The organism is Curtobacterium sp. SP.BCp (assembly GCF_051903255.1).
Lineage (GTDB): Bacteria > Actinomycetota > Actinomycetes > Actinomycetales > Microbacteriaceae > Curtobacterium.
The window spans coordinates 2,771,877-2,828,043 of the sequence record NZ_CP194338.1; the positions used below are offsets into that span (position 1 = coordinate 2,771,877).

53 protein-coding genes (1 of these 53 running past the window's edge) are annotated in these 56,167 nt (G+C 71.7%); 32 read left to right on the forward strand and 21 right to left on the reverse strand.

The genetic code is table 11. The features are described 5' to 3' along the window. The first annotated feature begins 101 nt into the window (after window positions 1-101). The 6 genes from ACRQ4C_RS13125 to ACRQ4C_RS13150 all read left to right on the forward strand — a co-directional run bounded on the left by ACRQ4C_RS13125 (window position 102) and on the right by ACRQ4C_RS13150 (window position 7,301). Window positions 102-1,400 carry an ABC transporter substrate-binding protein gene (locus ACRQ4C_RS13125; RefSeq protein ID WP_290131049.1) on the forward strand — a complete coding sequence of 433 codons (1,299 nt, stop codon included), beginning with the start codon at window positions 102-104 and terminating at the stop codon, window positions 1,398-1,400. A gap of 12 nt (window positions 1,401-1,412) precedes the next feature. Beyond that, complete coding sequence (locus tag ACRQ4C_RS13130; protein WP_439688932.1) at window positions 1,413-2,372, forward strand: carbohydrate ABC transporter permease; 960 nt, start codon at window positions 1,413-1,415, stop codon at window positions 2,370-2,372. Further along, window positions 2,372-3,277 carry a carbohydrate ABC transporter permease gene (locus tag ACRQ4C_RS13135; protein WP_290131048.1) on the forward strand — a complete coding sequence of 302 codons (906 nt, stop codon included), beginning with the start codon at window positions 2,372-2,374 and terminating at the stop codon, window positions 3,275-3,277. The genes ACRQ4C_RS13130 and ACRQ4C_RS13135 overlap by 1 nt, the downstream gene beginning before the upstream one ends. A 44-nt stretch (window positions 3,278-3,321) precedes the next feature. After that, window positions 3,322-4,983, forward strand: coding sequence for a glycoside hydrolase family 13 protein (locus ACRQ4C_RS13140; protein WP_439690907.1), 1,662 nt, complete (start codon window positions 3,322-3,324; stop codon window positions 4,981-4,983). 147 nt (window positions 4,984-5,130) lie between these two features. Continuing rightward, a complete protein-coding gene (locus ACRQ4C_RS13145) occupies window positions 5,131-6,078 on the forward strand; it encodes an ABC transporter ATP-binding protein (protein WP_439688933.1) in 948 nt (315 codons plus the stop codon). Then, window positions 6,075-7,301, forward strand: a complete 1,227-nt coding sequence (locus ACRQ4C_RS13150) for an ABC transporter permease (protein ID WP_439688934.1) — start codon at window positions 6,075-6,077, stop codon at window positions 7,299-7,301. Before ACRQ4C_RS13145 ends, ACRQ4C_RS13150 begins: the two co-directional genes overlap by 4 nt. On the opposite strand, the gene ACRQ4C_RS13155 is transcribed toward ACRQ4C_RS13150, so the two are convergent. Both ACRQ4C_RS13155 and pnuC read right to left on the reverse strand, forming a co-directional pair. Next, the gene (locus ACRQ4C_RS13155) at window positions 7,255-7,983 is read right to left on the reverse strand and encodes a hypothetical protein (RefSeq protein ID WP_439688935.1); all 729 of its coding nucleotides are present in this window, start codon (window positions 7,981-7,983) and stop codon (window positions 7,255-7,257) included. The genes ACRQ4C_RS13150 and ACRQ4C_RS13155 overlap by 47 nt on opposite strands. Before the next feature lie 112 nt (window positions 7,984-8,095). After that, window positions 8,096-8,761: a nicotinamide riboside transporter PnuC gene (gene pnuC / locus ACRQ4C_RS13160; RefSeq protein ID WP_439688936.1), complete on the reverse strand. Its 666-nt coding sequence runs from the start codon at window positions 8,759-8,761 to the stop codon at window positions 8,096-8,098. A gap of 149 nt (window positions 8,762-8,910) precedes the next feature. Here pnuC and ACRQ4C_RS13165 point away from each other — a divergent pair, with 149 nt between their 5' ends. Continuing rightward, entirely contained in the window at window positions 8,911-10,710 is a 1,800-nt protein-coding gene (locus ACRQ4C_RS13165) for a hypothetical protein (RefSeq protein ID WP_439688937.1), read from the forward strand. A gap of 45 nt (window positions 10,711-10,755) precedes the next feature. Next, window positions 10,756-11,283, forward strand: a complete 528-nt coding sequence (locus ACRQ4C_RS13170; protein WP_439688938.1) for a hypothetical protein — start codon at window positions 10,756-10,758, stop codon at window positions 11,281-11,283. 34 nt (window positions 11,284-11,317) lie between these two features. Here ACRQ4C_RS13170 and ACRQ4C_RS13175 read toward each other — a convergent pair whose 3' ends face one another. Beyond that, window positions 11,318-12,205: an SDR family oxidoreductase gene (locus tag ACRQ4C_RS13175; protein ID WP_290131041.1), complete on the reverse strand. Its 888-nt coding sequence runs from the start codon at window positions 12,203-12,205 to the stop codon at window positions 11,318-11,320. Window positions 12,206-12,370: 165 nt separating this feature from the next. Between ACRQ4C_RS13175 and ACRQ4C_RS13180 the strand changes: the two genes are divergently transcribed. From ACRQ4C_RS13180 to ACRQ4C_RS13190, 3 genes are all read left to right on the forward strand, one after another. After that, on the forward strand, window positions 12,371-13,861 hold the full coding sequence (locus ACRQ4C_RS13180; RefSeq protein ID WP_439688939.1) for a cryptochrome/photolyase family protein: 1,491 nt from the start codon (window positions 12,371-12,373) through the stop codon (window positions 13,859-13,861). Between the two features lie 118 nt (window positions 13,862-13,979). Beyond that, entirely contained in the window at window positions 13,980-15,314 is a 1,335-nt protein-coding gene (locus tag ACRQ4C_RS13185) for a GNAT family N-acetyltransferase (RefSeq protein ID WP_439688940.1), read from the forward strand. A gap of 131 nt (window positions 15,315-15,445) precedes the next feature. Then, window positions 15,446-15,856: a DUF2087 domain-containing protein gene (locus ACRQ4C_RS13190; protein WP_439688941.1), complete on the forward strand. Its 411-nt coding sequence runs from the start codon at window positions 15,446-15,448 to the stop codon at window positions 15,854-15,856. Here the strand turns inward: ACRQ4C_RS13190 and ACRQ4C_RS13195 are convergent. Beyond that, window positions 15,838-16,188, reverse strand: coding sequence for a hypothetical protein (locus ACRQ4C_RS13195; protein WP_290131037.1), 351 nt, complete (start codon window positions 16,186-16,188; stop codon window positions 15,838-15,840). The genes ACRQ4C_RS13190 and ACRQ4C_RS13195 overlap by 19 nt on opposite strands. Before the next feature lie 242 nt (window positions 16,189-16,430). Here ACRQ4C_RS13195 and ACRQ4C_RS13200 point away from each other — a divergent pair, with 242 nt between their 5' ends. The 10 genes from ACRQ4C_RS13200 to ACRQ4C_RS13245 all read left to right on the forward strand — a co-directional run bounded on the left by ACRQ4C_RS13200 (window position 16,431) and on the right by ACRQ4C_RS13245 (window position 24,616). Then, window positions 16,431-17,411 (forward strand): squalene cyclase, encoded by a 981-nt coding sequence (locus ACRQ4C_RS13200; RefSeq protein ID WP_439688942.1) that lies wholly within the window; start codon window positions 16,431-16,433, stop codon window positions 17,409-17,411. 248 nt (window positions 17,412-17,659) lie between these two features. Next, window positions 17,660-18,244 (forward strand): DUF1349 domain-containing protein, encoded by a 585-nt coding sequence (locus tag ACRQ4C_RS13205; RefSeq protein WP_439688943.1) that lies wholly within the window; start codon window positions 17,660-17,662, stop codon window positions 18,242-18,244. Between the two features lie 54 nt (window positions 18,245-18,298). Then, entirely contained in the window at window positions 18,299-19,144 is an 846-nt protein-coding gene (locus ACRQ4C_RS13210) for a phosphotransferase (RefSeq protein ID WP_439688944.1), read from the forward strand. A gap of 38 nt (window positions 19,145-19,182) precedes the next feature. Continuing rightward, window positions 19,183-19,854 (forward strand): hypothetical protein, encoded by a 672-nt coding sequence (locus tag ACRQ4C_RS13215; RefSeq protein ID WP_439688945.1) that lies wholly within the window; start codon window positions 19,183-19,185, stop codon window positions 19,852-19,854. 10 nt (window positions 19,855-19,864) lie between these two features. After that, a complete protein-coding gene (locus ACRQ4C_RS13220; protein WP_439688946.1) occupies window positions 19,865-20,395 on the forward strand; it encodes a hypothetical protein in 531 nt (176 codons plus the stop codon). Between the two features lie 118 nt (window positions 20,396-20,513). Then, window positions 20,514-21,251 carry a DUF4129 domain-containing protein gene (locus tag ACRQ4C_RS13225; protein WP_439688947.1) on the forward strand — a complete coding sequence of 246 codons (738 nt, stop codon included), beginning with the start codon at window positions 20,514-20,516 and terminating at the stop codon, window positions 21,249-21,251. Then, window positions 21,248-21,727: a hypothetical protein gene (locus ACRQ4C_RS13230; protein WP_290131024.1), complete on the forward strand. Its 480-nt coding sequence runs from the start codon at window positions 21,248-21,250 to the stop codon at window positions 21,725-21,727. The genes ACRQ4C_RS13225 and ACRQ4C_RS13230 overlap by 4 nt, the downstream gene beginning before the upstream one ends. Further along, on the forward strand, window positions 21,724-22,767 hold the full coding sequence (locus tag ACRQ4C_RS13235) for an AAA family ATPase (protein WP_439688948.1): 1,044 nt from the start codon (window positions 21,724-21,726) through the stop codon (window positions 22,765-22,767). The genes ACRQ4C_RS13230 and ACRQ4C_RS13235 overlap by 4 nt, the downstream gene beginning before the upstream one ends. After that, window positions 22,764-24,083 (forward strand): DUF58 domain-containing protein, encoded by a 1,320-nt coding sequence (locus ACRQ4C_RS13240; RefSeq protein ID WP_439688949.1) that lies wholly within the window; start codon window positions 22,764-22,766, stop codon window positions 24,081-24,083. Before ACRQ4C_RS13235 ends, ACRQ4C_RS13240 begins: the two co-directional genes overlap by 4 nt. Further along, window positions 24,080-24,616: a hypothetical protein gene (locus ACRQ4C_RS13245; RefSeq protein ID WP_439688951.1), complete on the forward strand. Its 537-nt coding sequence runs from the start codon at window positions 24,080-24,082 to the stop codon at window positions 24,614-24,616. The genes ACRQ4C_RS13240 and ACRQ4C_RS13245 overlap by 4 nt, the downstream gene beginning before the upstream one ends. A 25-nt stretch (window positions 24,617-24,641) precedes the next feature. Here ACRQ4C_RS13245 and ACRQ4C_RS13250 read toward each other — a convergent pair whose 3' ends face one another. From ACRQ4C_RS13250 to ACRQ4C_RS13260, 3 genes are read right to left on the reverse strand one after another with little or no spacing between them, the layout of a single operon-like run. Next, window positions 24,642-25,073, reverse strand: coding sequence for a cupin domain-containing protein (locus ACRQ4C_RS13250; RefSeq protein WP_439688952.1), 432 nt, complete (start codon window positions 25,071-25,073; stop codon window positions 24,642-24,644). A 21-nt stretch (window positions 25,074-25,094) separates the two neighbouring features. Then, entirely contained in the window at window positions 25,095-25,478 is a 384-nt protein-coding gene (locus tag ACRQ4C_RS13255; RefSeq protein WP_439688954.1) for a DUF2255 family protein, read from the reverse strand. After that, a complete protein-coding gene (locus ACRQ4C_RS13260) occupies window positions 25,475-25,813 on the reverse strand; it encodes a carboxymuconolactone decarboxylase family protein (RefSeq protein WP_439688955.1) in 339 nt (112 codons plus the stop codon). Before ACRQ4C_RS13260 ends, ACRQ4C_RS13255 begins: the two co-directional genes overlap by 4 nt. A 129-nt stretch (window positions 25,814-25,942) precedes the next feature. Between ACRQ4C_RS13260 and ACRQ4C_RS13265 the strand changes: the two genes are divergently transcribed. Continuing rightward, window positions 25,943-27,121 (forward strand): MFS transporter, encoded by a 1,179-nt coding sequence (locus ACRQ4C_RS13265; protein WP_439688957.1) that lies wholly within the window; start codon window positions 25,943-25,945, stop codon window positions 27,119-27,121. A gap of 68 nt (window positions 27,122-27,189) precedes the next feature. Here ACRQ4C_RS13265 and ACRQ4C_RS13270 read toward each other — a convergent pair whose 3' ends face one another. Next, entirely contained in the window at window positions 27,190-27,876 is a 687-nt protein-coding gene (locus ACRQ4C_RS13270) for a hypothetical protein (protein WP_439688958.1), read from the reverse strand. Window positions 27,877-27,952: 76 nt separating this feature from the next. On the opposite strand from ACRQ4C_RS13270, the gene ACRQ4C_RS13275 reads away from it, so the two are divergent. After that, the gene (locus ACRQ4C_RS13275) at window positions 27,953-28,117 is read left to right on the forward strand and encodes a hypothetical protein (protein WP_439688959.1); all 165 of its coding nucleotides are present in this window, start codon (window positions 27,953-27,955) and stop codon (window positions 28,115-28,117) included. Window positions 28,118-28,138: 21 nt separating this feature from the next. Here the strand turns inward: ACRQ4C_RS13275 and ACRQ4C_RS13280 are convergent, their stop codons facing one another. From ACRQ4C_RS13280 to ACRQ4C_RS13325, 10 genes are all read right to left on the reverse strand, one after another. After that, window positions 28,139-29,137, reverse strand: a complete 999-nt coding sequence (locus ACRQ4C_RS13280; RefSeq protein WP_290131016.1) for an ABC transporter permease — start codon at window positions 29,135-29,137, stop codon at window positions 28,139-28,141. After that, window positions 29,134-30,072 carry an ABC transporter permease gene (locus ACRQ4C_RS13285; RefSeq protein ID WP_290131015.1) on the reverse strand — a complete coding sequence of 313 codons (939 nt, stop codon included), beginning with the start codon at window positions 30,070-30,072 and terminating at the stop codon, window positions 29,134-29,136. Before ACRQ4C_RS13285 ends, ACRQ4C_RS13280 begins: the two co-directional genes overlap by 4 nt. Continuing rightward, window positions 30,069-31,835: a dipeptide ABC transporter ATP-binding protein gene (locus tag ACRQ4C_RS13290; RefSeq protein ID WP_439688961.1), complete on the reverse strand. Its 1,767-nt coding sequence runs from the start codon at window positions 31,833-31,835 to the stop codon at window positions 30,069-30,071. The genes ACRQ4C_RS13285 and ACRQ4C_RS13290 overlap by 4 nt, the downstream gene beginning before the upstream one ends. Continuing rightward, window positions 31,832-33,496 carry an ABC transporter substrate-binding protein gene (locus tag ACRQ4C_RS13295; protein ID WP_439688962.1) on the reverse strand — a complete coding sequence of 555 codons (1,665 nt, stop codon included), beginning with the start codon at window positions 33,494-33,496 and terminating at the stop codon, window positions 31,832-31,834. The genes ACRQ4C_RS13290 and ACRQ4C_RS13295 overlap by 4 nt, the downstream gene beginning before the upstream one ends. Window positions 33,497-33,734: 238 nt before the next feature. Continuing rightward, entirely contained in the window at window positions 33,735-34,601 is an 867-nt protein-coding gene (locus ACRQ4C_RS13300) for a cation-transporting ATPase (protein ID WP_439688963.1), read from the reverse strand. Between the two features lie 93 nt (window positions 34,602-34,694). After that, window positions 34,695-35,945 (reverse strand): FAD-binding protein, encoded by a 1,251-nt coding sequence (locus tag ACRQ4C_RS13305; RefSeq protein WP_439690908.1) that lies wholly within the window; start codon window positions 35,943-35,945, stop codon window positions 34,695-34,697. A 19-nt stretch (window positions 35,946-35,964) separates the two neighbouring features. Next, window positions 35,965-37,491, reverse strand: coding sequence for an L-arabinose isomerase (gene araA / locus ACRQ4C_RS13310; RefSeq protein WP_439688965.1), 1,527 nt, complete (start codon window positions 37,489-37,491; stop codon window positions 35,965-35,967). After that, window positions 37,488-38,198, reverse strand: a complete 711-nt coding sequence (locus tag ACRQ4C_RS13315; protein ID WP_439688966.1) for an L-ribulose-5-phosphate 4-epimerase — start codon at window positions 38,196-38,198, stop codon at window positions 37,488-37,490. Before ACRQ4C_RS13315 ends, araA begins: the two co-directional genes overlap by 4 nt. Next, complete coding sequence (locus ACRQ4C_RS13320; RefSeq protein WP_439688967.1) at window positions 38,195-40,000, reverse strand: FGGY-family carbohydrate kinase; 1,806 nt, start codon at window positions 39,998-40,000, stop codon at window positions 38,195-38,197. The genes ACRQ4C_RS13315 and ACRQ4C_RS13320 overlap by 4 nt, the downstream gene beginning before the upstream one ends. 221 nt (window positions 40,001-40,221) lie before the next feature. Next, a complete protein-coding gene (locus tag ACRQ4C_RS13325; RefSeq protein WP_290131007.1) occupies window positions 40,222-41,220 on the reverse strand; it encodes a LacI family DNA-binding transcriptional regulator in 999 nt (332 codons plus the stop codon). Between the two features lie 187 nt (window positions 41,221-41,407). Here ACRQ4C_RS13325 and ACRQ4C_RS13330 point away from each other — a divergent pair, with 187 nt between their 5' ends. The 4 genes from ACRQ4C_RS13330 to ACRQ4C_RS13345 are packed head-to-tail and all read left to right on the forward strand — an operon-like array spanning window position 41,408 to window position 46,740. After that, window positions 41,408-43,465, forward strand: coding sequence for a glycoside hydrolase family 127 protein (locus ACRQ4C_RS13330; RefSeq protein ID WP_439688969.1), 2,058 nt, complete (start codon window positions 41,408-41,410; stop codon window positions 43,463-43,465). A gap of 4 nt (window positions 43,466-43,469) precedes the next feature. Beyond that, window positions 43,470-44,777 (forward strand): ABC transporter substrate-binding protein, encoded by a 1,308-nt coding sequence (locus ACRQ4C_RS13335; RefSeq protein WP_439688970.1) that lies wholly within the window; start codon window positions 43,470-43,472, stop codon window positions 44,775-44,777. A 37-nt stretch (window positions 44,778-44,814) separates the two neighbouring features. Beyond that, window positions 44,815-45,786, forward strand: a complete 972-nt coding sequence (locus ACRQ4C_RS13340; RefSeq protein WP_439688972.1) for a carbohydrate ABC transporter permease — start codon at window positions 44,815-44,817, stop codon at window positions 45,784-45,786. A 3-nt stretch (window positions 45,787-45,789) separates the two neighbouring features. After that, on the forward strand, window positions 45,790-46,740 hold the full coding sequence (locus tag ACRQ4C_RS13345) for a carbohydrate ABC transporter permease (protein WP_439688973.1): 951 nt from the start codon (window positions 45,790-45,792) through the stop codon (window positions 46,738-46,740). Window positions 46,741-46,906: 166 nt separating this feature from the next. Here ACRQ4C_RS13345 and ACRQ4C_RS13350 read toward each other — a convergent pair whose 3' ends face one another. Then, entirely contained in the window at window positions 46,907-47,947 is a 1,041-nt protein-coding gene (locus ACRQ4C_RS13350; protein WP_439688975.1) for a LacI family DNA-binding transcriptional regulator, read from the reverse strand. Window positions 47,948-48,127: 180 nt separating this feature from the next. Between ACRQ4C_RS13350 and chvE the strand changes: the two genes are divergently transcribed. The 3 genes from chvE (at window position 48,128) to mmsB (ending at window position 52,087) form a co-directional block, all read left to right on the forward strand. Next, window positions 48,128-49,261, forward strand: coding sequence for a multiple monosaccharide ABC transporter substrate-binding protein (gene chvE / locus ACRQ4C_RS13355; protein WP_290131001.1), 1,134 nt, complete (start codon window positions 48,128-48,130; stop codon window positions 49,259-49,261). Between the two features lie 104 nt (window positions 49,262-49,365). Further along, window positions 49,366-50,919 carry a multiple monosaccharide ABC transporter ATP-binding protein gene (mmsA, locus tag ACRQ4C_RS13360; protein WP_290131000.1) on the forward strand — a complete coding sequence of 518 codons (1,554 nt, stop codon included), beginning with the start codon at window positions 49,366-49,368 and terminating at the stop codon, window positions 50,917-50,919. After that, a complete protein-coding gene (mmsB, locus tag ACRQ4C_RS13365; protein ID WP_439688976.1) occupies window positions 50,906-52,087 on the forward strand; it encodes a multiple monosaccharide ABC transporter permease in 1,182 nt (393 codons plus the stop codon). Before mmsA ends, mmsB begins: the two co-directional genes overlap by 14 nt. 135 nt (window positions 52,088-52,222) lie before the next feature. On the opposite strand, the gene ACRQ4C_RS13370 is transcribed toward mmsB, so the two are convergent. Continuing rightward, window positions 52,223-53,503 carry an alpha-amylase family glycosyl hydrolase gene (locus ACRQ4C_RS13370; RefSeq protein WP_439690909.1) on the reverse strand — a complete coding sequence of 427 codons (1,281 nt, stop codon included), beginning with the start codon at window positions 53,501-53,503 and terminating at the stop codon, window positions 52,223-52,225. Between the two features lie 150 nt (window positions 53,504-53,653). On the opposite strand from ACRQ4C_RS13370, the gene ACRQ4C_RS13375 reads away from it, so the two are divergent. Then, window positions 53,654-54,052 carry a DUF3253 domain-containing protein gene (locus tag ACRQ4C_RS13375; RefSeq protein ID WP_439688978.1) on the forward strand — a complete coding sequence of 133 codons (399 nt, stop codon included), beginning with the start codon at window positions 53,654-53,656 and terminating at the stop codon, window positions 54,050-54,052. Between the two features lie 35 nt (window positions 54,053-54,087). Next, entirely contained in the window at window positions 54,088-55,197 is a 1,110-nt protein-coding gene (locus ACRQ4C_RS13380; RefSeq protein ID WP_439688980.1) for an SDR family oxidoreductase, read from the forward strand. 171 nt (window positions 55,198-55,368) lie between these two features. Here the strand turns inward: ACRQ4C_RS13380 and ACRQ4C_RS13385 are convergent, their stop codons facing one another. Continuing rightward, window positions 55,369-56,167: the 3' portion of a carbohydrate ABC transporter permease gene (locus ACRQ4C_RS13385; RefSeq protein WP_400412807.1), read on the reverse strand. It continues 26 nt past the right edge of the window; the window shows 799 of its 825 coding nt (coding positions 27-825); its start codon lies off the right edge, out of view; it ends in the stop codon at window positions 55,369-55,371.

Below are 56,167 nucleotides of genomic sequence, written 5' to 3' on the forward strand. Positions count from 1 at the left end.
CGATTAGATTTTCTCGCTAGATTTAGTCCTGCGGGGCGACACCGAAGCCGCTCCGCGACACGGAACGGCAGGGACGCCGGGTCCGTGCGGACGGAGACGACGTGCAACCACACGCCACGAAGGGCACGGCCGCCGCGGTGAGCCGGAGGTCCTTCCTGCTCGGCGCCGGCGGCATCGGTGCGGGCCTCGCCCTCGCCGGGTGCGCACCGCTCGGAGGATCGAGCGCACGCCCCGAGACGATCACGTTCTACGTGTCGAAGCCCGAGGTCATCGGCTACTTCGACGACGTCATCGCGAAGTTCCACGACAGCCAGTCGAAGATCCGGGTCATCCGCGACTCGACGTCGAACATGTCCGCGAACTTCGTCCGGAACCGGCCGCCGGACCTCGGCTGCCTGAACTACAACTACGCGATGGTCTCGTTCGTCGAGCACGGCGCGCTCACCGACCTGGCGGACCTGCCCGAGAAGGACACCATCAACCCGGACCTGTGGCCGCTGATGAAGCAGACCGCGGACTACCCGGGCCGCACGAGCGTCCTGCCGTACTCGGTGACCGCCGCGTCGGTGATCTACAACAAGCGGATCTTCGCCGACCAGGGCATCGAGGTCCCGACGACGTGGAGCGCGTTCCGCGACGTGTGCGAGCGCCTCACGAAGGCCGGCATCACCCCGATGTACGGCACGTACAAGGACAACTGGACGATCGCCCAGGGCATGTTCGACTACTCCGTGGGCGGCATGCTCGACCTCGGGAGCACCTTCGCGGCACTCGACCGCGAGGGCACGAAGGTCGGGAAGGGCTCGCGTGTCTCGTTCGAGAAGGACTTCGCCGCACCGGTCGACCGGATGGTGGACCTGTTGCAGTGGCACCAGCAGGGCGCCGCGAGCCGCGGGTACGGAGACGGCAACCTGGCGTTCGCGCAGGGCAAGGCCGCGATGTACCTGCAGGGCCCGTGGGCCCTCGGCGAGATCGCGAAGTCGAACGGGGACATCGAGCTCGGCACGTTCCCGTTCCCCGCGACCGACGACGCCGCGGACAACAAGGTGCGCGTGAACGTCGACCTCGGACTCTGGATCCCGGAGGCCTCACGCAAGCAGGAGGCCGCACGCGAGTTCCTGTCGTTCCTGATGAGCCCGGCGGTGAACGACAAGTACAACGCCGACAACAACGGCTTCGGTGTCCGCAAGGACTCCCCGCCGGCGTCGAACCCGGCGCTCCGCGGCATGCAGGACTCCTACGACGCGGCCGACTTCTACCTCGGGGCTTCGCAGCTCATCCCCGCCGAGATCCCGGTGGCGAACTACCTGCAGTCCATCGCCTTCGGCGGTGCCCCCGCTCCGCAACTCCGCACCCTCGACGGCGACTGGGCGCGTCTCGCGCTCCGCACGGCCGCGTAAGGAGACACGACCTTGGCCACCACCACGACAGAATCCGTCACGACGGCGGGCAGCCGCCGACGGGGCGGAGCCGCACCGCGCCTCCAGGCCGGTCGCACCGGACTGCGCACGAAGCGCAACCGGGTCGACCCGCTCTTCCTCGTGTTCCTGATCCCCACCCTCCTGCTCTTCACGCTGGCGATCACGCTCCCCGCGGTGATGGGCATCGTCCTGAGCTTCACCGACTCCGTCGGGTTCGGGGACTTCCGGTTCATCGGCCTGACGAACTACGTCGCCGTGTTCAGCGACCCGGCGATCCTGCAGGCGTACCTGTTCACGATCGGGTTCTCGCTCGTCACGGTGCTCGTCGTCAACGCGCTCGCGTTCCTCCTCGCGATCGCCCTGACCTCGAAGGTCCGCGGCAAGATCGCGCTCCGAGCCGTCTTCGTGCTGCCGATGGTGATCTCCGGGATCGTCATCGCCTACGTGTTCTCGTTCCTGTTCGCGAACAGCCTGCCGGCGCTCGCGACCGCCCTCGGGTTCGCGCCGCTCGAGCAGAGCATCCTCGCGAACCCGGACCTCGCGTGGGTCGCGGTCGTCATCGTGACCGCGTGGCAGGCCATCCCCTCGACGCTCCTCATCTACATCGCCGGCGTCCTGTCGATCCCGGGTGAGGTCTACGAGGCGTCGGCCCTCGACGGCGCGAGCGCCTGGCGACAGCTCGTGTCGATCACGGCGCCGCTCACCGCGGGCTACATCCTCATCAACCTCATCATCGGGTTCAAGAACTTCCTGAACTCGTACGACATCATCGTCGGCCTCACCGACGGCGGCCCCGGTACCTCGACGACCAGCGTCGCGATGTCGATCTTCAAGGGCTTCAACGGCGGCGACTACGCCTACCAGATGGCGAACGCGACGATCTTCTTCGTGATCGCCGTCGTGATCGCCGTGATCCAGCTGCGGGCGACCCGCGGGAAGGCAGCGCTCTGATGACCATGCAGGCACCCCTGCGGCCGGGGACCACCGCGACGGGCTCCATCCGTTCCGTCGACGCCGACCGGAACGCCGGACGTCGCGGCGAGCGCTTCAACTGGCCCGTGACGATCGTCCTCGTCCTCTGCGCCCTGTCCGTGCTCGTCCCGCTGTACGTCACGATCACGATGGCGTTCAAGACGACCTCGCAGGCGGTCGACGGCAACGCGTTCTCGCTGCCGGCACCGTTCAGCGTCGACGGCTTCGTACAGGCCTGGGAGCTCACGGACTTCCCGCGCGCGTTCGGCGTCTCCGTGCTCGTCGCCGCGATCACCGTCGTCGGGACGATCCTGCTCGCCTCGTTCACGGCGTACGCGATCGCCCGCAACTGGGAGCGCCGGCTGTTCCGCTGGTCGTTCTTCTACCTGCTCGCCGCGATGTTCCTGCCGTTCCCGGTGCTCGCGCTGTCGCAGGTGAAGCTGACCGGCCTGGCGGGACTGGACAACCCGTTCGGCGTCGCGATCCTGCACGTCATGTTCCAGCTGTCGTTCAGCGTGCTGCTCTTCACGGCGTTCCTGCGGTCGATCCCCGCGGAGCTCGAGGAGAGCGCCCGCATCGACGGCGCGAGCACCGGCCAGGTGTTCTGGCGGCTGGTGTTCCCGCTCCTCGCACCGATGAGCGCGACCGTCGGGATCTTCGCGTTCCTCGCGTCGTGGAACGACTTCGTGATGCCGTCGCTCATCACGTCCGACCCGGCCCTGCAGACCCTCCCGGTGCTGCAGCAGATGTTCCAGACGCAGTTCAGCAACAACTACAACGTGTCGTTCGCCTCGTACCTGATGGCGATGGCACCGGCGATCATCGTCTACCTGTTCACGCAGCGCTGGGTGATGGCCGGGGTCACGCAGGGCGCGATCAAGTGACCGACACGACCACCACCACCCGCAAGAACAACGAAAGGCCCGACGTGACCGACACGCTCGTCCAGCCCGCAGCCTCCACCGACGCCGAGACCTGGTGGCGCCAGGCGAGCGTCTACCAGATCTACCCCCGCTCCTTCGCGGACGCGAACGGCGACGGCATCGGCGACCTGCCCGGCGTGACGTCGCGGGTGCCGTACCTGGCGTCGCTCGGCATCGAGGCGGTCTGGCTCAGCCCGTTCTACCCGTCCGCCCTCGCCGACGGCGGCTACGACGTCGACGACTACCGCGACGTCGACCCGCGGCTCGGCACCCTCGACGACTTCGACGAGATGGTGTCGGCGCTGCACGCTGCCGGCATCCGCGTCATCGTCGACGTCGTGCCGAACCACACGAGCGACCGGCACGAGTGGTTCCGCGAGGCCCTCGCGTCGCCGAAGGGCAGCGCGGCCCGTGACCGGTACGTCTTCCGCGACGGCACCGGGCCTTCGGGCGAGGAAGCCCCCGCCGACTGGGTGTCGATCTTCGGCGGGCCGGCCTGGACCGCGGTCGGTGACGGCCAGTGGTACCTGCACAACTTCGCGAAGGAGCAGCCCGACCTGAACTGGGCGAACCGGGAGGTCCGCGACGACTTCCTGCACACCCTCCGCTTCTGGTCGGACCGGGGTGTCGACGGCTTCCGGATCGACGTGGCGCACGGTCTGGCGAAGGCCCTGCCCGAAGGCGACCTGCCGAGCTGGGCCGAGGTGCTCGCGAGCCCGAAGGACGGCCAGCACATCCTCTGGGACCGCGACGACGTGCACGAGATCTACGCCGAGTGGCGGCAGGTCTTCGAGGAGTACACCCCGGCCCGCACCGCGGTCGCCGAGGCCTGGGTCGCCGCGGACCGTCGTGCCCGCTACGCCAGCGCCGAGGGGCTCGGGCAGGCGTTCAACTTCGACCTGCTCGAGGCCGACTTCGACGCCGGCTCGTTCAAGGAGATCATCGAGTTCAACCTCGGGCTCGCCGAGCAGTCCGGCTCGTCGACGACGTGGGTGTTCTCCAACCACGACGTCGTGCGCCACGCCACCCGCTACGCGCTCCCGGCCCGGAACGGCGCCGAGGAGAAGCAGGGCTCGGCCTGGCTGCTCGCCGGCGGGTCGCAGGAAGCCCTCGACCGCGACCTCGGCCTCCGTCGCGCCCGTGCGGCGACGCTGCTCGAACTCGCGCTGCCCGGCTCCGCGTACCTGTACCAGGGCGAGGAGCTCGGCCTGCACGAGGTCGGTGACATCCCCGACGCCGAGCGTCAGGACCCGTCGTTCTTCCGGAACCCGGGCGTCGACGTCGGCCGTGACGGCTGCCGTGTCCCGATCCCGTGGACGACCTCGGGCGAGAGCTTCGGCTTCGGCCCCGGCGGCTCGCACCTCCCGCAGCCCGAGTGGTTCGCCGCGGTGTCGGTCGAGGCGGAGGACGCCGACCCCGACTCGACGCTGAACCTCTACCGGAAGGCCCTCGGGCTCCGCGGGCAGCTGCAGTCCGAGGAGCACCTCGAGTGGCTCGAGACCGGCCGCGACGACGTCCTGGCGTTCCGCCGTCCGAACGGGTGGACGAGCGTCACGGTGTTCGGCGACGAGCCGTACGACCTCCCCTCCGGCGAGCTCCTGCTCGCCTCCGCGCCGGTGGCAGACGGCGCACTGTCGGGTGTGGGGACGGCCTGGTTGCGTTCCTGACGGAACCAGGTGACGGACTGGAGGCGCGGTGCGGGCAGGCACCGCGCCTCCGGTCCGTCACGGGGGGCGGGCGGGAGCCGCGCGGGACACCGCACGATCGCCGACGCGCCCGGCGCCGCGTCGGCGCCGGCCGGTAGGGTCGGCGGCATGAGTGGGGCGAGCATCGAGGTGCGGGACTTCGTGATGCGGTTCGGGGACCGCACCGTGGTGGACGGGCTGTCGTTCGACATCGCCCCCGGAGAGACCTTCGGCCTGCTCGGCAGCAACGGCTCCGGCAAGACCACCACCATCCGGGCACTGCTCGGCATCACGACCGCGACCTCCGGCACGCTCACGATCGACGGGCACCCCTACAAGCCGGCGACCGGCGGCATCGGGTACCTCCCCGAGGAACGCGGGCTCTACCGCAAGGAGTCCGTCATCGACGTCATGACGTACTTCGGGCAGCTCCGCGGACTGGGCCGGCACGAGGCCACGGCGTGGAGCCACGAGTACCTCGAGCGGGTCGGCCTCGCGGACCGCGCGAAGCTCCGGGTCGACAAGCTCTCCGGCGGGCAGCAGCAGAAGGTGCAGCTCGGCATCACGATCATGGACCGGCCGCGCCTGCTCATCCTCGACGAGCCGACCAAGGGCCTCGACCCGGTGAACCGTCGGCTGCTGCTGGACCTGGTCGACGAGCGGAAGGCCGACGGTGCGACGGTCATCCTCGTCACGCACCACATGGACGAGGTCGAGCGGCTCTGCGACCGGATCCTCCTGCTCAAGGACGGCGCCGCCGCCGCGTACGGGACGATCCCGGACGTGCAGGACGCCTTCGGTGGTGCGGTCGCGAAGGTCGGCCTCGACGGATCGGTGCCACCATCGCCGCTGTACCGGCTCGCCCGGCACGAGGGACACGTGGCGTACCTCGTCCCGACCCGCGCAGCCTCGGCGGACGGGTCGGACATCCTCGCCTCGCTCGTCGCGGCGGGCGCCCACGTGACGGGGTTCGAGATGCGCCGCATCCCCCTCGACGAGATCTTCGTCCAGGTCTACGGGCACGACGCCGGCGCCGACCTGGTCGCCGACGAGCCCACGGCGGGAGCAGCAGCATGAGCCGGCTCGGCACGGTCGTCCGCTTCGAGTTCGTCCGCGCGGTGAAGAAGCCCGCGTTCTGGATCGGCACCCTCGCGCTGCCGATCGTCATCGTGCTGGTGACCCTGCTCGTGGGGCTCGGCCAGTCCGCCGGCGCCGACTCGGTCGTGTCGAGCAGCTCGGCGACCAAGACCCCGTTCCGCTACGTCGACCACTCGGGTCTGGTGTCCGAGCAGGTCGCCGAGAAGTGGGGCGGGACGCCGTCGAACGACGCCGCAGCCGACCGTGCGGCCGTGCGGGACGGCCGGCTCGACGCGTTCATCGAGTTCCCCGAGTCGCCGGCGACCTCGTCGATCCGGGTGGACGCCGCCGACCGGGGGCTGTTCGGCAACGGGCGGTACTCGTCGCTGGCGGAGCGGGTGGTCGAGCAGAGCGTCGCTGCCTCGGTCGACGACCCGCAGGCGGTGCAGCTCCTCCGGAACCCGCCGTCCGCCGACGTCACCACCTACGCCGACGGAGCCGTCGCCCCGGGGTGGCTGTCGGTCCTGCCACCGGCGCTCTACGCGGCCGCGTTCTTCGGGCTGGTGATCCTGCTCGCCGCCCGGATGGTGACCGTGGTCGTCGAGGAGAAGGAGAACCGGATCTCCGAGATGATCCTCACGACGGTGACGGCGGGTGACCTCATCCGCGGCAAGGTCGTCGCGATGCTGCTCGTCGGCCTCGTGCAGATCGGGGTGTTCCTGCTCCCCGGGCTCGTGACGTTCGCCGTCGCCCTGCCGCTGTTCGCATCGCGACTCGGCGGGATCGTCGTCGATCCGTGGCGGATGCTCGTCGGGGCACTCCTGCTCGTCGGCGGGGTCCTGCTCGCCTCCGGGCTCTTCGTCGCCGTCGGCGCCGCCGTGCCGTCGATCAAGGACGCCTCGTCGCTGCAGTCAGCCGCGATCTTCGCCCTCATCATCCCCGCCTACGCGGTGTTCTTCGTCGTGACGAACCCGACCTCCCCGGTCGCTGCGTTCTTCACGTACTTCCCGACGTTCACCCCGGTGACCGCCATGGTCCGCAACGCCGTCGGCTCGCTGAGCGTCACCGAGTCGATCGTCTGCATCGTCATCGTCTGGGTGGTCGCGGCGGTGCTGTTGTGGTTCGCGGAGTACCTGTTCCGGCACTCGGTCGCGCAGTACGGGTCGAAGGTGACGCTCAGGCAGATCGCGTCGTGGCGTCGGGGACGACCGGCAGCCCGGTGACCGTCGGCGGTGAGACCGGCGCAGCACCGGCGCCCGGCACCGCACCCGGAGCCGCCACCGCCGAGGGCGCGTCGAGGTCCCACGCCGGCACCGCGCGCTGCTGCCACCCCTGTCGCAGGGTCCGGACGGCACGGTCGTACTCGACGAGGACGTCGACGTGCGGCCGTACGAGCATCTGGATCTGCAGGCCCTCGTAGACGGCGAGCAGCTGGGTGGCCGCGACGTCCGCGGGTACGACGGACCGCTCGGTCTCGGCGTCGAAGTCGCGCTGGAGGCCCGCGGTCAGCTCCCCCACGTACTCCTCGAAGCGCTTCCGGAACAGCTCGGCGAAGCCGGACTCGGCGGCGGCGATGTTGATCACGCCCGCGAGCACCCGGACGAGCCCGGGGTCGGCGACGTCCTCGGCGAGGGTCATCCGGACGTGCTCGATGGTGCAGCTCGGTTGCACGCTGCGTCGCGTTCCCCGGAGCTGGGTCCAGCGGTCGTAGGTGACGAGCAGCAGCGCGTCCCAGGTCGGGAAGACGCGGGCGACGGCGTCGAGGGGCACCCCGGCCACCTCGGCGACGACGGCGGCGTCGACCTGGTCGAACGGGTGCAGCCGGTAGGCGCGGATGGCGCCCCGGACGATCCGCTCGGCGAGCGACTGTTCGTCCTCGAGTGCGGCCGCGTGCTGGTCGGTCATCCGCCCATCTCACCCGAAGAGTGAGCAGATGTCTGCAACCCGAGCGGGGGTGTCGCGATCGCCGCAGCAGGAGCCGGCCTCCGTGACGGACTCGAGCCGTGCCTCCAGGCGGTCAGCCCACCGTCACCGGCGCGGCCGGCGGCTTGGTCCGCTGGCGCATCCAGACGAAGAACCCGGTCAGCGTGAACACCCCGTAGAAGACGTACATCAGCCCCGACGCGTAGTAGCCGGCGGAGAACAGCAGGGGCACGCCGACCAGGTCGACGGCCACCCAGACGAGCCAGAACTCGACCCAACCCTTGGCCATGCCGTAGGTGGCGAGCAGGGAACCGACGAAGATCCACGCGTCGCTCCACACCGGCTCGTACGAGCCGAGGGCGCGGAACAGCGGGGTCAGGATCGCGGTGCCGCCCACCATCCCCAGGACCAACAGTCCGCGGGTCCGCCAGGAGGCCCAGTGCGGGTCGATCACGGTGGTCGCCTCCGCCGGGCGGTGCGTCCAGCGGTACCAGCCGTAGACGCTCACGATGATGAACATGATCTGGCGTCCCGCCTGACCGAGCAGGTTCACCGGGTTCGGGGTGTCGAACAGTGCGCCCATGAACACGGTGAAGAGCAGGGCGTTGCCGAGGATGCCGACGGGCCACGCCCAGACCTTGCGGCGCATCCCGCCGAGGGCGCTGAGCAGACCGAACACGTTGCCGATCACCTCGCGCCAGAGCACCGTCTGGTCACCGATGACGATCTGCGCGTCGAACAGCCAGCGCACGATGCCCATGGGCCCTCCTCGTTTCCGGTCGGTGCAACGGTAGGGCGTCGGGCGGCATTCCAGCGGCCGAGCTTCGCAGCGTGACGTGAGTTGGACTCAGGGACTACGTTCGGGACGTCGCCGAGGTCCGGCGCCAACCGACCCGAACGGAGCCCGTCGTGCGATGGCGCCCCCTCCTCACCGTGCTCGTCGCAGGCGGTCTCCTCGCCGCCGGTGCAGTGGCCCCCGCGCAGGGAGACGCGGCGGCCGCCGCCGCGTTGCCCGCGATCAAGCCGACCCGCGCGCCGTACCCGTCCGGCGGCAACGTCGTGATCGGCGAGGGCAACGACGTTGCCAACCAGAACGCGCAGCTCACGGACTCACTGCCGGCGACCGTGACCCCGAGTTGGCGGAACGCTCCTCCGCTCTGCCCGCAGTCGGGCGGTGTGTCCGCGTCCTCCATCAGCGTGACCGCGAAGACCACCATCGTCACGGAACCGCAGTACCAGTGCTCGAGCGTCTCTGCCTACGCGACCGCGACCGGGAAGCTCGTCTGGCGCAAGCAGTACCACTTCGCGATCCAGGCCACGGTCACGGGTGGGAAGGTCTACCTGCTGCACGACGACCCCGCGACGTCGGAGTACCGCGTCGAACAGCTTTCGGCCGACACCGGCAAGCGGATCTGGGCCGGCGACCTCGTCAACGGAGAAGGCGGGTGGGCGGTGAGCGTCGGCAACGGGCACGTCTCGAACGGCGCAGCGGTTTCCTCCAGCCGGACCGGCAGCTTCCTCTGGCTGGCTCGTTGGGACATCGGCACCCCTGTTCGATCCATCATCTCCGGTGGGCGGGTGTACGTCTGGAGTCCCAACGGTGTGACCGCGACGGACTCGAAGGGCAACTGGCTCTGGCGGACGCTGCTCCCCGACCTCGGCCCGTCCCCCGCGCAGGCCGAGTCGCGGGCGAGCGCGTCGGTGCACGACGGACTGCTGTACGTTCCCGGGGCACGGACGTTCGTGATCGACACGAAGACCGGGAAGATCGTGCGCAAGCTGCCGTCGTCCTACCAGTCCGTCGCGTTCGACGGACGGACCGGCTTCTTCACCACCAACGGCTACACGCCGGGCAGCGACGACGGCCCGAGCGTCGCAGCCACCGTGCGCGCGATCGACCTGACGACGGGCGCGGTGCGGTGGACCCACTCCTTCCCGATGAAGGGCGGCAACCCGTGGAACCCCGACACGGCGCCGCTCGTGTCGAACGGACTCGTGTGGGCCGCCTCGACGAGCGACTCGCTCGACCCGACGACGGTGGTCGCGCTCGACGAGGTCACCGGAGCGCAGCGCAGCGAGTTCGTCGCCGCGTGCGACGACGGCGGAGGCGGAGGCAACCTCGCGATCGCGCAGCACCGGCTCTTCGTCTCGACCGCGTGCGGCGTCCAGACCTACGTGCCGTCACGGACGACGCCAGTGGCCACCACGCCTGGCGAGGTGCTGACCGACCCCGGGTTCGAACGGGGGACGGACGGCTGGGCCGCGGTCGGCTCGTCCTCGGTCGACCGGACGACAGCGCTCGTCCGGTCCGGGACCGCCGCCGTCACGGTCACCCCGTCGTCCACGACCGCCGGCACGGTCGGTGCGACCCGCACCGTCGCCACGAACGCGCAACGCCACGCCTGGTTCCGGGCGAGCTGCTGGGTCCGCCCGAGCACGGCAGGTACGAGTGTCGCGTTCCGGACCCGCGAGTGGTCCCCGTCGGACCCGTCCTCGACGCCGACCACGCCGCTGCCGCAGGTCGGTACGGGTGGCTGGGACGTCGAGGAGCTCACGGAGGGGGTGTGGACCCGCCTGGACACGAGCGGGTCGGTCCAGGACGGCGGCGACTTCCTCGCTCTGCAGATCACCTCGCGGAACGCGGCGGCGGTCGGCGGCACCCTGACGGTCGATGACTGCACGGCCACCGGTCTGCAGCCGTCGTCGTGACGCACACCGCGCCGCGGCTCCACGGTCGGGCTACGCTCGGGAGCCGTGACGGACGGTGTTGCTCGGGCGAAGGCGCTCCTCGGCGACGCCGCACTGACGCTCGACGCAGCCGACGCCCGCGACGAAGCGCTCGGCGAGTACGTCGAGCCGAAGGCTCTCCTCGGCATCCGGCGCGACCCGACGATCCGTTCGCTCGGGCGCGTGTGGCGGGTCGGCGCGCTGCTGCTCGGCTCCTCCCCCGAGACGGCCGGCCGGGTGTGGGCGACCGGTCGCATCACGCGCGTCACCGAGCCCGGTCGCTCACAGTTCGTGTCGGTGTCGGCCGAGGTGCGTCGGGCCTACCGGGCGGCTGCGCAGAAGGGGCACTTCGCCCCGGGTGACACCGTGAACCACAGCGCGACGCCGATCCCGCTCGACGAGACGTTGGTCGGGTCGGACGGCGTGCTCACCGTCGAGGGTGACGAGCCTTTCGTCCGGTGGTCCCCCACGGCGGGCGACGCGGTGCCGCTCGCGGGGTACCTCGCCGACCGGGTCGCGCTGCTCGTCGACCCGCCGAAGGGCGCGACCGACTGAGGCGCCGGGTGCCGCGGCGGAGACGCCGTGGTCGCTACAGGGAGAACCCACCGTCGGACGTGAGGACCTGCCCCACCACCCAGCTCCCCGACGACGTCGCCAACCAGCCGATGAGCTCGGCGGGGTCCTGCGGCGTCCCGACCCGGCCGAACGGCGTGCTCGCGAGGTACTCCTGCAGCCCGTCGAGCGACCGGTCGGTGGTCTCCGGGTCCATGTAACCCGTGTTCACCGGCCCCGGATTGACCGTGTTGAGCACGATGCCGAGCTCGAGCAGCTCCTTCGCCACGGTGGCGGTCACCCCGGCGAGCGCGGCCTTGCTCGCGGCGTACGCGACCTCACCGATCATCGCCCCGTGGATCTGGCCGGAGGTCATCCAGAACACGTGACCCTGCGCCTCGGTGTAGGGACCCGACCCGGTGATCCGGTCCCCCGGTCGCCGCGGCTCGTCCGTCCGCGGTGCTCGCCGTCGGGCGAACTCGGCGGTGAGCAGGAGCGTCGCGCGGGTGTTGACCTCCCAGAACGCGCTGAGCCGCTCGGGGGTCATGTCGAGGATGCTGCCGTCGTCGCCGCTCTTGGCGTGGTTGCAGACGAGCACGTCGAGGCGGCCGGTGAGCGCCGTCGCGGTGTCGATGAGCCCGGGGATCGTCGACGGGTCGGACAGGTCGCCGGGGACGTCCGTGAACCGGGCTCCCTCGGTCAGGTGGGCGCGGAGCCCGTCACGGACGGAGTCGAGGTCGTCACCACCCCACGGGAGGTCGAGGTCGTGCGGCCGGTGGTGGTGGACGACGATGCTGGCGCCGAGGTCGGCGAGCTTCGACGCGACGGCGAACCCGATGCCCCGACGCCGCGAGACGCCGGTGACGAGGGCCGTCTTGCCGGCCAGGGGTAGGGACCGGTGCAGGGGCAGTGCGGAGGAGGGCATGGTGAACCTTTCGACGGCGCCGAGCGGCGCACGGGTGGGAGTCGAAGAACGGTTCAGCGGCACTGCATGTCCGTCACCCTACACAGACCGGGCCACCCGCGGAACCGCCGTGGAGTCGGGGGACGCACCGGGCCACCGGTCGCACGCTCGCGTACCGTCCGCGGCATGACCGACCAGCGCCGCCGCCTGATCCTGCCGGGCCAGTACGGCCCGGACTTCGACGACGGCGGTCCGCTCCTCGTGGTCGAGGCGCGGGAGTTCCTCACCGCGAGGCCGATGCACCGTGCCAAGGCGCACCTGTGGTTGAGCGCCCTCCGGCACCTCGTGCACGATCTCCACGAGCGCGGCGAGGGCGACCGGGTCGATCACGTGCAGGTCGACGCGCTGAAGGACGCGCTCGTCGGCCGGGACGACCTCGAGGTCGTGGACCCGCCGTCCCGCACGCTCCGGGCGCAGGTGCGGCACTGGGGCAAGGGCACCGAGGTGCTGCCGAGCCGCGGGTTCGTCACCGACGAGGACGAGTTCGCCGAGTGGGCCGCGCAGGGCACCGGCCGCTTCCGGATGGAGGCGTTCTACGAGCGGGTCCGCAAGCGCGAGGGCTGGTTGATGCGCTCGGACAAGCCGATCGGCGGGAAGTTCAGCCTCGACGACCAGAACCGCGAGTCCCCGCCGAAGGGTGCGACGACGCTCGGGCTCCCGGACCCGTGGTGGCCCGAGGAGGACGACGTCGACGCCGAGGTCCGGCGTGACCTCGACCGATGGGAGCGGGACGGTACCGCACGGTTCGTCGGCGCCGACGACCGACGCCGGTTCGCGGTCACCCCGGCGGAGGCGCAGCACGCCCTCCACGACTTCGTCCGCACCCGGCTGAACGACTTCGGCCCGTTCGAGGACGCCACGCTCACGAACGACTGGACCATGGCGCACTCGCTGCTCAGCGTGCCGATGAACCTCGGCGTCCTCGACCCGCGCGACGCGATCGAGGCCGCCCTCGTGGCGCACCGCGACGACGACGCACCCCTCGCGAGCGTCGAGGGCTTCGTCCGGCAGATCGCCGGGTGGCGCGACTACGTCTGGCACCTGTACTGGTGGTTCGGCGACGACTACGGCGCGTCCGAGAACGCCCTCGACGCCCACGAGCGACTTCCCCGCTGGTGGAAGGAGCTCGACGCGTCGGAGATCGACGCGGCTTGTCTGTACACCGCGATCGACGGCCTGCACGAGCACGGCTGGCTGCACCACATCCAGCGACTCATGGTGCTCGGCAACTTCGCCCTGCAGCGTGGCTACGACCCGGTGCACCTGACCGAGTGGTTCACCGACGTCTTCGTGGACGGGACCGACTGGGTCATGCCCGCGAACATCATCGGGATGTCGCAGCACGCGGACGGCGGGATGGTCGCCACGAAGCCGTACGCCTCCGGCGGGCGCTACATCGACCGGATGTCGGACCACTGCGGCGGCTGCCGGTACGACCCGACGAAGCGGGTCGGCGAGGACGCCTGCCCGTTCACCGCTGGCTACTGGGCGTTCCTCGCACGGACGGAGCCCGCGCTGCGGAACAACAACCGCATGGCGCGTCCCCTGCAGCAGATGCGGAAGCTGTCGGACCTCGACGAGGTGATCGCCCAGGAGGCGCGGCGCGGCACGCCCTGACGACGCACGTCCGGAGGGTGGGCCGTCGCGGCGGGGCCGACCCGTGCCTCCCGTCCGGTGTCCGCGGCGCTGAGCGGGCGCTGCCGCGCCCGCGCAGGCTCCCGATAGTGTCGGGGTCGTGAGCAACGACGCATTCGACGAACGGTACGAGCTGCGCACCATCGCGCCGGCGCTGGACGAGCAGGGGGCTCCCACCGCGGAGACCACCGCGTGGATGCGCGCGGTCAACCTGGGCTTCCACGAGACCGATGCGACGCCCGAGCACGCAGCGCGCGCCGTCGGCGAGTTCGCCGCGGACGACCAGACGTGGCTCGGTGCGTACGTCCGACACCCGCTGCCCGGCTCCGTCGACGAGACCTGGCCCGCCGGCACCTTCGCCTGGTTCCGCAAGGCGCTGAGCTGGGGCGACGGCTCGTCGATCGACACGCAGGCGATCAGCGCCGTTACCGTCCGGCCCACCGAGCGGCGACGTGGCATCCTCCGCGCGATGATGACCCGTGCGCTCGAGCAGGGCGTCGCCGAGGGGTACGCGATGGCGTCGCTCACCGCCTCCGAGGGCACGATCTACCGGCGGTTCGGGTTCGGCAGCGCCATCCGGGAGCGCGCTGTCCGCGTCCGTCGTGCCCGCGCGCTGCCGCTGCTCGCGCCGACCTCGGGCATGGTCACGGTCGTCACACCCGAGTGGCTCGAGGCCGGCCCCGCCCGCGAGGTCTTCGCCCGGTTCGATGCCTGTACGCCGGGGTCGATGGTGCGGAACACGGGGACGTGGCCCGTCGCGCTCGGGCTCCGCGGGTACGACGGCGAGCCCGCGAAGGACGTGCGGGCCGCCGTGCACAGGCCGTCTGGTGTGGACGAGGTCGACGGCTACGTGACCTGGCGGGTCAAGGAAGGCCACGGTCGCGACGACGACACCGTCCTCGAGATCGTCGACCTGGTCTACGCCACCGACGACGCGTACCTGTCGCTCTGGGAGTTCCTCCTCTCCATCGACCTCAACGACGTCGTGCGGTACTCCCGCTCGCGGCTGGACGACCCGATCGTCGCGGCGCTCGGTGACAACCGGGCGTACGACGTCGAGCACGAGGAGGACCACGTCTGGCTGCGCGTCCTCGACGTCGCCCGCGTCCTGGAGTCGCGGCCGTACGCCGTGGACGGGTCGCTGACGCTGGCAGTCTCCGACGCGATGGGGTTCGCTGCCGGGACGTACCGGCTCGACGTGGTCGACGGGCGCGGATCCGTCACGCGGATCGCACACACTCCCGACGGGGACGCCGACGGCGCTGCCGACGTGCGTCTCGACGTCGCCGACCTCGGTGCGGTGCTCATCGGGTCGGTGTCGCCCACGACGCTCGCGGCCGCCGGGCTCATCCAGGCAGACGACCCGACCGCGGTCACCCGGCTGCGCGCGATGCTGCTGCCGGAGCGGACGCCGCACGGGATCACGTACTTCTGATGGGTGCGGGGGCGTCGTCTGGTGCGGGCGCGTCGTCGCGTGCGGGCGCGTCGTCGGGGGCAGACGCCTCGTCGGGGGCGGGGCCGTCCGACGTCGCGCGCGCGGTGGCACGTGCTCGGCAGGCCGTCGCAGTGCTCGCCAGCCCGACGCTCCGGGCCGCGCTGGTCGGCGACGGCGAGCTCGACGACCGGACCCGCGCGGCCGTCGACGCGTTCGACTGGGTGGACGAGCACGGTCCGGACCGCGCACTGCTCGGGTCGACCGCGCGGACACTGCAGCTGCTGCAGGCGCCCGCGGCGGCCCTCGAGTTCGACCGGATCGCGCGGATGCCGCACGCCGAGGCCGAGCGCGTCCCGCTGTCCCTCCGCATCGTCGGGATCGTGGGCGATCGTCTGGGTCGTACGCGGCCCCTGACCGAGCCGGTGCTCAATGCTGCCATCGCGATGTTCGCGGAGGACGTCGCGGTCGTCCGGCGGGACGCGGTGGACCAGGGGCTGCTCGAGCGGACCGAGGACGGGGCGTCCTACCGGTTCGTCGGCTGAAGCACAACGCGGTCGAGGCTCGTCACCGGGACGACCACCGGCCACGGTTCTCCGTCGAGGAGCACGGACCGGAGGCCGAGCGGCAGGTCGGGGGCGTCGTCCTCGGTGACGATCGAGCCCTCGAGTCCGATCAGGTGCCCGGAGCCGCGGCTGTAGCGCACGCGGTCCCCGATGACCGGCAAGATGACGGTGTCGGACACGGACTCGAAGTCGTCCTCGTGGACGAGCGCGAGTGCGAGTGCGAGCTCGCGGCGGTCGAACACAGTGGGATCATCGAGCGCGTCGGGCTCGTCGACTTCGTCGACGGCGTTCAGCGGGATGGCGAGCAACACGGCGCACACCCTTCCGCCTCGTCGCGGGGATGGTGCTTCGCGTGGTGGTCCATCGGGTTGCCTTCGGGTCGGCTCCTCGCGGCCTCGGATCGGGCCGTGCGGGGACCGTACGTCCGTACAGGTCCCTACCGCGAGGGATGCTCGACGACTTTGCGGGAACCTGCACCGGTGTGGCCTCGCGGCGTCGCGCGATCGCGGTGGTGTGTGGTGCGATGCGCTGGAAGCGCGGTAGCCTCCGCGCCATGGACGACGTCGTCGACTGGCTGCTCGACTCCGATCCCGCGATCCGCTGGCAGGTGGAGCGGGACCTCGTCGGTGCGCCGGTCGAGGTCTGGCAGGCCACCCGCGCCCACGTCGCGACCGAGGGATTCGGCGCCGCGCTGCTCGCCCACCAGGACCCCGACGGACAGTGGGGCGGCGGCGCCTACTTCCCCGCCGACTTCGACCCCGACGGTCCGGAGGCATCGGCGCCCGGGCAGCCGTACACGGCGACCACGTGGGCGCTCAAGGACCTGCGCGAGTGGGGACTCGACGCCGCGGTCCTCGGAGACACCGCCGCACGCCTCGACGCGAACAGCCGGTGGGAGTACGACGACCTGCCGTACTGGGGCGGCGAGGTCGACTGCTGCATCAGCGCGTTCACCCTCGCGAACGGCGCGTGGCTCGGGGCGGACGTCGACGGGATCGCGCAGTGGCTCCTGGACCACCAGATGGACGACGGCGGGTGGAACTGCTCCTGGGTCGACGGGTCCACCGTGTCGTCGTTCCACTCGACCCTCAACGTGATCGACGGCCTCCTGCAGCACGAGGTCCTGACCGACGGACGGCACCCGCTCGCCCAGGACCTGCGCGCAGCCCGGCACCGTGGTGCCGAGTACCTGCTCGACCGCCGGTTGCTCCACCGGAGGTCCGACGGGGCGCTCGTCGGATCCTGGGCGACCGACTTCGCGTACCCGTTCCGCTGGAAGTACAGCGTCCTCCGCGCGACCGACCACCTCCGGGCGGCGGCACTCCGGGACGGCACAGCACCCGACCCGCGCGCGGCCGAAGCGATCGAGGTCGTCCGCGCTGCCCGCGGTTCGGACGGACGATGGGTGCAGGGCGACCGACCACCGGGTCGGCAGTGGTTCGAGGTCGACGAGCCGGAGGGTGAGCCGTCGCGCTGGCTCACCCTCGTCGGGGCACGGGTGCTGCGGTGGTGGGACACGTCCGCGACCGCGTAGGCATCGTCCAGCTCGGCGACGCGATTGCTTGCTCCTGCCGCAGGGTCATGTGGTCTGCTCGAACGCGAGTCACACGCGCGGCCCAGGTCATCAGTCGCATGCCCTACGACTTCACCCCGGCCCGTCTCCGGTCCATGGAGATCGCTCAGCAGCTCGCCGCACAGCACCCCGGAATCTGAACGGGAACACGGCGCACACGGGCGGTGCGCTCGGCACCGTGCGTGATCGCCGACCGGTACGGTCGACAGATGGACGGCCTCGGATGGAACGCCGGGACGTGGACGAACGTGCCCGTCGCAGTGGCGGTCTCGGGCGATGGCATGCGCGTCACCGCCGCGGAGGGGAGCGACGCCTGGCGGCTGACCTCGTACGGTTTCGTGCACGACACCGAACACGCACTCCTCGCGCCGTTCCCGAACGGCACCGCGATGGAGGTCGAGTTCCGCTCGGACCTCGCCGAACAGTTCGACCAGGCGGGGATCTTCGTCTCGGTCGACGCGGAGACCTGGATCAAGGCCGGCGTCGAGCGGAGCGACGGAGCGGACAGCCTCGGCGCGGTCGTCACACGCGTGTCCTCCGACTGGTCCTCGGCTCCCGTTCCCGATTGGCACGGCCGGCTCGTCACGGTCCGCGCAAGTCGGTCCGGTGATGCCCTCACGGTCCGAGCTCGCGTGGACAGCGAACCGTGGCAGCTCGTCCGTGTCGCGCCGCTGGACGAGGACGCAGTGGTGGCCGCCGGGCCGATGTGCTGCGCACCGTCGCGTCCGGGCTTCGCGGTGCAGTTCACGGCCTGGCGGACGGGACCGGCTGACGGCAGCTTGCACGCGGACTGACACTGCCCTCGTCTGCCTCGCTCGCGCGGATGCAGGCGCGACGTAGGGTGAGGTGTGCACTGGGGGGCGAGCGGGCTGCGGGACGAGCAGGTCGCCCTCCTGCAGTCGGTGCTCGACGATCCGGTCCTCGTGGCCGATGACTCGTGGGGACTGCTGGACACGCGAGTGCTCCACGTCCGTGACGCCGCCGGCGACTACGTCGTCAAGGCCTCGGGCCCGGACAACGCGCACTTCCCCCGGGAGCTCGCGGCCCACCGCGACGGCTGGACGAGCGTCCTCGGCGCCCGGACCTCCCGCCTCGTCGCCGCGGACGAGGACGCACGCGTGCTGGTCCTCGATCGACTCCCGGGTCGGCTCGCGCTCGGGTCGCCCCACGAGGACGACCCCGACGTCCACCGGCAGGCCGGCACCGTCCTGCGACGGTTCCACCAGCAGTCCGCCCGGGAGGATCCGCAGTACCTCCACCGCGAGCGGGACAAGGTGCTCCGGCTGCTCGACCACCCGCACCGCATCGATGCGGACACGGCCGAGCGGGTCCGAGCGCTGTTCGAGACGTGGGTGCCGCACCCGGTGACGGTCGTCCCGACGCACGGCGACTGGCACCCGCGGAACTGGCTGGTCGACCGGGGCCGCCTCCTCGCCATCGACTACGGTCGCTTCGCGCTCCGCCCGGCCGCCACGGACTGCACCAGGCTCGCCGTCCTGTACTGGGAGCGACGCCCCGAGCTCGAGCGGGCGTTCCTCGACGGGTACGGGGAGGATCCCCGCGACCCCGAGGACTGGCGCTGGCTGCAGCTCCGGGAGGCCGTCGGCACCGCGGTGTGGGCGTACGCGGTGCACGACGAGGCGTTCGAAGCGCAGGGCCACCGGATGCTGCGCGACGCGCTCACCGCGTTCTGACCTGCCCGCACCCGATCGCACCGGAGCAGGATGGGCAGATGGCGTTCATCTCGGACCGGTGGGTCGAGCGTCTGCGTGACGGCACCGCAGCTCCGTCGTGGCCGGTCCACGCAGTCGCCCTTGTCCTGGTGCTCAGCGCCCCGGCCCTCGTCGTCGCCGAGCTCCGGTCCCCGGCCTTCGTCGCGGAGATGGCCCGCAGCAGTCGGGTCGGGAGCGTCGTCCTGGTCGAGGCGTTCGTGGTCGTCGTCGGCTTCGCCATATCGATCGGCACGTGGTGGAGCGGCCGACGCGATCGTCGGGTCCTCGCCCGGATCCGTGCGAGCAGCCACCGACCGGCGTTCTTCCTCCCGGTGCTGACGAAGGGCATCCGCGCCAGCGAGGACCTCCCCCGCCCGCGTCCGGAGGTCTGGACCTTCGACACGGCGGGACTGCATGGGTGGACGCCCGAACGGGACGGTCCGGTGCTCGACGTGCCCTGGTCGCGCATCCACCGGGTCGGGCTCGCGACGAAGGACTCCCGCGGCACCCGGGTCGACTACGCCCTGTGGTTCGGCCTCGACGGCGGCGACCCGCTCGTCCTCGCACCGCGGACCGCCCTCGGACGTCCGTTCGGGGCCGGGCCGGGCGGCCTCGAGACCCTCCTCCCCGTGGTGCGGGCGCTGCGGCGGGAGCTGGACCACCGGCCACGATCCCGCAGCACGGCTCGCTAGGGTGACGACCGTGACGACGGACGGGCCGAGCACCACGACCGCGCACGACGCCCGAGGCGGTGCGACCCGTCGGACACTCCTGTCGGTCCTGCCGCTGACGACCGCGTGGGCCGGTGCCGCGGCCGTCGTCGCCGTCCCCGTCGTCTGGACGATCGTGGGCGCGGTCGTTGAACAGTCCCCCGAAGGGCTGACCTTCATCGTCCTCCTCATCCCCGTGATGCTCTTCGCGGCCATCGGCGCCCTCCTCTACGGGTTCGCGGCAGGGGCCCTCGCTGCGCTGCCCGACTGGTTCCTGCGTCGGCGGTCGCCGAGCGCCGTCGGTGCCGTCAGCTCGGTCGTCATCCTGACGGCGATCGTCTCGGCGACGTTCGGGTGCCTCGCGCTGTGCTCCGGGGTGTCCGCGGCTCTGCCGGTGTCAGGGTGGGGATGGCTGGCGCTCGTGGCGGCCGCGACGGCGGCCGCCACGAGCGCGGTCGTCGCGCGCCACCGTCGGCGGGAGCGGCGCGCTGCGGTGACCAGCCTGGCGGCGCGACCCGCCTGACGGACGCCGGTCGCGCCTCCAGGCCGTCGCCGGACGGCCGTCGGTCCGGTCCGGCTGCTCCCGACGCGACTCGCCTGACGGACGCCGCTCCCGCGGCCGCGCGGGGTAGCGTGAGGTCATGGGGAACGACGACGGTCCGCAGCGCAGCGGCTCCCCGTTCGTCCCCGTCGCCGCGTTCGCCCTCGGGGCGCTGGTCGTCGTCGCCGCCGGACTCGGAGCGCGTCCCGTCCTGACCGGTGCGCGCTGGTCCCCGACGGTCGCCCCCGCCCGCCCACCAGCCGTCGTGTCGACCGCGTCGCCGCCACCCGCGACGGACGAGCCGCAGCCGCCCGGCGCCCGCGCGGCCCAGCACGTCGACACGACCTGGGTCCTCGTCGTCCTCGCGGTCGTCGCGGTCGCGCTGCTGGTGCTCGTGGTCGTGCACCTGCTGCGGAAGCGTCGTCGTCGTGGACGTCCGGAGGAGATCGGGGTCGCCGGCCTCACGGTCGCGGTGGCGGCCGAACCGTCCGCCGAGGTCGGTCGACAGCACCTCCGCCGCGGGATCGGCCGTGCGCTCGAGGTGCTGTCCACACCACGCGACCCGTCCGACGCCGTCACCGCTGCGTGGCTCGGTCTGCAGGAGTCCGCCGAGGACGCCGGGTTCCGTCGGGGCGCAGCGGAGACGCCGACCGAGTTCACGACGCGGATCCTCCGACGACTCGACGTCGACGAGACCGCCCTCGCGACCCTGCGTCGCTGCTACCTCGCGGTGCGGTTCGGCGGGAGTCCGGCGAGCGACGCCGACGTCGCCGCCGTCCGCGCCGCACTGCGCACGCTCGACGCACAGTGGGCCGACGCCCCGACGGGCCGATCGTGAACCGCCGCCGCACCACCGGGGTGCTCGTGCTCGCCGTCGTCGCGGCCGCGATCACCTGGTTCTTCGGTGTCGGCGTCCTGCAGTCGCTCGCCGTCGGCGGCGCCGTCGCCGCGGTGGGTCTGACGTGGAGCGCGGTCCGCGAGGACGTCCCGCTGACCTGGCCCGTGCCTCCCGTCCGCTCCGAACCCGGCGCACGACGCGAGCTCGCCGAGACGGCGTGGGCGCTGCGTGCCCGCGGCGGTGTGCCCGAGCGGACGCTCGCCCGCGCCCGCGCGGTGGCCCGGCACCGCCTGCGGACGCTGCACCGACTCGACCTGGACGACCCCGCCGACCGGACGGCCATCGAGGCGGTCCTGCCGCCGGGCGTGGTCGCCGTCCTGGTGCGCGAGCGGCGGACCGAGATCGACCTCACCACCTTCGCGAGCGTCCTCACCGCGCTCGAGACCCTGGAACCCACGACCGAGAGGCACCCGTGACCGACACCCCGCCGCAGAGCGCACAGCCGCTGCCCATCGCCGACGTCGCCGCGCGCTCCCGCGACGTCCTCGACACGGTCGGCGCGGTCGTCGTCGGGATGCGGGAGTCCCTCGAGCTGGCGTTCGCGAGCATCCTCGCGGGCGGTCACGTGCTGTTCGAGGACGTCCCCGGGCTCGGCAAGACGCTCGCCGCGCGGAGCCTCGCTGCCGCCTGCGGCCTCGACTTCCGCCGGCTCCAGTGCACGCCCGACCTGCTGCCCGCCGACATCACCGGGTCGTTCGTCTACGCCCCGGCGACCACCGAGTTCGTCTTCCGACCGGGGCCGGTGTTCACCGGGATGTTCCTCGCCGACGAGATCAACCGCACGTCACCGAAGACCCAGTCGGCGCTCCTCGAGGCGATGGCCGAGGGCCAGGTCACGGTCGAGGGCGAGGGCTTCCCGCTCCCCCGGCCGTTCCACGTCGTCGCGACGTCGAACCCGATCGAGTACGAGGGCACCTACGCCCTGCCGGAGGCGCAGCTCGACCGCTTCATGGTCCGCCTCTCCGTCGGCTACCCCACCCGCGAGGGCGAGCAACAGGTCCTCCTCAACCGGATCGGGCGACGGCAGGAGGTCGCGACGGTCCCGGCGGTGGTCGACGCGGCCGACATGCTCCGCATGCAGGCGACGGTCGAGAGCGTGCACGTCGACGAGGACATCGCGCTCTACTGCGTCGACCTCGCGGCCGCGACACGGACCCACCGCGACGTGCAGGTCGGGTCGTCGCCGCGCGGGGCGCAGGCGCTCATGCTCGTCGGCCGTGCGCGGGCGGTCATGGACGGGCGCGACTTCGTCACACCGGAGGACGTCAAGACCGCCGCGGTCGCGGTGCTCGCGCACCGGATCTCGTTGACGCCGCAGGCGTGGGCGAACGGGGTGGACCCGGCGGTGATCGTCCGGGGCATCGTGGCGCAGGTGCCGGGGCCGCCGGTGGTCGGGGCGGCGGGCGTCCCCGGCGGTACCGGCGGGTCCGGTGCTGCCGGCCTGGAGGCACGGTGAGCGTTCCGGACGGACCGTCGGCCAGCCCCGTGGCCGCGTCCACGCCGCTCTGGGTACGGAACCCCGCACTCGTCTTCGGGCTCGCCGCCGGTGTGTTCCTCGCCGGGCTCGGCCTCGTCACCGGACGTCCCGAGCTCGTGGTGGTGGCGTTGCCGGCGCTCGTGACCGCAGCGTTCGGCGCCCGTCGTCACCACGCGGCCCCGGCCCGTACGACGATCGAGCTCGCACCCTCCGACTCCGGTCGGGGCGTCGAGTACCGGGCGGAGGTCGCCCTGCCTGCCACCGCCGAGGCCGTCGCCGTCGAGTTCCGCGTCGCCGGCGACCGTCGGCACGTCGTCGTGGTCGGACCTCGCCGTGCGGTGCACCTCACCGGCACCGTCCCGGTCACGCACTCCGGACCCCAGGAGGTCCTGCGGACACACCTGTCGCTCCTCGGCCGGGGCGGCACCGCGGTCTCGGTGCCCGACGCCGGTCCGGTGCGGTCCGCGGTCGTCCCGCCCCCGCACCTCCGGATGCAGCACCTCCCGATGCCGAAGAGGGTGACGGGCATCACGGGAGCGCACGACTCCACCCGTCCCGGCGACGGCGGCGAGTTCCGCGACGTCGCCCTCTTCGCCCCGGGCGACCGGCTCCGGCGCATCGACTGGCGACGCACCGCACGGCGGGCCGAGCGCCCGGGTGACCTCTACGTGCGCCGGACCTTCGCGACGGCGGACGCCCTCGTCGTCCTCGTGCTCGACGGCCGGGACGACCTCGGCGCGGACGTCACGGAGTGGAGCGGCGCCCGGCACGGCAGCCGTGACGCGACCTCGCTCGACCTCGCGCGCGAAGCCGCCGTGTCCCTCGCCACCGCGTACGTCGGGGCCGGTGACCGGGTCGGCTTCCGCGACCTCGCCGGCACCGCGCGGTCGGTCGAACCCGGCGGCGGCACCCGGCACCTCGAGCGGCTCCGCTCGACGATCGCCGCGGTGACCCCGACCGGTGACGCGACGGCGACGGCGCGGATGCCTCTCGTCCCGGCGGCGTCGCTCGTCGTGGTCCTGTCGACGTTCCTCGACGACCAGGCGGCGACGATGGCGATGACGTGGGCCGCCACGGGGCACCGCGTCGTGGCCGTCGACGTGCTCCCGACGCCCGACGACCGGCGGGCGAGCCGTCACGAGCGCGCGGCGTCCCGGCTCCTCACGCTCGAACGTGCCGACCGGTTCACGGAGATGACCGCCACCGGCGTCGAACTGATCCGCTGGCGCACCGACGACGGCGACTCCCCCGCCGTGCAGCTCCGCCTGCTCAGCCGCGCTCGGCGGGCCGGATGACGGCCCCCTCACGAGCGGAGCGGGCAGGCGCCCCGTCGATCGGTCCGGCGGTGCCCGCGTGGTCGATCGGCGCGCTCGGCCTGGTGGCGGGTGTCGTCGGGTCGGTCGTCGTGGTCGGCGCGAGCGGCTGGCTCGTCGTCGCGATCGTCCTCGCGGTGGCCGCCGCGGTCGTGCCCCGCGGCCCGTTCGCGGCGCTCCTCACGGTGCAGCTCGCCCTCGCCGGGATCGACGGGACGGAGCTCCCGGTGCTCCTCCTCACGACGCACCTCCTGCTCGCCACGAGCCTGCTGTGGGCGTGGACGCCGCTGACCGCCCGGGTGCAGCTCCGGGCACTCGTGCCGTCGGCGCTGCGGTTCGTCGCCCTGCAGGTCGGCGCCCAGGCGGTCGCGTTCGTGGTCGTGGCGCTCCTCGGCGGGGCCGGCCCGGTCGGTGGCGTGTGGCTGGCGGTGGCCGGGACGATCGCGCTCCTGGCGCTCGCCCTCGGCCTGTTCGTGCCGGTGCTGGTGCGCGCCGGCGACGACCCCGAGGGTTGACCGATCCCGCCGTCCGTCGGCGCGGTCAGTCCTCGTCGGCCCCGGGCAGCGCGCCGTACTCCTCGTCCGTCACCCGCTCGAGCCACTCGTTGCGGACCCCCTCGCCGGGCGTGATGAACGCCAGGTGCGAGAACCACGAGTCGGCTTTCGCCCCGTGCCAGTGCTTCGTCCCGGCGGGGACGCGGACGGCGGTGCCCGGTGTCAGACTGACCGGGTCGGAGCCCTCGGCCTGGTACGACCCGGAGCCAGCGGTGCAGATCAGGACCTGGTCGCCGCCGCCGTCCTGACCGTGGTGCACGTGCCAGTCGTTGCGGCAGCCGGGCTCGAAGGTGATGTTGTTCACCGGGACGCCGCCGTCGACCACGGGGGCGTTGAAGCTCCGCCCGGTGAAGTACTGCGCGAACGCGTCGTTCGGCTCCCCGGTCGGGAAGGGCTGCTGGAAGGTGGTCTCGGTCATCGTGTTCGTCTCCGGTCGGCGTCAGGCGGGGTCGCGCGGGGTGATCTCGACGGTCGCGGCTCGGGGTCCGGCCGCGACCATCGGGGGGAGGTAGGGACTGCCGGCGTACTTCTCCTCGTACGCGGCGTCGATGCGGGTGCCGAGGTCGGGGTCGTCGACGGCCGTGAAGACGACGTCGTTCGTGGCGCCATCGGCGGTGATCGTCCCCGCCCGCTGCGCGAGCGCCGCCCAGTACCACTTCCCGGATCTGCCGTTCCAGGCGCGGACGAAGACCCGGCCGCCGACGACGACCGACCAGATCCAGGTCGGCGTCCCGGGCGTCCGGCCGTCGGGTCGGAACGGGGCGATGTGGAGGTCGTCCGTCGTGGCGATCCGCTGCACGGTATCGGCGGGCCAGGCGCTCACCGGTCGTTCTCCACGATGTCCTTGAGCACGGTGGTGGCGGCCATGCCGTTGGGCCACCCGGTGTAGAACGCCAGCTGCAGCAGGGCTTCCCGCAGCTCGTCGTCGGTCACGCCGTTCTGCCGCGCGAAGGCGAGGTGGAACCGCAGCTGGTCGGTCTTCCCGAGCGCGGTCAGCGCCGAGATGGTGACCAGGCTGCGGTCACGCTTGGAGAGCCCAGCGCGCTCCCAGACCTCGTCGAAGAGCACTGCGTCGGTGTAGTGCACCATCCCGGAGGCGAAGTCCCCGAAGGCGTCCCTGCCGCCGGTCCATCCGGTCTGCTCGTCGTCGGTCGTCATGTGGTCCTCCCGTGGTCGTCGGTACCGGTCCATGCAACGGCGCACCTGCGTGCGGCGTGAGGTTCCCCGTAGACGGGGTCCGGCAGACCCTCTCTCCCGCGTCGCGGCCGTCCCTACGGTGGGAGGACGATGCACGCACCCGCCGACCTCCGAGACGACCTCCGTCCCTCCGCCACACCGGACCGACTGCCGATCGTCGTGCCGGTGCTGGCGGTCGGCACGTTCCTCATGATCACGACCGAGTTCGTCGTCGCCGGCATCCTCCCCGAGGTCGCCACCGACCTCGGGGTCACGCTCGGCCGCGCGGGCCTCCTCATCACCGTCTTCGCCGTCGGGATGATCGTCGGGTCGCCCCTCATGACGCTGCTCACCATCCGGCTGCCGAAGCGCCTCGCGCTCCTGTTGGCCCTGGCCCTGTTCGCCACCGCGTTCGCGACCGGCGCGTTCTGGTCGGTGGCCTCCGTGGTCGCAGCTCGAGCTGCCGGGCCCAGGCTCGGGTCGCGGGCGCAGGGCGTCGTCGGTGCGGGCGGCTCGCTCGGCACCGTCCTCGGGGTGCCGCTCGGGGCGTTCCTCGCGCAGGCCGTCGGGTGGCGTGGGACCTTCTGGGCCATCGCCGCCGCCGCGGTCGTCCTCGCGGCGCTGGTCGCACGGTTCGTCCCGCACGCGACCGGAGCGGCCGAGCATACCTCGATCCGCGGGGAGTTCTCGGGGCTGCGCTCTGCGCGGCTCTGGTGGACCCTCCTCGCCTGCGTGACGACCACCGGAGGGGTGGTCGCCGCCTACTCGTACATCGCACCGCTGCTCAGCGACCGGGCCGGCGTCCCCGCACAGTTCGTCCCGGTGGTGCTCACCGTGTTCGGCGTCGGCTCCTTCATCGGGACGCTCCTCGGCGGACGCTTCGGCGATGCCCGACCCGGGCTGGTCACGATCGTGACCCCGGCAGCGAGTGTCGTCCTGCTCCTGCTGATCGGACTGGTCGCCGGCCAACCGCTCGTCACCGCGGTCCTCGTCGGCGTGCTCGGCCTGTTCGGGCTGAGCGCGAACGGCGTGCTCATCAACACCGCGGTGCACGCCGCCGGCAGCGCGGCACCCCTCGGGGCGGCCCTCACCGTGTCGGCGTTCAACCTGGGCACCGCCATCGGGACCTCGATCGTCGGCGCGATGCTCACCGTCACCGGCGTCGCCGGTCCCGCGCTGATCGGGGCCGGCATCGTCGCCCTGACGCTCGTCCCCGTGGTCGTGATCGCGGTCGGCGCCGACCGGCGCCCGACCGCGCACCGCGCGCCGCACTCGATGTCCGTGGACTGACCACGCGCGCCGCCCGCCGGGGCGATCCGTGCCTCCGGGCCGACCGTTCCTGGTCGTCGACCGACGGGTCAGTCTTCGGGCAGTCCCAGTTTCGATCCGCGAGGGTCGCGGTTGCGCTGCGGTGGCGCCGGTGGTGGTGACGCTGACGGGAGCTGCGCAGCGCGGTCGCGCGCGGCATCCGCACGTCCCGCAGCGACGACCGTCGCGACGAAGGTGCCGGACTGCAGCGCTGCGAAGACCGGCGGGATGAGCCACAGCGTGAGCCGGTCGGCGGTGGCGAGGCCAGAGACGAGGAACGCCACCCAAGCGAGCAGCCAGCCGATCGGGATCCAGACCGATCGAGCCGTCGCGACGACGGCGGTCTCGATCGACAGCTCGGCGCGCGCAGTGACCTCGTCGCGGTCCTCGGTCATCATCGCCGGCGGGTGCGCCGCGAACTGACGAGTGATCCGATCGTCGCGACGCCAATCACCGAGCGGCTGCCGCGCCGATCTCCCTGAGCGACGGCCGACGCCGAGGAATGCGGCGACGACACAGCCGGCCCCCGCCGCGAGGAGCACGACCGCAACGACGTCTCGCAACAGCCCCCCGTCGAACAGCCCCCACAGACGATCCGCGACGACGAGGAACGCGCCGACCCCCGTCGCCACGACGCCGCCGACCACGGTCCGCCGCCGGACGCGCCGTGGGTCGAGGAACTCCGAACGGTGCGCGCGGACGGCCTTCCATCCTCTGACGAAGCCGTCGTTGCTCATCTGTCGATACTGCTCCCGTTGCAGCGTGCGCGGTCGAGCGCCGCCCGTCGGAGGGTCGTGGTGGCACACTCCAGGCATGGGAGTCCACGGTTGGCTGGTGGCGGTCGTGCTCGGCGCGGCCGCGTTCGTCGTCGGGCTCGTCCTGCAGTGCACCGGATCGTGGCACGTCGGGCTCGCGGTCTTGATGGTGGGCGTGATCGTCGGGGTCCTCGGCGGCGCCGCCCGCCCGCGCCGCCGCTGATGGCCGCCGCGTCCGGACGGCTTACGCCCGGCGCCGCACCCGCGGGTCGACGAACGCGTAGACGATGTCCACGATCATGTTCGCGACGACGATGAGCATCGCCGAGAACAGCGTGAAGCCGACGACCACCTGCAGGTCGAGGGTGTGCACCGCGTCGATGAGGAGCGCCCCGAGGCCCTGCATCGAGAACACCTTCTCGGTGATGACCGCACCGCCGAGGAGCGAACCGAGGTCGAGTCCGAACAGGGTCACCACGGGCAGGATCGCCGTCCGGAGCCCGTGCCGCACGACGACCTGGCGTTCGCGGAGGCCCTTCGCGCGGGCGGTCCTGACGAAGTCCTGCGACATCGACTCGAGCATCTCCCCCCGGGTGAGCCGGGCGTAGATCGCGGCACTGATGAACGCGAGGACGCACCACGGCAGGACCAGGTGCGTGAACCAGCCCACGGGGTCGTCGGTGAAGGCCACGTAGCCACTCGTCGGCAGGACGCCCAGCACGAAGCCGAACAGCAGGATCGCGAGAAGCCCGATGAGGTACGACGGCGAGGACACACCGGCGACCGCGACGGTCATCACCGCGCGGTCCACGAAGGTCCCACGGCGCAGTGCTGAGACCGCCCCGCCGACGACCCCGGCGACGAGCCAGAGCAGCGCGGCCCCGACGGCGATCGACGCGGTGACGGGCAGGCGCGACAGGATCAGGTCGGTGACGTTCTCGTGCAGCTGGAACGAGTACCCGAAGCACGGCGCGGCGCAGTTGATGACCGACGCCCCGGAGCCGAAGGTCCGACCGGCGAAGATCCCGGCGAGGTACGCCCCGAACTGCGCGAGCCACGGCTTGTCGGTGCCGAGGAACGCCTGCACCTCGCGGAGCCGGTCCGGCGTGCAGGGCTTGTCGCAGATCGCGCGCGCCGGGTTCGTCGGCAGCAGCAGGAACAGCGCGTAGGTGATCGCGGCGACGACGAGCAGGACGACGACGGCACCGAGGACACGGACCGCGATGAAGCGCAGGGTGGTCACCGGGCACCTCCACGGGGGTCGAGGGCGTCGCGGAGCGCATCGCCGAGCACGTTGAACGCGAGGGTGACGAGGAACAGCGCGGCGCCGGGGAAGACGAGGTACATCGGGTCGGTCTGCACCCACCCGATCGCGTCGCCGATGCTCCGACCCCACGAGGGCGTCGGCGGGGTGACCCCGACGGCGAGGAAGGACAGTGCGGCCTCGGCGCCGATCATCGACGGGATCGAGATCGTCGCGTAGACCGTGATGGTCGCGGCGAGGTTCGGCAGGAGCTGGGTGCGGATGACGTGCCAGCGACCGGCACCCATCGCGGTGGATGCCACGACGTAGTTCCGCGTCACGAGCGACAGGGTCTGCCCCCGGACGACGCGCGCGACGGCCGGCCAGCCGAAGAACCCGATGACGAGGACCACGAGCACCGGCTTCGGGAACGACGTCGGCACGATGGCGGTCAGGGCGATCATGAACACGAGCGACGGGAAGCCGAAGATGACGTCGACGATCCGGGAGAGCACCCGGTCGTACCAGCCCCCGAAGAACCCCGTGGTGACGCCGACGAGCACGCCGATGACGATCGACAGCGCTGTGGCGGCGAGACCGATCCCGAGCGAGGTCCGCGCGCCGTACGTCACGATCGCGAAGAGGTCGCGGCCGGTGAGCGGCTCGACGCCGAACCAGTGCGTCCCGCTCACACCCCCGAGTGCGCCGCGGGGCGCGCCGAAGTCGTTGAGCGCGTCCACGTGGTACTTGTAGGGATCCTGCCCGCTGATCGCGGCGATGAGCGGCGCGGCGATCGCGACCACCACGAACACGGCGATGAGGACGGCGGAGGCGACCGCCCAGCGGTCCTGCCGGACGCGACGGACGACGGCCCGGAAGCCGGTGCTCCGGCCGGCGGACGCGGCGACCGGACGGTCGACGACGTTGGCGGTCACGACGCCACCCCTTCCCACGCGCGCCACGCCTCGCGACGCTCGGCCTGCCGCACGGGGTCGGCGACCGGCGCCGCCGCGAGGAGCATGCGCGTGTAGTCCTGCTGCGGGTCGTCGAGCACGGCCTCGGTGCGGCCGTGTTCGACGATGCGGCCGTCGTGGAGGACGACGACCTCGTCGGCGAGCTGCCGGACGACGGCGAGGTCGTGGCTGACGAGCAGCATCCCGAACCCGAACTCGTCCTGCAGCGTGGCGAGCAGGTCGAGCACGGCGGCCTGCACCGTCACGTCGAGCGCACTCGTGGGCTCGTCCGCGATCACGACCGCGGGCCGGAGCGCGAGGGCACGAGCGACCGCGACACGCTGCCGCTGGCCACCGGAGAGCTGGTGCGGGAAGCGTTCGGCCCACGACGGGTCGAGCTGCACCGCCCGGAGCAGCTCGCCCACGCGCTCCCGACGGTCGGCGTCCGAGCGCGGGTCGTGCACGAGGAGCGGCTCGGTGATGCTCCAGCCGATCGTCTGCCGCGGGTTGAGCGAGGACGCCGGGTCCTGGAAGACGATGCCGACGCGGCTGCGGAGCTCCCGCAGGCGCTTCCCCCGTGCGGTCCGGAGGTCGCTACCGTCCACCTCGACGCTGCCGTCGACGACGGGGACGAGCCCAGCGAGCGCACGGCCGATCGTGGACTTGCCGGACCCCGACTCCCCCACGAGACCGACGGTGCCGCCGGCGTGCAGCTCGAGGTCGATCCCCGAGACGGTCGACTCGCCGCGGCGTGCGTATCGCACGGCGACGTCGCGCAGGCGCGCCACCACCGGCCGGGAGGCACGGCTCGCGTCGCCGCCGTCGGCATCCGTCGCGGGGGTGCCCGGCCGGGCATCCTGCGGGTCCGCCGCTGACGAGGCGGGGGCGATCCGTCCCTCTCCCCGCGGACTCGGCCGCCCCGCCGCTCCGCAGGCTCCGCCGCGCGCCGGAACCGGTCCGAGGGGGCCCAGTGCGGGGACCGCGGCGAGGAGCTCGCGCGTGTAGTCCGCCTGCGGACGCGCGAAGACGTCGGCGACGCTCCCCCGCTCGACGGGGTCGCCGCGACGCATGACGAGCACCTCGTCGGCGACGTCCGCGACCACGCCCATGTCGTGCGTGATGAGCAGGACGGCGAGCGACCGCTCGCGACCGAGGGTGCGGAGCAGGTCGAGGATGCCCGCCTGCACGGTGACGTCGAGCGCCGTCGTCGGTTCGTCGGCGATGAGCGCCACCGGGTCGCCCGCGAGCGCCATCGCGATCATCGCGCGCTGCAGCTGGCCGCCCGAGAGCTCGTGCGGGTAGGCCTTCCGGATCCGCTCGGGTTCCCGGAGTCCGGCGGACCGGAGCAGTTCGTCGACACGGGTCGAGACGCCCGCACGGTCGAGACCGGTCGGGTGCGCCCGCACGGCCTCGGCGATCTGCGTGCCGATCGTCAGGACCGGGGTGAACGAGTTCATCGGTTCCTGGAACACCACGCCGATGCCGGCGCCGCGGACGGCACGCAGGTGCTCCGCGTCGGCGCCGATGAGCTCCTCGCCGCGGAAGCGGGCGCTGCCGGACACCCGCGCCTCGGGTGGGAGCAGGCCGAGCAGGCTCATGGCGGAGACCGACTTGCCCGACCCGGACTCCCCCACGAGGGCGAGCACCCGGCCGGGCGTCAGGGTGAACGAGACGTCACGGACGACGGGCTCCGCGTCGCCGAACGCGACGTGGAGCCCCTCGACCTCGAGCAGCGGGTCGATCACTGCTTCAGCGACACCGTGAGGTAGTTCGGGTACGCCGGGAAGTCCGCGATGCGGAAGTTCTCCACGTTCGAGCCGGCCAGGAAGGACTGCTTCGCGTACATCAGCGGGACGACGGGAGCGTCCTCCATGATCTTGCGGTCGGCCTGCGCCCAGAGCTTCTGCGCGTCGCTCTGGTCGACCGTCGCGCTCGCCTCCTTGATGAGGGCGTCCACCTCGGGGTTGCTGTACTTCGAGATGTTGTAGCCACCGCCACCGATCTGCGAGGAGTCGTACAGCGGCTGGAGGTTGGCGTTCGCGCTCGGGAAGTCCGGCTGCCAGCTCGAGAGCGACAGGTCGAAGTCCGTGCCGTTCGTCGTCGCCTGGTTGAACGAGTCGTCGTCGAGCGGCTTGAGCGTCACGGTGATCCCGGCGCGCTTGAGCCCCGCCTGCAGGGCCTGGGCCTGCGCCAGCGTGGAGGAGTCGTTCGGCGTCACCAGGGTGAGCTTGAGGTTGCTGACCCCTGCTTCCTTCAGGAGCGACTTCGCCTTGTCGACGTCGCCCGTGGCGCCTGTCTTGTACAGGTCGTAGTCCTGGCGACCGGCGATGCCCGGCGTGATGAGCGTCGAGGCGTACGTGCCGGCGATCGCGCCTCCGGCGGCGATGCGGAACGACTTGCGGTCGACCGCGTACTGCAGGGCCTGGCGGACCTTGAGGTCCTTGAGGTCACCGCGCTGGGTGTTGATCGCCATGTAGGTGATCGGGCCGGCCTTCGACGTGGCCAGGCGGTCCTGCGCGGCCGGGTTCGAGCGCACCTGGTTGAGCTCGGCCGCACCGAGGTAGATCGCACCGAAGGAGTCCTTCGCGTCACCGTTGTCGGCGATCAGCGTCTGCGTGACCGTCGACGGGTCCTGGCTCTCCTTGAACACGACCTTCGACGGGCCCGCGGTGCGGACGGAGTCGGTCTTCTCGCTCCAGTACTTGTTGCGGACGAGCGTGACCTGCGACCCCTGCGTGTTCGACTGCACCTGGTACGGGCCGGACGACACCGGCTTGAGGTCGTACTGTCCGGTGTTCGTGCCCTCGCCCTCCGGCACCGGCGCGAACGCCGGCATCGACGCGATCCACGGCCAGTCGCCGTAGGCCGCGTTGAGCTTGAAGACGATCGTCTTGTCGTTCGGGGTCTCGATGCTGTCGAGCGTCTTGCCGTCGAACGGTCCCTTGTACGAGTCGCCGCCCACGAGGAGCGACTTGTGGTAGCTCAGGCCACCGGTGAGCGTCGGCGCGAACGAGCGCTCGATGCCCCACTTGATGTCCTTCGTGGTGATCGGCGACCCGTCCTGGAACTTCAGGCCGTCCTTGAGCGTGTAGGTCCAGGTCTTGCCGTCGTCGCTGACCTTGCCCGTGGTCGTCGCGAGGTCCGGGACGACCTTGGCGGTCTTGCCGGGCTCGACGTCCCACGTGGTGAGGCGGCGGGCGACGAGCGCCATCGACGTGATGCCGAGGCTCTGGCTCGTCGCGGGGTCGAGGTGGAACGCGGTCTGCGTCGTGAGGATGTTGAGGGTGCCGCCCTTGGCGGTGCCGCTGGCGTCGTCCGACGATCCCCCGCCCGAGCAGGCGGTGAGCGCGAGTGCTGCTGCGACGGCGACCGCCGCGGTGGTGATCAGGCGCGTGGGGCGTCTCATGACGGTGCTGCTCCTCGTGGGGTGTGGGTGGCGCACGCGCGTGGGGTGGGCGTGCCGCTGGCCGGTGTCGGGCGCTCCGGCGGCGTCCATCCTGGCACCGCGGGCCTCGGCCGGCCGAATCTCGCGCACGACGGACGTCGCACGACGTAACGGTCCAATCGTCGTGCGACGTCACGCATTCCCGATGCGCACACATCGATCCCGCGACGCGAGACTCGGCGTCCGCGCCCCACCCGGGTCAGCGGTCGAACAGGCCGCCGAGGAAGTCGTTCCCGAGGTTCGACGCCTGCTCGCCGAGGCCCGACGCCTGCTCGCCGAAGCCGCCGAGCAGCTGCTCGCCGTCGCCGAGCAGTCCCTGTGCACCCTCGCCGAGGTCCGCGAGACCCGTGTCCGCGAGCCCGAGGTCGCCGATCCCCGACGCGATCCCCTCGAAGTCGACGCCCGAGCCGACGGCCTCGGCGAGGACCGGCCCCGCCGCGGCACTCATCACCGCTGCCCCGGCGACCGCGACACCGATGCCGCCGATGGCCATCGCACCGGCACCCATCGCGGCTCCCCCGGCGAACGCACCGCCCCTGCCACCGAGGACACGGCGCAGGAGACCCGGGCGCTGGACCTCGCCCCGGGTCGCGGCACGGGCGAGTCCGGCGGCCGAGTCGTCGCGCAGGTGCTCGTTCGGCGGGAGCTGCGAGTTCAGCCGGTTGCGGATCTCCTGCCGCTGCCCGGGGGTGAGCCGCGCGAAGGCGTCGTGGTGGACCTGCTCGAGGCGCTCCGGCGGGGCCGTGCGGAGCAGGTAGTCGTACTTCGCGATGGCCACCTTGTCGGCGTCGACCGGACCGCGCTGCTGCCCGTGCGTTCGCGGCTGCGGCTGCGGCTGCGGCTGCGTGACCTGCTGTCCGTAGTGCTGCGGTGCCGGGGGCTGCTGGGGCTGACGGCCCCGGTCGTCGCCCGTGAGCTTGTCCGCCGCCGACCGGACGACGTCACGCCAGTCGGTCCCCCCGGACGACGTTGCTCCGTTGCTCGGGGCGCCCGCCTGCCCGCGCTTGCCCAGCTGCTTGTCGATGACCTTCGAGGCCATCCCGAGGATGCGGTTGAGGTTCGCCATGACCCAACCTTTGTGATCACACATGTGAGCACTCAGCGACCGACCGGTGCGTGCGCCGGACGACTGGTCCCAAACTCCTGGGAGCCGCCGGCCTCAGCTCAGGATGCGCGCGAGGAAGGCGTTCCGGAAGCGTCCGATCGGGTCGAGGTCCCGCGCGAGCGCCGCGAAGTCCCCGAGCCGCGGGTACGCCTCGTGCAGTCGCTCGGCACTCGCGACCGAGACCTTGCCCCAGTGCGGCCGCGGGTCGAACGGGGCCAGGGCCTCCTCGATCCGGTGCACCGCGGCCTCGACCGCCTCCGGCTCACGGCGGAAGGTGAAGTGGATGCCGACCGACTGCCGCTCGGACGACGGGGCGAGCCAGGCGGTGTCGGGCGCGATCGTGCGCACCTCGGCGGCGATGAGGATCGGTGCGAGCACGTCCTGCAACGGGCGCAGCGCCTGCAGTGCGGACACGGCGTGCGAGGCGGGGATCAGGTACTCCGACTGGATCTCCGCCCCGGTCGAGGGGGTGAAGGCCGACCGGAAGTGCGGCAGCCGTTCGGACCACGGCCCCGGCACGCCGCCCTGTTCGGTGACGCCGGCCGGGTCGTTCTCGCCGGGGTGCACCGGCCCGGTGGCGGCCCGGGCACCGAGGGCGACGAGGTCGACCGTCGGCGCGGGCTCGTCGACGCGGTGCTTCACCCACACCTGGCGGGCGCCGCGGTCGTCGAACGCCGTGAAGAGCGACACCGAGTAGGCGTCGGACACCACGGCGTCGAAGTGCTCGGTCACGGCCTCCCACGGCAGGTCGAGGAACACGGTCGTCGCGATCTGGAACGACGGCTCGATCGCGAGCTCGACGGTGGTGACGACACCGAGCGCGCCGAGTGCCACCCGGTGGGCGTCGAGCGCGCCGTCCGGGGTCGACGCGTCGACCCGCTCCAGCGAACCGTCGGACCGGACGACCTCGAGGCCGACCACCGCCTGCGCGAGCGACGGGTTACGGACGCCGGAGCCGTGCGTGCCGGTGGCGACCGCCCCTGCCGTGGAGATGTGCGGCAAGGACGCGAGGTTCGCGAGTGCCCAGCCACGGGCCTCCAGGCCGGCCGCGACCTGCGCGTGCGTCGTGCCGGCCGCGACCCGGACGACCCGGCGGTCGCTGTCGACGTCGAGCACGGGCGGGAGCCCAGCGAGCGTCAGCTGCGCGCCGTCGGTGTCGGCGATGCGGTTGAAGGAGTGCTTCGACCCCAGCGCCGTGAGGCGCGGCGTCGCCGCGACGACGCGACGGACCTCGTCGACGGAGGTCGGCGAGAGGATTTCGGACGCCCCGTAGGTGACGTTCCCTGCCCAGTTCGTACGCGTCATCGCGGTCACGGTCACGAGCCTAGAACCCCCGGTCGAGTCGGTGCCAGGTCTGCTGGAGCCGGAGCTCGTCGCGGAAGCCGCGCGCCGTGGTGTGCTCGTCGATGACGAGGAACTCGGTGCCGACCATCGTCGCGAAGTCCTCGACCACCTGCAGGCCGACGGCGGTCGTCATGACGGTGTGGTGGGCGGCGCCCGCGGTGAGCCAGGCCTCCGCGGCGACCGGGAACGACGGGCGCGGCTCCCAGACGGCACGGCCCACGGGCAGGTTCGGCAGCGCCTCCGTGGGCGGCACCACGTCGACGACGTTCGCGGTGAGACGGAAGCCGTCGCGGGTGTCGGAGAGCGCGACCACGACGGCCTCGCCGGCGTCGGCGGTGAAGACCAGGCGCACCGGGTCGTCCTTGCCGCCGATGCCGAGCGGGTGGATCTCGAGGGTCGGCTTCGTGGTGGTGAGCGTCGGCGACACCTCGAGCATGTGCGCGCCGAGGATCTTCTCGGCACCCGGGGTGAGGTCGTACGTGTAGTCCTCCATGAGGGAAGCGCCACCGGGGAGTCCCGCGCCGGCGACGTTCATCGCGCGGACGAGGACCGCCGTCTTCCAGTCGCCCTCGGCGCCGAAGCCGTAGCCGTCGGCCATGAGCCGCTGCACCGCGAGGCCGGGGAGCTGCTTGAGCGTGCCGAGGTCCTCGAAGTTCGTGGTGAACGCGGCGGAGCCGTTCTGCTCGAGGAGGGCACGGAGCCCGAGCTCGATGGCGGCGCCGTCGCGGAGCGCGGCGCGGCGTGCACCGCCGTCGCGCAGGTCGTCCACGACGTCGTACTGCTCGTCGTACTCCGCGACCAACGCGTCCACCGCGGCGGTGTCCGCTGCTGCTGCGTCCACCGCGGCGGCCAGCTCGTTCACCGCCCAGGTGTTCACCTGCACGCCGAGCTCGATCTCCGCCTCGGTCTTGTCGCCCTCGGTCACGGCGACGTAGCGCATGTTGTCGCCGAAGCGGGTCAGCTTGAGTTCGCGGACCGCAGCCGCACCGGCAGCAGCGCGGGTCCAGTTCGCGACGCGGATCTGCACCCGCTCGTCGGACACGTGCCCGACCGCGGTGGCGTGCCGGACACCGAGACGGGCGAGGGCGTAGCCGAACTCGCGGTCGCCGTGCGCGGCCTGGTTGAGGTTCATGAAGTCGAAGTCGATGTCGCTCCACGGCAGCGTGACGTTCGCCTGCGTGTGGAGGTGCAGCAGCGGCTTCGTGAGCGCCTGCAGCCCGCCGATCCACATCTTCGCGGGGCTGAACGTGTGCATCCAGGTGGTCACGCCGATGACCTTGTCGTCGGCGCTGGCCTCGATGAGGGCGCGGCGGATGCCGTCGGCGTCCTTGAGGACCGGCTTCCACACCAGCCTCACCGGCACGTGCGGCGCCAGGGTCTCGTGCACGGCCTTGCTCTGCTGCTCGACCTGACGGAGGGTCTCCTCGCCGTAGAGCCCCTGGGAGCCGGTGAGGAACCAGACCTCGTAGCCCGCCAGCGTTTCGGCGGGGTCGACGACGTGCGTCATGAGAGCGCTCCTTCGGGGTTCTGTCCGTAGACGTTCTGGTAGCGATCGAAGAGTCGATCGATGTTGTCCTGGGCGATGGGGACGACCTCGCCGCCCTGCTTCGCGATGTGCACGGTCCGCGCGACGTCCTCGCACATCACCGCGGCCTTCACGGCGTCCTTCGCGTCGCGCCCGATCGTGAACAGGCCGTGGTTCTGCATGAGCACGGCGCGGCTCCGGTGTCCGCTCAGGGTGTCGACGATGCCGTGCCCGATCGAGTCGTCGCCGATGATCGCGAACGGGCCGACCGGGATCGGACCGCCGAACTCGTCCGCCATCGCCGTGATGACGCACGGGATCTCCTCGGCGCGCGCGGCCCACGCGGTCGCGTACGTCGAGTGGGTGTGCACGACCCCGCCCACCTCGGGCATGTTCCGGTACACGTAGGCGTGCGCCGCGGTGTCGGAGGACGGGCCGTGCGCGTTGCCCCACCCGTCCGCCGGCACGCCGTCGAGGGTGCAGACGACCTGGTTCTCGGGGCGGAGCTCGTCGCTCGACACCCCGCTCGGCTTGATCACGAACAGGTCGGTGCCCGGGACGCGCTCGGACACGTTGCCGCCGGTCCAGATCACCAGGCCGTAGCGGACGAGCTCGCCGTGCAGGGTGGCGACGCGTTCGCGCGCGGCGGCGACGGCCGCCTTCGTCTCGTCGGTGGTCGGGTCCGTCATCGTGTCGGCTCCTTCTCGGTGCGTGCGGCGTCCGCGTGGTCGCTCGGGTCGGCCTGGGCCCCTGCCGCCGGTTCCGGGTCACCGCGCCAGCGGGGATCCGGCCGTGCCGGTGGGGAGAGGCGCGGCTCGGCACCGTCGGCCGGCTCGCCGGGGTCGGTCGGTGCGCTGGTGCGCGTGGCCGCTGCCGCCACGTCCTGGACGGGCAGGGCGGCGCGGTACCGGTCGAGGTAGTCCCGGAAGCCGTCGACGTCGCGCTGGTCGGGCTCGGCGACCTGGACGGCGTCGCCGCGGAACACGGTGTCGGCGAGGAAGTCCGCCAGCGGCCGGTCGGTGTGCTCGAGGTACGCCGCGAGGACCGCGATCCCCCAGGCCCCGCCCTCGCCCGCGGTCTCCTCGAGGGCGACGGGCACGCGGAGGGCGGCGGCGAGCAGGCGCTGCGGCGCACCGGGCGTCCGGAACAGGCCGCCGTGCGCGGTCATCCGGTCGACGGCGACGTGCTCGCCGTGCAGGACCTCCATGCCGATCGCGAGGGTGGCGAAGGCGCCGTGCACCTCGGAGCGGACGAGGTTGCCGAGGGTGAAGCGGGAACCGGGCGTGCGGAGGAGCAGTGGTCGGCCGTCCTCGACGCCGGTCACGGGCTCACCGGCGAGGTAGTTGAAGGACAGCAGGCCGCCGGCGTCCGGGTCGGCGTCCTCGCCCGTTGCTTCGCCGAGCAGGACCGCGTAGACGTCGTCGACGTCGACGGCCGGACCGCCCGTTCGTGCGCTCGTCGCCTCCGCGAACCGCGCGAACACCCGCGCCCACGCGGCGATCTCGCTCGCCCCGTTGTTGCAGTGCACCATCGCCACGGCGTCGCCGGACGGCGTGGTGACCACGTCGAGTTCCTCGTGCGGGGTGCTCAGCGGGCGTTCGAGGACGACCATCGCGAAGATGCTCGTACCGACGCTGACGTTGCCGGTCCGAGGTGCGACGGCGTTCGTCGCGACCATGCCCGTGCCCGCGTCGCCCTCCGGCGGGCAGAACGCCACGCCGGGCTCGAGCGTGCCGGTCGGGTCGAGCCACGCGGCGCCCTCGGCGGTGAGCGCCCCCGCCTCCTCGCCGGCGACGAGCACCTCGGGCAGCAGCGCACGGAGGTCCGGCACCCGCTCGCCGAGCAGGTCCTGCGTGGTCGCGAGCATGCCGGCGTCGTAGTCCCGGTGGCCGGGGTCGCCCGGGGCGCTCTCGACGGGCGCGGAGTCGATCGGGAACAGGCCGCTCGCGTCGCCGACGCCGAGGACGTCCCGGCCGGTGAGGCGACGGTGGACGTACCCGGCGAGCGTCGTGATCCCGGCGATCTGCGCGATGTGCGGCTCGTCGTCGAGGACGGCCTGGGCCAGGTGGGCGATGGACCAGCGCTGCGGGACGTTGAAGTCGAGGGCGGCGCTCAGTCGCTCGGCGGCCGGGCCGGTGGAGGTGTTGCGCCACGTCCGGAAGGGCACGAGCAGCTCGCCGTCCGCGTCGAATGCGAGGTAGCCGTGCATCATCGCGGAGACACCGGCGGCGCGGAAGGTGGTCGGGCGGACGCCGTACTGCCGCTCGACGTCGTCCACCAGGTCGGCGTACGCGGCCCGGAGCCCGGTCTCGACGGCGTCGAGCGGGTAGGTCCACCGGCCGTCGACGTACTCGTTCTCCCACTCGTGGGAGCCGCTCGCGACGGGGCGGAGGTCCTCGTCGACCAGGACGGCCTTGATGCGCGTCGAGCCGAGTTCGATGCCGAGGGTGGTCCGGCCGTCCACGACCTGCCGAGCGGCGTCGTCACCCATGTCGTCCTCCAGACGTCGTCGTCCTGCGTGAGCGCTCACATCCTGGCACGTGAGCGCTCACTCGCGCAACGCGGCGCGCCCCGGGGCCGCCCCGCTTCCTCGAGCGGTCGCGACACCCCGCACGCGCGGCGCCCGACGGTCACGATGTGTCGCTCGACCGCGCCGAGACCGACACGAGGTGACCCCTCGCCGGAGCCGAGCCGGGCGTCACGACCTCGCGGCTACGCGCCGACGGTGCTCTCGCGCACCACGAGCGACGGCGTCACGGTCGCCGAGGTCGCCGTCCCGCCGTCGATCAGCTCGAGCAGCGTCCGCCCCGCCACCCGTCCGAGCTCCTCGAGCCGGAGGTCGACCGTGGTGAGCGGCGGACGGGACGCCAGAGCCATCACGTCCCAGTCGTCGAACCCCGCGACGGCGACGTCACCCGGGACGGACCGCCCCGTCTCGCGCAGCCGGTCGCACACGCCGCGTGCGATCTGATCGCTCCCGGCGACGATCGCATCCACGTCCGGAGCGGTCCGGGCCAGCAGGTCGACCGCCTGCCGACCCCACCGCTCCGACCACTCCCCGTACGACGGCGGACCGACCAGGTGCTCGCCGAGGACGCGTGCAGCACCCTCGACACGTCGCACCGCCGACGCGTGCCGCTCCGGGCCGGTGACGATCGCGACACGCCGCCGCCCCAGGCTCAGCACGTGGTCGGCGACCATCGCGGCACCGGCGGCGTCGTCGAGGGTGACCGACACGTCAGCGGGGTCGGTCGACGGCGTGAACGCGTACACGACCGGCACCGGGACGTCGATCGGCGGGCGCGCGTCCGCCGACCGACCGGTGACGATCACACCGTCGACACCGCGCGCGGCGAGCGACCGGAGGTAGTGCGCCTCGCGGACGTGGTCGTCGCGGGTGTCGCAGAGGAGGACGGCCATCTGACCGGCGGAGAGCGCGTCCTCGGCGCCGAGCAGGACCGGGATGGTGAAGCGTCCGAACGAGTCGGTGGTGATCATGCCGACCGTGTACGTGCGTCCGGAGGACAGCGCCCGTGCACGCGCGTCACCGACGAAGCCGAGCTTCTCCGCCGCCTGCTTGACCCGCTGCCGCGTCGACTCACGGAGCTGTCCGGTGTCGTTGAGCGCCTTGGACGCCGTACCGATGGACACCCCGGCGAGCGCCGCGACGTCGCTGATCCGGACGGGCGGAGCGACTCGGTCGATCGTCACGGCAACTCCTTTCCGGATCGGCTCGGGTAGCGCGATCATACGCAATTCCCGGCAGTCTGGGGTTGCGCAGTGCCGGAGCGTGACGTACGGTCAGCGCCAGAAACCGTTTTCCGGCAACGTTGGCACCTCGACCCCGAGGCCATCGACCCCGTGACCGGGACGGCACCGGCATTCGCAAGGAGGCGACATGACCACCACGCTCGCGACCGACAGCCGCGCGCACACCGCGACCCCGGTCCTCCCGACCGACGGAGCGCACCTGACCTTCCGTCCGCTCCCGACGGGGTCCGCGCGGATCACCGGCGGCTTCTGGGCGCTCCGTCAGGACCGCAACGGCGCCGACGCGATCCGCAGCGGGTACCACCAGCTCGAGGCCGCCGGGAACTTCCGGAACCTGCGCATCGCCGCGGGTGACGAGGAGGGCGAGGCTGTCGGACCGATCTTCATGGACTCCGACGTGACGAAGTGGCTCGAGGCGGTCGCGTGGGAGTACGGGCGCGCCCCCGCCGAGGACCTCCTGGCGCTCCAGCGCGAGGTCACGGACCTCTACGCCCGCGCCCAGACCGACGACGGGTACCTCGACTCGGTGCAGCAGGTCCGCGGGAGGGGCGAGCGGTACGTCGACCTCAAGTGGAGCCACGAGCTGTACTGCGCCGGGCACCTGTACCAGGCAGCGGTGGCGCAGCACCGCGCGACCGGCGACACCGGTCTGCTCGACGTCGCGACGAAGAACGCCGACCACCTGGTCGCCACGTTCGGTGACGGACCGGGTCGGACCGTCGACATCGACGGGCACCCCGTCGTGGAGATGGGGCTCGTCGAGCTCTACCGCGAGACCGGCACCCGCGCCTACCTCGACCTCGCGCACTGGTTCGTCGATGCGCGGGGGCACGGCATCATCGAGCGCGCGGGCGGCGAGCCGACGTACTTCTCCGACCGGGTCCCGGCACGCGAGGCGACGACCGTCGAGGGGCACGCGGTCCGTGCCGTGTACCTGGCGGCCGGAGCGGTCGACGTGGCGATCGAGACCGGTGACACCGAGCTCCTCGCCGCGAGCGAGCGCCAGTTCGCCGACATGATGGCCACGAAGGCGTTCATCACGGGCGGCCTCGGCGCACGGTGGGACTACGAGGCCTTCGGTGACCCGTACGAGCTGCCGACCGACCGCGGCTACGCCGAGACCTGCGCTGCGATCGGCGGGGTCCAGTGGGCGTGGCGGCTGCTCCTCGCGACCGGGGAGCCCGTCTACGCGGACGCGATCGAGCGTCTGCTGTACAACGCGTTCCTCGCGGGGGTGAGCCTCGCCGGCACGGAGTACTTCTACGTGAACCCGCTGCAGCAGCGGGACCACGCGCACCAGGACGAGAACCGCTCCCCCGCGCACGGCCGCCGCGGCTGGTTCGACTGCGCTTGCTGCCCGCCGAACATCATGCGCACGTTCGCGAGCCTCGACGGCTACCTCGCGACGGCCACCGACGGCGGTCTCCAGGTGCACCAGTACGCCACCGCCGACCTCGGGCCGGTCCGCGTCGAGACCGGGTACCCGCACGACGGCCGGGTGGTCGTCGCCGTGACCGCGGACGGTCCGCTCGCCCTCGGGCTGCGCATCCCCGCGTGGTCGGACACCACGACCGTGACCGGACCGGACGGCGAGGCGTCGCCGGAGCCGGGCACCCTGCACGTCCTCGACCGCACGTGGACGGCCGGTGACACGGTGGAGCTGGTCTTCGACACGACGCCGCACCGGTACGTCGCCGACTCCCGCATCGACGCCTCGCGCGGGCAGGTCGCGATCGAGCGCGGTCCGCTCGTCTACGCGGTCGAGCAGGCCGACCAGGAGGGCTTCACCGTCGACGACCTGACGGTCGACCCGTCCGCACCGATCACCGAGGAGCGGCGCGACGACCTCCTCGACGGCGTCGTCACGCTGCGCGTGCCCGGCTCCGCGCCCTCGTCGCACGAGCAGGCAGCGTGGCCGTACCGCCGGATCGACGCGACCAGGACGGGAGGCGCGACACCGACTCTCGACGCGACCAGCGTCGGCGGCGCGACCGGTGGCGCCGGGGGCGAGCCGCGCCTCCCGGCCGACACGGCGAGCGCCGACACGGCGAGCACCGACACAGCGAGCACCGACCCAGCGAGCACCGACACGGCGCACGCCGTGACCGCGACCGCGGTCCCCTACTACGCCTGGGCGAACCGCGGAGCCGCGCCGATGCGCGTCTGGCTGCCGATCGCGCGGTGACCTGATGGACCGCAGAGCGTTCCTCGTGGGTGGTCTCGCCGGAGCCGCCACGCTCGCCCTCGCGGGGTGCTCCGGCACCCTGCCGAAGGTCGATGCGGAAGTGGCGAGCTTCGGGAAGGGCGCCACCGGCACCGTGCAGGTGTGGTGCCGCGCGGCGACCCAGGCCGGGCTCACCGCGACCGTGGCAGGCTTCAACAAGGCGAACCCGGAGCTGCAGGTCGAGCTGACGCCGGTGCCCGACGGGCAGTACGTCACGAAGCTCGCGACCGCGATCCGCGGAGGCGAGCCGCCGGACGTGGTGGACCTCGACGACATCAACTCGCAGCTGTTCATCTTCCGCGAGGCCTTCGCGGACCTGACCGACGTCGTGAAGGGCCTCGACTACTTCTCCGAGCTGTCTCCGGGGCACCTCCGGCTGCTCGAGTACCGCGACCGGTACTACGGCCTGCCGTACCTCGCCGACAACTCGCAACTGTTCGTCAACACCGAGCTGTTCGAGCGTGCCGGGCTCGACGTCGACGACTCCACGAAGGACCTCGACTCGCTCCTGGCCGCGGCGAAGGCGCTCCGGAAGGTCGCGGACGACGTCTACGGGTGGTCGATCGCGGGCAACTCGGCCGGCATCATCGGCTTCGTCACGCAGCCGCACGTCTGGGCGACCGGCGTCGACATGATGTCGGGCGAGGTCGGGTCCCAGAAGCCGAACATCACCGGCAACGACGCCCTCGAACGGATGCTCGAGTTCTACCGGGAGCTGTGGAAGGACGGCGTGCTGTCGAAGGCCGCGTTCTCGGACGCGGGCACGACGTGGGGGGCCGACTTCCGCGCCGGCAAGGTCGGCATCTTCCCGACCTCGTACGGCGCGACCGTCCCCGCTGCCACGAAGTCGATGCGGGCGAAGATGCGGACGGTGCTCATCCCGTCGTGGGACGGCAAGCGGTCGTTCTTCGACGGCGGCGACAACATGTGCATCCCGAACGGAGCGGCGAACCCCTCGGGCGGCTGGGCGTTCATGCGGTACGCGAACGGGCTCGGTCCGCAGCAGGCGCTCCCGGAAGGCGGCTACTTCCCGACGCGCTCGGACGCGGCCACACCGGCGTACCGGAAGCGGTACCCGCTCGCCTCGGGTCCGCTCGACGCGATCGACAAGGGCTACGCGCCGCGGACGCTCGCCTACAACCTGCTCGTCAACCAGCCCTCGTCGCCGTACTTCGCGATGTTCCGCGAGGCCGTCTTCGGCGCCGGGGTCGGCCCGGCCATGCGGGCTGCACAGCCCGAGTACGAGCGGATCCTCGACCAGGTCCAGGCCTGACCCGCACCGTCATCCCGTCGCACAGAGAGGTGCACGCATGTCGACCATCCCCGCCAAGCGCACGTCGGGCTCCGCATCCCGGTCCCGCCGCTCGGGAGCCGGGCGTCCCACCGTGGGCGGCCGCCGTCCGGCAACCCGGAACTCGCTCACCCACCCACCCCGCACCGGAGCGTTCCTGGTCACCCCGGCGATCGCGTTCGTCGCGGTGTTCGTCCTCGCACCGCTCCTCTTCGCGCTGTACATCTCGCTCACGAACTGGCCCCTGATCGGCCCGTACCGGTTCATCGGGCTGCAGAACTACCTCACGCTCTTCCAGGACCCGACGTTCGTGCACGCGATCGGCTACACGCTGCTGTACACGGCGATCGTGACGGTGCCGATCCTCGCGCTCGGCTACTTCCTCGCGGTGGTCGTCCGCGCCCGGCGCCGAGGCAGCACGTTCCTCCGGACGGTGTTCTTCCTGCCGTACGTCGTCGGGCTCACGACCCTGAGCTTCACCCTCGTCCTCGAGGCACAACCGAACTCGGGCGCGGTGAACATGGTGCTCCGCTGGCTCGGCATCACCGACGGCAGCACGGCGTGGCTCGTCAACGGCCCGCTCGCGACGCTGCTCATCTGCGTCCTCGTGGTGTGGGCCGTCTCCGGGCTGACCATGGTGCTGCTCATGTCGGCGATGCAGGGCGTGCCGGACGAGGTGTACGAGTCGGCGCAGCTCGAGGGCGCGTCGTGGTGGCAGACCGAACGGCTCATCACGTTGCCGATGATCCGGTCGACGGTCGCGCTCAGCGTGATCATCTCGGTGATCGGGTCCCTGCTCGCGTTCAACCAGTTCTACATCCTCACCCAGGGCGGACCGGGCACCGAGACCACCACGATCGTGAACGCGATCTACAACCGCGGGTTCGTGAACCTGCAGCTCGGCGCGGCGACAGCGGAGTCGATCGCCCTCGTCGTCGTCATCGCCGCCGTCACCGTGTTCCAGTTCTGGGCACTCCGCGAGAAGGACTGAGCCATGAGCACCACGACCACCCCGTCGACCATCGCCGCGGCCGACCTCTCCACCCGCGCGGTCACGACCGGCGACGGACACCGGCGTCGGCACCACCAGGGCAGCGTCCGGCACCCGCGCGACACGGCCGTCAAGCGGACCCTGTACGTCATCGCCGGCGTCGGCTCGGCCCTCGTGTTCGGCGTCCCGCTGATCTGGGCGATCCTGCGGGCGTTCCAGCCGGAGTCGGTGATCACGCAGGCACCGGACCCGGCGACGTTCTTCCACCTCACCTGGCAGAACTTCCAAGCCGTCTTCAGTCCGTCCGCACGCCTGCTCTCCGGCGTGATCAACTCGCTCGTGGTGTCGATCTCGACCGCGGTGCTCACCGCGGTGCTCGCCACGATGGCCGGGTACGGGTTCGCCCGCTTCCGGTTCCGTGGCGCGAGCCTCGTGTTCGGACTGGTGCTGCTCACGATGATGGTGCCGTTCCAGGCGATCCTCACGCCGCTGTACCTCGAGATGAACGCCATGAAGCTCACGAACTCGCTGCTCGGCCTCGTGCTCTTCTACACGACGGTGAACCTGCCGTTCGGGGTGTTCGTCATGCGGAACGCGTTCGAGTCGATCCCGACCGAGCTCGAGGACTCGGCGTTCGTCGACGGCGCCTCGCGCTTCCGGGTCGTCGTGTCGGTCCTGCGTCCGCTGCTCCTCCCCGGGGCTGCCACCGCTGCGCTCTACGCGTTCCTGGCGTCGTGGACGGAGTTCCTCGGAGCGCTGACCTTCCTGACGAAGGACTCGCTCTACACGCTCCCGGTCGCGCTGCTCAACCTGCAGACCGGGGCGTACGGGCAGGTGTCGTACGGGAACCTCGTCGCCGGGTCGGTCGTGGCGATGATCCCCTGCATCGCGCTGTACGTGGGCCTGCAGCGGTTCTACGTCGCCGGACTGTCGTCGGGTGCGCTGAAGGGCTGACCGGGCCGACGGCGGACGGGAGGCGCGGGCCGGGTCGGGCCCACGCCTCCCAGCCGCCGTTGCGTGCGCCGACGGCTCCGTCGCGGGCAGCGCCGACGGCTCCGTCGCAGGCAGCGCCGACGGTTCCGTCGCGGGCAGCGCCGGCGGCTCCGTCGCGGGCTGCGCGCTACGCGCTCCGCCGCACCACCAGCTCGGGGGCGATGAGCCGGTCGTCGTGGGACTGACCCTCGACGAGCCGCCGCACCGAGGCGAGCACCCGCTCCCCCATCGCCATGAAGTCCTGCCGCACCGACGTGAGCGGCGGCGTGAAGTGGGCGGCCTCCGGGATGTCGTCGAAGCCGATCACCGCGATGTCGTCGGGGACGCGGAGACCCTCCTCGGCGAAGGCGTGCAGCACGCCGAGCGCCATCTGGTCGTTCCCGGCGAAGACGGCATCGACGGTGTGCACGTCGATCGACTGCGCCGCACGGAAGCCGCTCGCGGGGGTCCAGTCGCCCTCGAGCACGATCGGCTCGAGCCCCCGGTCGGTCATGATCCGCTCGTAGGTCGCCCGGCGCACCTCGGACTCCTGCGAGACCGAGGGCCCGGCGATGTGCACGATCCGACGGTGTCCCGCCGCGAAGAGGTGCTCCATCGCGAGGGTGGCGCCCGCGGCCTGGTCGATCGCCACGGCGGCGACGTTCGGTGCCGCTCCGGTCCGTTCGGCGTCGCGCTGCACGGCGTTCGCCACCACGACGGGCACCGACACGGGGACGGTCAGCGAGGCCAGGGCGTCGAGCACACGGTTGTCGGCGGCGACGAGCACGACCGCGGCGACGTCCTGCGCGAGCAACGAGGCGAGCGCGCCGGAGAGGTCTGCGGGCACCGGGTCCTCGGGCAGGGTCGACAGGAGCACGTGGTACCCGGCGGTGCGGGCGGCACGTTCGAAGCCGATCGCGGTGCTCGACGGCCCGTACAGGGCGTCGCCCGTGCTGACGAGCCCGAGCGCGCGGCTGCGCCCTCCGGCGAGCGCTCGTGCGGCGGCCCGCGGACGGTACCCGAGCTCGGCGACGGCGGCGGCCACCTGGTCGCGGAACTGCTCGCGGACGGTGGGATCGCCGTTGATGACACGGGAGACGGTCTGGTGCGAGACCCCGGCACGCTCGGCGACGTCGAAGATCGTCGGCGCCTTGCGGCGCTTGCCCTCGTGGGCCGTCGTGGTCGTCACGTGGGAAACCGTACCCCCGGAACGGGGCCACGACGAAAGGTCGCGAAACGATCACGCCGAGTTGACACCCCGTGAAACAACCCACATGATGTGAGCGCTCACTTTGAGCAGCACCCAAGGGGCACAGCAGCCCGAACCCAGCGCGTCGAGGACGACGTGAGAGGAACAAGAGGTACTTCGATGATGAAGCGCAAGATCGCAGCGGGGATCGTCGCCGTCGGACTGGCAGTCAGCCTGGCCGCGTGCTCCGCAGGGGGCCGTGGCGCCACGGGCAGTGGTGACGGCGGAAGCGGCGACAACAAGGGCGCCCTCGTCGGCGTCGCGATGCCGACCAAGGTCTCCGAGCGGTGGATCAAGGACGGCGACGCCGTCAAGAGCGACCTCGAGAAGGCCGGCTACAAGGTCGACCTCGAGTACGGCGACAACAAGGTCCAGCAGCAGGCCCAGCAGGTCAGCAACATGATCACCAAGGGCGCGAAGGTCCTGATCATCGCGTCGATCGACGGTGGCGCACTGTCCGACCAGCTCGACGCCGCCGCGAAGGCCGGCATCAAGGTCATCTCGTACGACCGCCTGCTCACCGGCAACAAGAACGTCGACTACTACGTGTCGTTCGACAACTACAAGGTGGGCGTCGACCAGGCCACCTCGCTCCTCACGGGTCTCGGCGTCCTCGACTCGGACGGCAAGAAGACCGACAAGAAGGGCCCGTTCAACATCGAGGTCTTCGCCGGCTCGCTCGACGACAACAACGCCGGGTTCTTCTTCAACGGCGCGATGGACACCCTCAAGCCGTACCTCGAGGACGGCACGCTGAAGATCCAGTCCGGCCAGGACCAGCTGTCCCAGGCCGCGACGCAGCAGTGGGACCCGGCGACCGCCAAGGCCCGCATGCAGAACCTCATCGCGAAGTCGTACTCCGGCGGCACCACGCTGAACGGCGTGCTCTCGCCCTACGACGGCATGTCGATCGGCATCATCTCGGCGCTGCAGGGTGCCGGCTACGGCTCGGGTGACCGCCCGCTGCCGATCATCACCGGCCAGGACGCCGAGGCGGCATCCGTCAAGTCGATCATCGCCGGTCAGCAGTACTCGACGATCTACAAGGACACGCGCAAGCTCGCGAAGCAGTCGGTCACCATGGCCGAGGACCTGCTCTCCGGCAAGAAGCCCGAGGTGAACGACACCAAGAGCTACGACAACAAGGTCAAGGTCGTCCCGACCTACCTCTTCCAGCCGACCGTGGTCACGAAGGACAACTACAAGTCCGTCCTGGTCGACAGCGGTTACTACACCGAGGCCGACCTCAAGTAGGACGTTCCCACCTGACGGACGGGAGGCGCGGGTCGACACCGCCCCGCGCCTCCCGTCCGTCTCCACTCGCGCGCCCACGCGCGCACGACGGAAAGGCGGTCCGCATGGCGGACACCATCCTCGAGATGCGGGACATCACCAAGACCTTCCCCGGCGTGAAGGCCCTGCAGGGCGTCTCGATCGAGGTCGAGCGCGGCCAGGTCCACGCGATCTGCGGCGAGAACGGCGCGGGCAAGTCGACCCTCATGAAGGTGCTGTCGGGGGTCTACCCGCACGGCAGCTTCGACGGCGAGATCCTGCTCGACGGTCAGCCGGTGCGGTTCGGCTCCATCAACGACTCCGAGGCCGCGGGCGTGGTCATCATCCACCAGGAGCTCGCCCTCAGCCCGTTCCTGTCGATCGCCGAGAACATCTTCCTCGGCAACGAGCGCGTCAAGGGCGGGCTCATCGACTGGAACAAGACCAACCTCGAGGCCGCGTCGCTGCTGCAGCGCGTGGGCCTCAAGGACAACCCCGTCACGAAGATCGTGGACATCGGCGTCGGCAAGCAACAGCTCGTCGAGATCGCGAAGGCGCTCTCGAAGGACGTCAAGCTCCTCATCCTCGACGAGCCCACGGCGGCCCTCAACGACGACGACTCGGCCCACCTGCTCGACCTCATCCGGTCCCTGCAGGCCGAGGGCATGACGGCGATCATCATCAGCCACAAGCTCAACGAGATCAAGGCGATCGCGGACAAGGTCACGATCATCCGCGACGGCAAGACCATCGAGACGCTCGACATGCACGCGGACGACGTCTCCGAGGACCGCATCATCCGCGGCATGGTCGGCCGCGACCTGTCCAGCCGGTACCCGGAGCGCGCGAACCCCGTCATCGGCGAGGAGCTCCTGCGCATCGAGGACTGGACCGTCCACCACCCGCTCGACGGCTCACGCGAGATCATCCACCAGGCGAACCTCAACGTCCGGGCCGGCGAGGTCGTCGGCATCGCGGGACTCATGGGCGCCGGCCGCACCGAACTCGCGATGAGCGTGTTCGGGCACTCGTACGGCACCGGCATCAGCGGGACCGTGTACAAGCGCGGCGTCCCGATCAAGACGAACACCGTGACCCGCGCGATCGACAACGGCATCGCCTACGCGACAGAGGACCGGAAGCGCTACGGCCTCAACCTGATCGACGACATCAAGCGGAACATCTCCGGGTCGGCGCTCGGCAAGCTCGCCAACTGGGGCTTCGTGAACAGCTCGCAGGAGACCACGGTCGCGTCGCAGTTCCTGAAGAGCATGAACATCAAGGCCCCGTCGGTGAACGCCGTCACGGGCAAGCTCTCCGGCGGCAACCAGCAGAAGGTCGTGCTGTCGAAGTGGATGTACGCCGACCCCGACGTGCTCATCCTCGACGAGCCGACCCGCGGCATCGACGTCGGCGCGAAGTACGAGATCTACACGCTCATCAACAGCCTGGCGGACCAGGGCAAGGGGATCATCGTGATCTCCTCCGAGCTCCCGGAGCTCCTCGGCATCTGCGACCGCATCTACACACTCTCCGAGGGCACGATCACCGCCGACGTGCCCCGCTCCGAGGCCACCCCAGAGGTCCTCATGCAGTACATGACCCAGGAACGGGAGACCCCTGTCAATGAACGCGCTTAAGTCCGCAGCGAGCTACCTCACCGGACAGCTCCGACAGATCGGCCTCTTCATCGCGCTGATCGTCATCGTGATCTTCTTCCAGGTGGCGACGAGCGGCATCACCCTGGCACCGATCAACGTGTCGAACATCATCGTCCAGAACAGCTACATCCTGATCCTGGCGATCGGCATGGTGATGGTCATCATCGCCGGCCACATCGACCTGTCCGTCGGGTCGGTCGTCGCGTTCAGCGGCGCGATGGCCGGTGTGATGATCACCCAGTGGGGTCTGCCGTGGCCGGTCGCGGTGGTCCTCTGCCTCGTGATCGGCGCGCTCGTCGGTGCCTGGCAGGGCTTCTGGATCGCCTACTTCGGGATCCCGGCGTTCATCGTGACGCTCGCCGGCATGCTCGCCTTCCGCGGCGCGGCGCAGATCGTCCTGCAGAACCAGCAGATCTCGCCGTTCCCGACCGGCTTCCGGTCGCTCGGCTCGGGGTTCCTGCCGTCGTTCGGCACCACCGGGTACGAGCCGCTCACGATGGTCCTCGGGCTCGCCGCGGCCGCGATCATGGTGATCGCCGCCTTCCGGGGCCGTGCGACGCGTCGGAAGTACCAGCTCGAGAGCGAGCCCTTCGCGTGGTTCATCGTGAAGACGGCGTTCGGCGCAGCGCTCGTGATCTACGTCGCCCTGCTGCTCGCGAGCTACAACGGCACGCCGATCGTCCTCGTCGTCCTCGGCGCCCTCGTGGTGATCTACTCGGTCGTCATGCGCAGCGCGGTGTTCGGTCGCCACGTCTACGCGATCGGTGGGAACGCCCTCGCCGCGCAGCTGTCCGGCGTGAAGACGAAGCGCGTCACGTTCCTGCTGTTCGTGAACATGGGCGTCATCGCGGCGCTGGCCGGTGTGGTGTTCACCGGACAGCTCAACCTCGCGGCGCCGGGTGCCGGCAACGGCTTCGAGCTCGACGCCATCGCGGCTGTGTTCATCGGTGGCGCTGCCGTCACGGGTGGCATCGGCACGGTGCCGGGCGCGATCGTCGGCGGTCTCATCATCGGCATCCTGAACAACGGCATGTCGATCCTCGGCGTCGGCACGGAGTTCCAGTCGCTCATCAAGGGCCTGGTGCTGCTCGCCGCCGTCGCGTTCGACGTGTTCAACAAGCGTCGGGCGGCCGCCGCGCGCAAGTAGGGGCGGCTCGGGCACGCTCCAGCGCGTCCGTTCGGCCGGTTCGGTTCGGCAAAGCGACAGATCTCCGCGGTTCGACCGCGGAGATCTGTCGCTTTCGCGTTGTGACAGCCGCAGTCTGTCGCTTCGGCAACGCGGTCACGCCGTCAGGACGGCCCAACCCCCGGCCGGGAGGCGCAGGGTGCCGTCCCGCAGGTCACCGCCGCCCGCCTCGACGCGCGTCGCACCCGCCGTGGGCAGCTCGACCGGGTCGTCCGCCAGGTTCAGGGCGGTCACCACGGCCGCGTCCACGGTCGCGGTCCGCAACACGATCGCGGTGTTCGTCAGGTGCACGACGTCGGTGTGCGCCCGGTGCAGCCACGGGTTCCGTCGTCGGAGCGCCACGAGCGCCTCGTACGCGTGCGTGAGGTCGGTCGGCGCCGGGGGCTCCTCGGGGAACGCGGGGCGCACCGCGTCGTCACCGCCCTCACGCTCCTCCTTCACCCCGGCCCAGCCGTACTCGTCGCCCGCGTACACGATCGGCGTCCCCGCGAGCGTGAACAGCACCGCGGCCGCGTGCCCGGCGAACCGCTCCCCCACGGCGCTCGCGATCCGGGTGACGTCGTGGTTGCCGACGAACGTGGTCGGCACCTGGGCTCCGAGCAGCTCGTCGTGCCGCTCGACCGCGTGCGCCAGCTCGAAGAGGTTCCGGTCCGCGATACCGTGCCAGATCCCCTGCCACAACTCGTACTGGGTGGTCGAGTCCATCGCCGACGCGCGGACGATCGCCGCCGCGTCGCCGTGGATGACCTCGCCACTGAACCAGGCGTCCGGGAACCGCTCGCGCACCCGCGGCAGCACCCGGGCCCAGAACCCCGGGGGCACGGCGTAGGCGGCGTCGAGCCGCCAGCCGTCGATGCCACGCTCGAGCCAGTGCGTCATGACCGCGACGACGAGGTCCTCGGCGGCGGTGCCGTCGTGGTCGAGCGCGACGAGGATGTCGTGCCCCTCGAAGTCGCGCACCGGGACCGGCTGTCCGGGCGCCCACCCCGACCAGTCCACGGCGAACAGGTCGGCGCTGGTGGCGTCGGGTCCGTCCTGCTCGACGGCGCGGAACGCGGGGTGCTCGCGGCCGACGTGGTTGAACACCCCGTCGAGCAGCACCCGCACACCGCGCTCGTGCGCCGCCCGGACGAGGCGGTCGAAGTCCTCGTCGTCACCGAGGCGCGGGTCGATCCGGAAGTGGTCGACCGTGTCGTAGCCGTGCGTCGAACTCGCGAAGACCGGGCCGAGCAACAGGCCGTTGAGCCCGAGGTCGACGACGTGCTCGAGCCACGGGGTGATCCGGTCGAGCCGGTGCTCCACGGGTCGGTCCTCGACGGGGGTCCCGGGTCGGACGTCGGCTCCGACGAACCCGAGCGGGTAGACGTGCCACCACATCACGTGCGGGACCCAGGCGGGTTCCGGCGGACGGACGGGATCGGGTTCGGCGTTCACGGACCCGATGCTGCCAGCCGTGCCTGGGCTGTGCGCCGGACCGGACAGCCCCGGACTGAGCGCCGGGGCGGACGAGGAGGACAGGATGGGGACATGGGACGCGCGATCAGGACCGATGCCGACGCGGCGGCGAACGAGGCCGAGCACGCCGAACGCACCTGCGCCTCGTGCGGTCGTCGGATGCCGTCGTCCGCAGCCCCGGACGCGAAGTACTGCTCGGCGGCGTGCCGGAAGCACGGCGTCGACGCCACCGACCGGGCGCTCGAACAGCGGATCGACAAGCTGCTCGCCGCACGCTCACGGTCGTCGAGCATCTGCCCGTCCGACGCCGCACGGGCCCTCGACCCGGACGACTGGCGGGACCTCATGGAACCCGCCCGCCGGGCCGCTCGTCGCATGGTCGCCCGCGGCGAGGTCGAGATCACCCAGCACGGCAGCGTCGTCGACCCGTCCACCGCCAAGGGGCCGATCCGGATCCGACGACCGCGGTAGGGAACACCTGTCGTCCGCGGGCGTTGCACCCGGGGATGACACTCGACACCACTCCGACCGACACGGCCACCACCACCGACCGCCGCGAAGCCCTCGTCGTGGGCGCCAGCGGCATCACCGGGTCCGCGCTGGTGGACCACCTGCTCGACCTCGGCTGGGACGTCACGGCGCTGTCCCGACGACCGCTCCCCCGCGACGGCGTCCGCAGCGTGCCCGCCGATCTCCGCGACCCCGGGTCGCTGCGGACCGCACTCGCCGACGAGCGTCCGACACACGTCTTCTTCACCGCGTGGCAGCGCCAGGACACCGAGGCCGAGAACATCCGCGTCAACGGCGGCATGGTGCGCGACCTCCTCGCCGCGCTGGCGCACGCGCCGCTCGAGCACGTCGCGCTCGTGACCGGGCTGAAGCACTACCTCGGCCCCTTCGAGGCGTACGCCGCGGGCGAGATGCCGGACACGCCCTTCCACGAGGAGGAGCCGCGCCTCGACACCCCGAACTTCTACTACGCGCAGGAGGACGAGCTCTTCGCCGCGGCCGAGCGCCAGGGCTTCACGTGGTCCGTGCACCGGTCGCACACCGTCATCGGGCACGCCGTGGGCAACGCCATGAACATGGGCCTGACCATCGCGGTGCAGGCGACGCTGGCGAAGGAGCTCGACCTCGACTTCGTGTTCCCCGGCAGCGAGGCGCAGTGGAACGGCCTCACCGACATGACCGACGCGGGCATCCTCGCCGAGCACATGGTCTGGGCCGCGACCGCGCCCGAGGGCGCGGACGAGGCGTTCAACGTCGTGAACGGCGACGTCTTCCGGTGGCGCTGGATGTGGCCACGGCTCGCCGCGCACCTCGGGGTCGACCCGGCGCGCGTCGTCGGGTTCGAGGGTGCCGCGCGGCCGCTCGCGGAGCAGATGGCCCCGTACGAGCGCGCCTGGCCGGGGATCGCGGAGCGGCACGGCCTCGCCGAACCGGACATCAGCCGGCTGGCGTCGTGGTGGCACACCGACGCCGACCTCGGTCGGGCGATGGAGGTCGTGACCGACATGGGCAAGAGCCGCGAGGCCGGGTTCACGGCGTTCCGGAGGACCGAGCGCGCGTTCGCCGAGCTGTTCGACCGCTACCGAGCCGACCGCCTCGTCCCCTGACCGACGCGGTCGGGTGCGGCAGGTCGGGTCGCGCCGCGACCACGGACCGGACGGGAGGTGGGCCCCACCCGGCCGGTACCGGCGCGACGCGGAGCCTGCGGAGCGTCGTGACGGCCGAGACGGGAGGGACGGAGCGGGCCCGCACCGCGCCTCCCGCCCGGCCCGTGCGCGTCAGCGCAGGCCGCTGCGTGCGAAACCCTGCACGAACCACCGTTGGAACACCAGGAACACGACGAGGATCGGCACCACGTCGAGCAGGGCGAACGCCATGGTCGCGCCGTAGTCCGAGCCGAACTGCCCCTGCAGGTAGAGCAGGCCGATCGGCAGCGTGAAGAGACGGTTCTCCCGGAGGGCGATCAGCGGCCACGCGAAGTCGTTCCACGCCTGCAGCAGGCTCATGAAGAACAGCACCGCGATGAGCGGCCGCGACATCGGCAGCACGATCCGGAAGAACACGCCTGCGTGCCCGGCACCGTCGATGCGAGCCGCCTCGACGAGCTCCTTCGGGATCCCGAGCAGGAACTGCCGGGCGAGGAACACCCCGAACGCCGAGGCCGCACTCGGCAGGATGACCGCCCAGTACGTGCCGTAGAGGTGCAGACCGGTGACGATGCGGAACAGCGACACCATGATGACCTGCACCGGCACCGCGAGGGTGGCGAGCGCGACGAAGAACAGCACCGTCGACCCGCGGAACCGCAGTTGTGCGAACGCGTACCCGGCGAGCAGGCTGATCGCCGTGGTCAGCACGGCGACCGACACCGCGATCGCCGTCGAGTTGCCGAGCCACTCGACGACCGGGAACGACGAGAACACGCGGTCGAGGTTCTCCAGGGTGAGCGTCCGCGGGAAGAACCGGACGGTCCCGCCGAGCAGTTCGGAACGCGGGGAGAACGCGACGACGACCATCCAGTAGAGGGGTGCGATGACGATCAGCGCGACGACCACCGCGACGACGGTGCGGAGGACG

Bases quoted from the DNA above. Each gene is read 5' to 3' on its own strand.
- ACRQ4C_RS13135 (WP_290131048.1), top strand. From the start codon at position 2,372: ATGACCATGCAGGCACCCCTGCGGCCGGGGACCACCGCGACGGGCTCC.
- ACRQ4C_RS13145 (WP_439688933.1), top strand. From the start codon at position 5,131: ATGAGTGGGGCGAGCATCGAGGTGCGGGACTTCGTGATGCGGTTCGGG.
- ACRQ4C_RS13150 (WP_439688934.1), top strand. From the start codon at position 6,075: ATGAGCCGGCTCGGCACGGTCGTCCGCTTCGAGTTCGTCCGCGCGGTG.
- ACRQ4C_RS13155 (WP_439688935.1), bottom strand. From the start codon at position 7,983: ATGACCGACCAGCACGCGGCCGCACTCGAGGACGAACAGTCGCTCGCC.
- pnuC (WP_439688936.1), bottom strand. From the start codon at position 8,761: ATGGGCATCGTGCGCTGGCTGTTCGACGCGCAGATCGTCATCGGTGAC.
- ACRQ4C_RS13175 (WP_290131041.1), bottom strand. From the start codon at position 12,205: ATGCCCTCCTCCGCACTGCCCCTGCACCGGTCCCTACCCCTGGCCGGC.
- ACRQ4C_RS13180 (WP_439688939.1), top strand. From the start codon at position 12,371: ATGACCGACCAGCGCCGCCGCCTGATCCTGCCGGGCCAGTACGGCCCG.
- ACRQ4C_RS13200 (WP_439688942.1), top strand. From the start codon at position 16,431: ATGGACGACGTCGTCGACTGGCTGCTCGACTCCGATCCCGCGATCCGC.
- ACRQ4C_RS13205 (WP_439688943.1), top strand. From the start codon at position 17,660: ATGGACGGCCTCGGATGGAACGCCGGGACGTGGACGAACGTGCCCGTC.
- ACRQ4C_RS13215 (WP_439688945.1), top strand. From the start codon at position 19,183: ATGGCGTTCATCTCGGACCGGTGGGTCGAGCGTCTGCGTGACGGCACC.
- ACRQ4C_RS13225 (WP_439688947.1), top strand. From the start codon at position 20,514: ATGGGGAACGACGACGGTCCGCAGCGCAGCGGCTCCCCGTTCGTCCCC.
- ACRQ4C_RS13245 (WP_439688951.1), top strand. From the start codon at position 24,080: ATGACGGCCCCCTCACGAGCGGAGCGGGCAGGCGCCCCGTCGATCGGT.
- ACRQ4C_RS13250 (WP_439688952.1), bottom strand. From the start codon at position 25,073: ATGACCGAGACCACCTTCCAGCAGCCCTTCCCGACCGGGGAGCCGAAC.
- ACRQ4C_RS13260 (WP_439688955.1), bottom strand. From the start codon at position 25,813: ATGACGACCGACGACGAGCAGACCGGATGGACCGGCGGCAGGGACGCC.
- ACRQ4C_RS13265 (WP_439688957.1), top strand. From the start codon at position 25,943: ATGCACGCACCCGCCGACCTCCGAGACGACCTCCGTCCCTCCGCCACA.
- ACRQ4C_RS13270 (WP_439688958.1), bottom strand. From the start codon at position 27,876: ATGAGCAACGACGGCTTCGTCAGAGGATGGAAGGCCGTCCGCGCGCAC.
- ACRQ4C_RS13275 (WP_439688959.1), top strand. From the start codon at position 27,953: ATGGGAGTCCACGGTTGGCTGGTGGCGGTCGTGCTCGGCGCGGCCGCG.
- ACRQ4C_RS13295 (WP_439688962.1), bottom strand. From the start codon at position 33,496: ATGAGACGCCCCACGCGCCTGATCACCACCGCGGCGGTCGCCGTCGCA.
- ACRQ4C_RS13300 (WP_439688963.1), bottom strand. From the start codon at position 34,601: ATGGCGAACCTCAACCGCATCCTCGGGATGGCCTCGAAGGTCATCGAC.
- ACRQ4C_RS13305 (WP_439690908.1), bottom strand. From the start codon at position 35,945: ATGACGCGTACGAACTGGGCAGGGAACGTCACCTACGGGGCGTCCGAA.
- araA (WP_439688965.1), bottom strand. From the start codon at position 37,491: ATGACGCACGTCGTCGACCCCGCCGAAACGCTGGCGGGCTACGAGGTC.
- ACRQ4C_RS13315 (WP_439688966.1), bottom strand. From the start codon at position 38,198: ATGACGGACCCGACCACCGACGAGACGAAGGCGGCCGTCGCCGCCGCG.
- ACRQ4C_RS13320 (WP_439688967.1), bottom strand. From the start codon at position 40,000: ATGGGTGACGACGCCGCTCGGCAGGTCGTGGACGGCCGGACCACCCTC.
- ACRQ4C_RS13330 (WP_439688969.1), top strand. From the start codon at position 41,408: ATGACCACCACGCTCGCGACCGACAGCCGCGCGCACACCGCGACCCCG.
- ACRQ4C_RS13335 (WP_439688970.1), top strand. From the start codon at position 43,470: ATGGACCGCAGAGCGTTCCTCGTGGGTGGTCTCGCCGGAGCCGCCACG.
- ACRQ4C_RS13340 (WP_439688972.1), top strand. From the start codon at position 44,815: ATGTCGACCATCCCCGCCAAGCGCACGTCGGGCTCCGCATCCCGGTCC.
- ACRQ4C_RS13345 (WP_439688973.1), top strand. From the start codon at position 45,790: ATGAGCACCACGACCACCCCGTCGACCATCGCCGCGGCCGACCTCTCC.
- chvE (WP_290131001.1), top strand. From the start codon at position 48,128: ATGATGAAGCGCAAGATCGCAGCGGGGATCGTCGCCGTCGGACTGGCA.
- mmsA (WP_290131000.1), top strand. From the start codon at position 49,366: ATGGCGGACACCATCCTCGAGATGCGGGACATCACCAAGACCTTCCCC.
- mmsB (WP_439688976.1), top strand. From the start codon at position 50,906: ATGAACGCGCTTAAGTCCGCAGCGAGCTACCTCACCGGACAGCTCCGA.
- ACRQ4C_RS13370 (WP_439690909.1), bottom strand. From the start codon at position 53,503: ATGTGGTGGCACGTCTACCCGCTCGGGTTCGTCGGAGCCGACGTCCGA.
- ACRQ4C_RS13375 (WP_439688978.1), top strand. From the start codon at position 53,654: ATGGGACGCGCGATCAGGACCGATGCCGACGCGGCGGCGAACGAGGCC.
- ACRQ4C_RS13380 (WP_439688980.1), top strand. From the start codon at position 54,088: ATGACACTCGACACCACTCCGACCGACACGGCCACCACCACCGACCGC.